Raw genomic sequence first — 57671 nt, 5'->3', positions numbered from 1 at the left:
TGACCACGACCTCCTTGCCGTGACGCTGGAACAGCGCGGCCAGTCGCGGCAGCGCCGCGAGGAACTCGGGCGTGTAGCGCGGCGCGAGGGCTATCACATGTGCCGCCGCGAAATTCGGCGCGCGCAACAGCATCTCGATATGCGCCTCCGGCACCTTGGCGCCGATCGCAAAGCGCGCGAACTCGATCCCGTCGAACCGCTCCGCGTTGAGCCACAGCGCGTTGAACATGTCCTTGCAGTGCGAATTGCCGATGATCAGCACCTTGCGGCTCTCGGGCCGGCGGAACCACAGCGCCTCGCGCTCGTGGCGCGACGGCGTGGCGGCGTTCCAGCGGTCGATCTTCTCATCGGGGTCGAGCGCGTCGAGGATCGACCAGCTTTGCGCCTGCAGCACCTCGTTGTCGAAGGAGGCGTCGCCATATAGCGGGGCGAGCCGCGCGCTCTGTCGGCCGAAACCGCCATCCGAGCCGAGCGACACGGCACCGAACAGCAGCACCATCACCGTCGCACCGGCGATCGCGGCCGCGAAGGCCCGGGTCGGGAGAGCGAAGCGAAAGGGCCGCTCGACGAGGTGGTGGCTCAGCACCGACAGCGCCAGCGTCAACCCCAGCCATGCGGTCATGTCGACCGCAGTGATACCGTCGATATTCGCGAGCCGTCCGAAGGCGAAGATCGGGAAATGCCACAGGTAGATCGCGTAGGAGAGCTTGCCGAGATAGACCAGAGGCGGCGTCGAGAGCAGCGCCGTCACCGGCTCGCCGGGTTGTGCGAACCAGATCAGCGCGCAGGAGGCGAGGATCACCGGCAGGGTCGGCAGGCCGGGATGGCCCGAGCCTTCGAGCTCGAACCCCGCGAAGCAGGTCAGCAGCACCAGAAGCGCGGCCAAAGGCGCCCGCCGGGCCAGCAGGCCGTGCTGCAACAGGCCAGCACGGTGCCGCGACAGCCAGGCGAGACCGGATCCCGCCAGAAGCTCCCAGGCACGGCTCGCGGGGGAAAAGAACGAAAAGGACGGCATCGCCCATGTCGAGAACTGCGCCACCGCGAGACCCGAGACGAGCAGCACCGCGATGCCGACCCCCATCGCCCGTCCCCCGCCCAGCCGGGCCAGCAGCATCAGCACCAGCGGGAACAGCAGGTAGAACTGCTCCTCGATGGCGAGGCTCCAGCCATGCAGGAAGGGCTGCTGATCGGCGGCGGCGGCGCCATAGGCGCCCAGCGTCTCGAACCAGAAGAAGTTGCTGAGGAATCCGAGCGTCGCCAGCAGGGACCATGCGAAGCGCTGCATCTCGCTCGGCAGCAGGATCGCCCAGGCCAAGGGCAGGCTTGCCAGCATGACCAGCAGCATCGGCGGCAGAATCCGCCGCGCCCGCCGCGCATAGAACCGCGCGAGCCGGATCCGCCCCCCCTCCGCAAGCTCCTGCAAAAGGATGCCGGTGATCAGGAACCCCGACAGCACGAAGAACAGGTCGACCCCGAGAAACCCGCCGGGAAAGACGATGTTGTCGCCCTGAGCGATACCGAGGTGATAGACGAGAACGGCCGAAACCGCGATGGCGCGCATCCCGTCGATCTCGGGACGATACGATACCTGACAGGTCAAGATGATGGCTCCGAGGACGCGGCGGTGTCCCCTATCCCGACCCCACACCTATGCGACCTCGCGGGAATCGCCGGCGCATCTCGTTGTGGAATGATCGGGATATTCACTACCAAAAGGAAATTGACAATATAACACTTCAACCTTGAGTAGCACGTCCAGTTTCTCGCGGAAACCATGCTACCCTAGCCCCCGCTTGCCCAGGAGACAGGTCGTTGATGGGAATGACCGAACCCGCCACCGCGATTTGGCTTGGCCCGACGGGATTGGCCGTCGTGACCATCGACCGCCCGTAACCGGCGAAAATCTTGGACTTTTCGCGCAGCATCCGAACATTTCCGGCACCCGAGCAGGCACCGGACAGCGGGTCGGTCTTGTGACATCGGTGCCAAAAGACATAAGCACGGGACGCGGGCAGGGTGCGTGGCGCGTCCTGCGACAAGGTGATTTTGAATGGTTGATCTGGTTCTGAACGGCCGCTTTCTGATGCGGCCGCCCACGGGTGTCGATCGCGTTGCGAGCGAGTTGGTGGCGGCGCTGCTCGAACACGGGCTGCCCTCGCGCTTTGGCGGGTTTTCCGCGATCCGGCCGCGCGGCGACACGGTGCGGCCCGAGGAGCGGCCGAAGGCGATCCTCGACGCGGCGACGACCAGCGCCTCGAAGCTCGGCGGGCATGGTTGGGAGCAACTCGCCCTCGCCCGCGCCCGGCCCCGGGACTGGCTTCTGAGCCTGTGCAACACCGGCCCGGCGCTGCGGTCGCGGCAGGTGGTGATGATGCACGACGCGCAGGCGTTCCGGCAGCCCGAATCCTACTCCCGGGCCTTCGTGCGCTGGTACGGCACGATGCAGCCGATGCTGGGGCGGCGCGCGGCGATGGTGCTCACCGTCTCCGAGCATGCGCGCGCCGATCTCGAACGCTTCGGCGTGGTGCCGAAGGGCAAGGCGCGGGTGGTTCCGAACGGCGCCGATCACGTGCTGCGCCTTGCCCCGGACCCCGAGACTCTGAAGCGGCACGGGCTGGAGCCGGGGCGCTTCCTGCTGGCATTGGGCAGCCTCGCGCCACACAAGAACCTCGCGATGCTGGTCCGCGCGGCGCGGGCCCGCAGCGACCGCTCGATTCCGCTGGTGATCGCGGGCGGCGGCGATGCGGGGGTCTTCGCCGATGGCGGCATCACCCCTTCCGAGGATGTGCGGATGCTGGGCCGGGTCAGCGATGCCGAGTTGCGCGCGCTTTACGACAACGCCACGGCGCTGGCCTTTCCCTCGATCACCGAGGGCTTCGGCCTGCCCCCGGCCGAGGCAATGTTCTGCGGCTGCCCGGTGATCGCCTCGACCGGCGGCGCGGTGCCCGAGGTCTGCGGCGACGCGGCGCTGTCGCTCGACCCGAGCGATGCCGATGGCTGGCGCGCGGCGATGGAGCGCGTCTGCGCCACGCCGGAGCTGCGGTCCCGCCTCGCGCAGGCGGGCCGGGCCCGGGTGCAGCGTTTCACCTGGAAGGCGGCGGCCGCGACGCTGGCCGGTCACCTCGAGGATCTGCCCATGGGCTGATCTCAGGCGATCGGCCCGAACCCCGGCGGCGCCGCATGGCGCCAGCGGTCGCGGCTGCCATGCAGCCGGGCCTCGGCGCCGCTCTGTCTCTTGAGCTGGACATGGGCGCGGATCGGCGGGGTCAGCGCCGCGAGGCTGAAGCCGCCCGTCCCCGCCGCCGGGTCCGCCGCCGCATCCTCGTTCCACGCCCCGGCCTCCTGCCGGACCCAGAACAGTCCGGCCCCGGTATCGACGGCAAGGCAGGCCCGCTGGCCATCGGCCAGCGCGTTGCCGATGGCGATATTGCCATCGCTGTGGAACACCAGACCCCCGGCCTTGCCGTGGCGATCCGCGGTCAGGCTGCCGGTCGCGATACTGGTCTGCGCATCGGCGATACCGACGAGATTGACGCCCGAGACCAGCTCGACCTCGAAATACACTTGGCCCGAAAGCGCGTCGGCCCCGACCGCGTTGCGCATCCCGTCCATCCCCGGCGCCGCAGTGACGCCGCGCCCCTGATCGGCATAAAGCAATTGCTCGATACCGCCGAAATGCGTCCAATCCGGGTCGCTGTCGTTCCAGCCCGTGACGCTGGCGGCCCCGTCCGCCACCACCGGATCGCTCGGCGCGGTCTCGGCCACGGCGCTTTCGCCCGCCGCATTGGCGGCCCAGACCTGGCAGGTGATCACCTGCGGGGCCACCCCGGCGGCGATGGTATGGCTTGGCCCGGTCTCGCCCGCCTGGACGTTGCCGGAATGCCGCCACTGGTAGCGGAAGCTCTCCGGCGCGTTGCTCCAGACCCCGACATCGACGCTGATCGTCTCGCCCTCGGCCGGGCTGGTATTGCTCAGCGTCGGGGGCGTGGTGTTCGCCGGAACGCCCGCCGCCGTCACCTCGATCGCGAAAGGCGCGAGCGTCGCGGTCGCGCCCAGAGCATCGGTCACCCGGATCGCGATGCCGCCATGGCGGCCTGCGGCATCGGCGCTGCCGGTGATCGCCCCGGTGCCGGGATCGAGCGACATCCCCGGCGGCAGGCTCCCCGAAGCGAGATCGAAGCCGTAGGGCGCGCTGCCCCCCGACACCACCGGCGCGAAGCCATAGGGCTGCCCGACCTCGACCGCCTCCATTGGATCGCCCGCGATCTCGATGGCGTTGGCGGCGTTGCGCACGAGCAGCATCGCCGCCCGCTTCACGGTATAGGTCACGCTGCCCCCCGCGACACAGGACAGGCCGAGCGAGACCTGCCTGACGCCATGCGCGCCCTCCTGCGCGTAACCGCGCGACCGGGCAAAGAGCGGCCAGGGCGGCACCGTCAGGAACGGCGTGATCGCGTTCATGCCGAGCAGGGTCGATCCGGCCACGCCCGACATCAGCCCGCCGAAGCCGGTCGAGGCCGGGTCGACCTCGACCTCGAAGATCGCGTCGAAGATGTCGCCCGTCGCGCCGCCGACATCGGCGTTGTAGCGCAGGGTGAGCTGCGCACGGTCGGGCGCATCCCGACAGGAGATGAGGAGATCGCCCGCGCCGTTGCGTGCGACGTTCCATGACGCGGTGCCGATCCGGGTGAAGACCCAGCCATCCGGCTGGATGCCCGACACGCCCGCGACCGCGCTCGGCGCATCACCCGGAAACTCTCCCGCGGTGCGAAGCAGGTTCGGGGCCTCGGCCAGCCGCGAGCCGGTGATCAGCGGCAGCGCCACCTCGCGCACCCTGCCTGCGAGATAGGCGGCGCCATGCTCGATATTGGGGTGGGTTTCGTCGTTCTTCATCGACACCGGGTCGAAGCCGGCGACATCGACCATGTGCACGTCGGCATCGGTCGCTGCGACCTCGGCCAGCGTGGCGTTGATCGCGTCGTACTTGTCCTGCTTGGCGGTATAGGGATTGGCCGGGTCGTCGTAGCCCGATGGCAGAGCCGGCACGCAGACCACCACCGCGCCCGCATCGCGGTAGACCCCGATCAGCTCGGCCATCTTGGATTTCGACAGGGTATAGGGGACCGCCGGATCGGTCGGGTCCCAGTTCGCGCCGACCGGGCCGATCACCACGATGGTCTCGTCGCGCTCGATCAGGTCGACCACCGCCTGCGCCCCGTCGAGCATGGTCTGGATCGTGTGGCCACCGGTGGCCTGCTGGTAGGTGTCGGGCAGCCATGTCACGTCGCCCAAGGCCCAGAGCAACGCGTCGCGGAAGCCGGGATTGGCCATGGTGCTGTCGCCATCGACGATGAGACGCGGCCCCGCCCGGTGGGCGGCGAATGTCGTGACACCCGGCGAACCGCCCGCACCGCCCGGGGCCGCGACGAGCGCGATGGAAAGCCCTGTCTCGGCCCAACCGGCAGCATTGCTTGCGCGCAGCAGCAGGTCGTGCTGCCCCGCCATCTCGGGTTGCCCCGTCAGGATACCCGCTCTCGAGAGCGCGAGCCCGGCGGGCAGAGGCTCCGAGCCGGGCGCCAGCGAGAACACGAGATCGGCCCCGGTGAAACCGGTCGAGAGATCGACCGAGACCGCCTCGCCCACGCGCAGTTCCAGCGTCACGGCACCGCCCGCGACCGGCGCGGTCGCGGCGACGGGCGCAAGGCTCGGCTGCGCCACGATCGAGCCGTGCTGCAGCAACCGGCGCCCCGAACCCTGTTCAATCCAGACGTTGTAGACCCCCGCCCGCCCCTCGCCGAGCGGCGCGAGATCCTCGGGCGAAAGCGCGACCCTCTCGTCGCCGCTGCGCTGCACGAGCGGCGGCGCGGCGGTGTCGAACCCCATCGTCACGGTGACGCGCGCGTCCGCGGGCCGGTCCGGCACCTCGAAGGTGATCGCCTCGCCCGCGAAGAGCCGCAGCCCCAGATAGCCCGCTCCGCCGTCCGCCCGCACCACGACCTTCTGTTCCATCGCCGCTCTCCCCAATCGATGTCGGGGAAGAATGGCGCGGCCGCGCTAAATCGCGGTGTCGGCACCGTACGCGCAACGGCGGCGTATTTCAGCTGGGGATGTCGAGCGGCCGCGAGGTGACGGTGACGATCAGCGTGTCGCCCGGCAGCAGCGGGGTCTGCGCGTCGATCCCGGTGATCTCGTCGCGGCCCGGGCGCGGGCTCAGCAGCCGGTAGCCCAGCTCGACCGTCGTGGCATCGAGCAACGCCCCGGCCCCGCTGCCGCTCAAGAGCGCGAGCTGTTCGAGGGCGCGCGCATGGCGCAGCCGCAGCCCGTCGATCTCGATCCGTCCCGCCTGCAGGTCGGCGAGGTTGGTCCGCTCCCGGTCGGCGAGGAACTGCGCGCGTGCACGGCGCGCGTCCGATATGGCGCGGGCCGCGGCGATCTGCGCGGATTCGAGTTCCAGCGCCCGGGCCTGCGCATCCGAGGCGCGCTCCTCGGCGCTGCTGAGGCTCGCGGTGGTCTGAAGCCCCCGCTCCTGCAGCTCGCGGGCGTTGCGCAGCGCCTCGGCGGTGTTGGCGACGATCTCCTCCTGCAGAACGATGCGCTCGTCGAAGAGCTGCTTCTGCGCCTCGATCGTGCGGATCTCCTCCTCCCAGGAGGTCATCAGCATTTCGGCCCGCTCGCGCTCGGCCCGCAGCAGCGCGCGCTCGGTCTCCACCAGCGCCTGCAACGGCGCCGCACCGGGCGACGGGACCTGCCCGCGCACCGCCTCTGGCGTCAGCGTTTCGAGCGGCGCCTCCCCCAGCGCCGCCTCGAGCCGCGCCAGCCGCGCCGCGGCGCCGGCGATGTCGAGGTTCAGCGTCTCAAGCAGGCTCTTGGCATCGGCCCGCGCCCGGGCGAGGTCGAGCTGGCTCAACCCCAGCGTCTCGCTGCCGCCAGAGGTGGCGAGGGCGACGGCCACGGTCATGCCGGGGAGGTAGTCGTAGCGTCCCGGCGCCGCCACGTCGCCGGTCACCACCACCGGGGCGTAATCGGCGACCACGACATTGACCCGCGCATCGACGTAGAGCCCGGCCGCGCCCACACGGGCCGCGATCTCGGCCTCGACCTCGTCGAGGGTGAGGCCGATCACGTCGATGCCGCCGATCTCCGCCAGCCGCACCTGCCCGTCGGTGTCGACGGTAAGCTGGACCGGCGCCTCCATCCCCGCATGCGCGATCTCGATCCGGTCGCCCGCGATCAGCCGGTAAGGGGCGGCCTGAAGCGGGGCCCCGACCAGCGCGACGGCGAGCATGATGGCAGCAAGGCGAGCGGGCCCGGGGAGGGTAAGGCGGATCATGGCAAAACTCGTTCTCTTGCAGGCCCGCCGGAACCGGCGGCTGCGATACCTCGTAAACAACAAGGCGCCTCAGGGATGGCGCCAGTCGCCGCCGCCAACCCGTCGGGCCAGCGGAACGACAGAGCGGACGCCACCCGGGCCACGCTCGCTGCGATTGCTACGCTGCTGCATACCACACGGTCAAGGTGTATAGACGGTTTACGTGGGCGCGAGCCCGGGTCCCATCGGCGCGATCGCGGGACCGGCATCGCGCACCCTGATCCGCAGGGTTCCGATATCGCCGCCGGGATCGTCATTCGAGTCGATCACGATATGCACCGGCGCGCCGGGGCGGGCCTCGAACGGGCCGAAGACCAGCCGCTCCGCGCCCTGCTCCACCACCCGGCGTTCATGGGGATGCCCGTCGACCTGCAGCGCCACGCCGACGCCGCTGCGGCTGATCCGGTGCATGCCGATCTCGACCTCGACCATGAGCGCACCCGCCTCGGCGGGGTTGTAGCGATGCACCAGCGAGACCGGTCCGCCGAGGGTGAAGTCCTCGGGCTTCAGCACGAAGCGCGGCAGATCGGCGTTGCACAGATAGGGCCGCCACGGCGTGCCGGGGGCCTGCTGGCCCGGACAGGTCGACAGGTCGTACATCCGGCCATCGCGGATCACGTAGCGGTCGAACCCGACCGTGTCGCGATCCACGGCCCGCCCGCCCGCGACCGGCCGCTCGAACTCGTGGTAGCTGTCGGCCCGCAGATCATGGGGCCCGAGCACGAGATCCGCATAGGGATCGACCGCGCCGCCCGGCGCGCGCAGCACCAGCACCCGTTGCGGGTTCAGAACCGGCGGCCCGGCGATGGGATCGAGCGCGCCGGTCAGCAGCTCGATGCCGTCATCGAGCATCTGCACTTCGCGGCGCTCGCCCCACAGCACCGCCAATTCGGGGCCGAAGCGGCAACCATAGGTATAAGGATCGGGCCGGAACGGCTCGACCTCGCGGCCCTGCGCCTCTTCATGCGCCAGCATCAGCGCCCGCCCGACCGGGGTCAGGCCGAAATCCTCGCCCAGCACCGCGGCATAGCCGTCGCCACGGGTTTCAAGGGAATACCAGACGGCCCGGCGCACCCCGGCCATCGCCATCATGCAGTAGTTGCGCCAGAACAGGTCCGGCGCGGCGTCGATATCGGTCGTTCCGAACTCCGTCGCCTCGATCTCGAGCCCCGCCATCTCCGGGTGGCGCCGCAGCACCGCCATCTCGCCGGGGATATGCTCGGCCGGCGTGGTGTAGGGATGCACCGCGACCGCATCCATATGCGCCGCCCCACCGGCATCGAGCACCTCCCAGACGTATCCGGCGGCGATCGAATGGGTCGAGCCGCCGAGGATCCGCACGCCTTCGAGCTCCGGCCGCGAAGCCAGCGCGGCGAGATGCCTCGCATGCAGGCGCGCCCGTTCCAGCGGCGCCATCTCGCGCGCCGGCCCGGTCTGGAACGAGGCGGAATTGAACTCGTTCCCGACCTGGATCGTGTCGATCTGGGGAAAACGTATCTTCAACTCGGAGGCGAATCGCGCGAAGGCTGCGATCCCCTCTTCGCCCATCAGCGTGTTGCCGGATTCATAGAGCGGGTTGCGGGGATAGATAGTGATCGATCCGGCCTGGCCCGCCGCGATCAGCGCGGCGATGCCGTGCTGGTTCTGGCGGTCGAAATCATAGATCCCGGGTTGCGATTCGATTCGCCCCCAGACCACGCCGTCGCGCAGCGAATCGAGGCCGAGCGCATCGAGCCGCCCCTCAACCTGATGGTGTGGACCGGCCTGGAATCCGGAATTGGCCGAAATGACAGGCGCCGTATCCGCGCCCGCAACCTGCGCCAGCAGACAGGCCAGAACCGGCCACACGGCTCGGCGCGTCTTCTCCGAGATAGGTCTCATGTTATTGTCCTTGAACGGTTTTCTAAGGATCACTCGGCGCCTGTCTTCCGCCGTCGCGTGGTGTCCCCAGACAATAGGCGGCGCCCTAAGTTCAGGCACCCTCCAAGAATAGTCGACGGACACATCCGCGTGATCATCGAGCAAGTTGCTGAGATGCATAAGGGTTTTGTTAGCGAATGCGTCTCTACTTGTGTTCGCGGCGCACGAGATTGTGGCAGAAGTCAGGCAATACTTGATTGTTTTTGGGCGATCACCCTATTATACAACCGCTAGTAATTGTTCTAGTTAGCGGTCTGCACTTTAACGGGTGCTCCATGAGCACGGTCCTGAACCACCTCGCGGCGGCTTCCGTCAAGAAGAGACATTTTTGGAGTAACGACGAATGGCCATCCAACCCAACATCGTCCAGGGCAACGGCGGCGATATCAATGCATCGGGAATCGGCGTCGCGCCGGCCCGGATCTATGCGACCAACAATTCCGAGACCATCCGCTCGACCGGCAGCGACGACCAGATCTACGCCAAGGGTGGCGACGACATCATCTATAGCGGCCACAACCAGGACGTGATCAATGCCGGCGATGGCAACGACTTCGTCGACGCCGGGGCGAGCCGCGATTTCGTGTTCGGCGGCGCCGGCAACGACACGCTCTATGGCAACGAGGGCAACGACGCCGTGGTCGGCGGGGATGACGACGACATCATCTATGGCGGCGACGGCAATGACGGGCTCTGGGGCGACAACAGCAACGGCTCGCTCGACGGTACGGTCGGCGCCGATACCTTCCGCTTCGACAAGGCCGATGGCAGCGACAACGTGTTCGACTTCGCCGTCGGCATCGACGCGGTGGAGCTCACCCAGGGCGGCACCTACAGCCTGACGCAGACCGCGGCCGGTCACACCAAGCTGGTCTACGGCGAGACCACGGTGCTGTTCCACAACGCGCTCCTGACCGCGGACGATATCGGCTTCATCTGATCCCGCCCGGCATTCGGACCACGGCAAAGCGCCACCGGAAGGTGGCGCTTTCGCCGCGCCATGGGGTGCGGTCGGAAACGGGACGGTTCCGGAGCGCCGGGATCCGCATCGCCGCATCGCGACCTGCCCAGGAAACGGACAAATCGTGACGGATCGGCGCCACAGGGTCGTTTAGGGGCTGGGGCTTGCGGCCTCATACGTGTACGCCGGCATAGTAAATCACCTTATCGGCGAGCGCATGCTGCACCCGACGACCACGCCCATCGCCCTGCTGATGTTCGCCGCCATCCTCTGGCTCGGGCCGGTGCGGGGGCTATGGGTGTTCTTCGCCTCGATGACCTTCCGCAGCGCCGCCGCCCTGTCGCTCCCGGGCCTTGGCGACCTGTCTTTGACCGATCTTTGCGTCGTCGCGCTCTGGGTCGCCTGCCTCGGTCGCCCGGTGGGCTTCGCGCGGCTGTTCGGCACGATGCGCCCCACCCGGGCCGGCTTTCCGCTGATGCTGCTGATGGTGCTGGCGACGATCGGCGCGGTGTTCCTGCCCCGGGTGTTCAGCGGCCAGACCGAGTTCTTTACCCTCGGCCAGATCGAGGGCCGGCTGAGCTTCTTGCTGGCGCCGCTGCGCCCGACCGGCAGCAATATCGGCCAGCTCGTCCGCTTCGCGCTGTCGGTCTCGTCCTACGTGCTTCTGGCCGCGGCCTTCGCCTATTGGGGCCGCCCGGACCAAGCGCTGCGCGCGATGACCATCTCCACCATGGTGCACGCGGCGGTGTCCTTCGTCGATCTGGGCAGCCATGCCGCCGGTCTGCCATGGATGCTGGAGGGCTTTCGCACCATGAATTACGCCATGCTCGACGATCAGCGCCTGATGGATATCCGGCGGCTGATCGGCGGCTTTCCCGAGCCTTCGGCCTATGCCTTCTATACCGTCGGGCTCTATGGCTTCTGGCTGAAACTCTGGTTCGATGATCGCGGCGGGCGCTGGACGCTCGCGACGCTGATCCTCGTGGCGCTGCTGCTGCTGCGCTCGATGTCCACCTCGGGGATCGTCGCCTTCGTGAGCTTCACCGGGCTGTTCTTGCTGTGGCATGTCCGCTCGGCGGCGCGGGTGCAGGGCTTGGCGAGCCTCTATCTCGGGCTCAGCATGGCGATCCCGCTGGCGATCGGCGGCGTGGTGCTGATCTACAACTTCGTGCCGAGCGTGCCGATCGTGCTCGACACGCTGATCTTCAACAAGATGGACAGCGAGTCCGGCGTCGAGCGGATGAGTTGGAACATGCAGGCGCTGCGCAACTTCGCCGACAGTTACGGGCTCGGCATCGGGATCGGCAGCGTCAGGGCGTCGAGCTGGATCATGACCAATCTCGGCAGCTTCGGCCTTCCCGGCAGCCTGCTGCAGCTCTGGTTCCTGCTGGCGCTGGCGACGCTGGGCCGGGGGTTGCGCGGGCTCGACAGCGCCGCCACGCGGACCGGCGCCGCGATGGTCAGCGGCTGCATGGCGATCGTGCTGCAGGCGATGATCGCCCGCCCCTACCCCAATCTCGACACCCCCTTCTACGCGATGGCGGGGGTGGCCGCCGGGCTCTATGCCCATGCGCGGCTGCGCGACCGCCGTCCCGCCCCGATCGCGACGCCCGCCCGTCCCGAGCCGGCCGGTGCAGCGGGGCCCCTCTTTGCCAAGGAATAGGATTTTACCACGTGCAGCTGGTTCGACGCCCCCAAGACCGCACCACCCTCAGGAACGGGATCAAGCGCATCGCCGCCCGGACTGCCGCGCATGCCCCGCAGGCGCGCTACGATCGCTGCCTGTTGATGCTGTCGCATATGCGGGCCACGACCACCGCGCTGTCGAACGTGCTGTGCAGCCATCCGCGGATCACCGGTTACGGCGAGACCCACGTGCCGCATGGTCGGGCCGAAAGCCTCGGGCAGGTGGTGGTGAACCTCGCGCTGCGACGGGCCCTCTCGCTCAGGGCCGATCTGCTCTATGACAAGGTGCTGCACGATCACCTCGACGTCACCGCCGATGCGCCGTTCTTCGAGGCGCGCGCGCTGTTCATGCTGCGCGCCCCGGCCCCGGCGATCCGCTCGATCGAAGCCCTGGCGCGGCGCACCGACATGCACCAATACCGCAGCGCCGAGGCCGCCGCGCTCTATTACGCCGAGCGGGTCGAGACCCTGTGCGGCCACTGGGACCGGTTTCCTGCCACCCGCAGGTTCGGCGTGACCTCCGAGGCGCTGCTGCGCGATCCCGATGCGACCGTCGCCCGGCTGGGCGACTGGCTCCGCCTTGATCCGCCGCTCACCAACAGCTATGTCAGCCACCGCGCCACGCAGAAGGGCGGCGGCGGCGACCCGATCCGAAGCGCCAGCCATACGCGAATCGAGCCGAGCGATCGCCCGGCCGAATCGGGGTCGGTGGCCGGGGTCTCGGCGGCGCTTGCCGCGCGTTGCGAAGCGGCGCATGGCGCGCTCGCCGCGCGGTTCGTGGCGAATTCGGGGCCATATCCGGACACCGATCCGCATCGCGATTTAAGCAATCCTCAATCTTAACCCGCCATAAACCGTGGGGACCCCTCCCGGGTCCGGTGCCGGCGCCGGCTGTCGGACCTCCGGGTCGGGCGGTGATCCGCAACATGTCCCGCCGCTCTGGCGCGGCGGGAGCGGTACGCATCTGATTGTAACAGCTGCTATTAATTGCAACCCAAGGTGGATCTTCGCCATGCCGGCGAACCGCCTCTTGCCGCCATGGGAAACCTTCGCCGCCGAGGGACCAGCGCCACGCCGCCCCTTCGACATCCAGCAACCGCGGCGCCATGTGGTCCGCGCAAACCGATCAAACGTGACCCTCGTTTCCCAATCCCGCCATCGCGGCTGCGCAGTTCGGCCGCCGGGATGCCTTGATGGGCGGGTCTTTTGGCGTGGTCGGGCAGAAGCCGGGCAAGTCGCGTCCGAATGAACGAGGCGCGACGACAATAAGAATGAGTACGAGGGTCAGATGTCTCAGTTCAGTTCGTCGATTTTGCCGCCGCCGCTCGCCCCGAATTCCTCCTTCAGTGATCCGAATACCGGGGCGCAGTACTACTTCGACCGCCCCTACCTGTCGAAGATGTCGATCGACGCCGAATCCGTCTGGGCGGACTACACCGGCGCGGGCATCACCGTCGGCGTGCTGGATTCGGTCATCAACTATGCACATGGCGATATCGACGACAATTACGACGCCGGCCGCGACATCGATCTCGGCACCGGCGGCACCACCCCGGTCTGGGACCGCAGCGCCTATCCGGACGCGCATGGCACCATGGTCGCGGGCGTCATCGCCGCCGAACGCGGCAACGGCCTCGGCACCGTCGGCGTCGCCCATGGGGCCAAGGTGGCGAGCTTCGCTCTCGACTACAACGCCGACAACGTCGTCGCGCAGGTCGAGGCCGGGGTCACCCATGGCCGGACCGTCGACGTGCTCAACAACAGCTGGAGCTACAGCCGCGCCTTCCAGGACAACCTGCAGCCCGGCACCAACGGCCACGAGGCGCTGGTCACGGCCGTGCAGGATGGCCGCGACGGGCTCGGAACCGTCGTCGTGTTCTCCGCCGGCAACGCGGCCTATTCGCAATCCTCGAACTACCACGGCTACCAGAACTCGCCCTTCACCATCGCCGTGGGTGCCACCGACAAGGAAGGCAACGCCGCCGCCTTCAGCTCGTTCGGCGCCAACCTCCTGATCACCGCCGCCGGCGTCGATATCATGACGAGCGAGCCCTATAGCGGCGGCGTGCGAATGATGTCCGGCACCTCGTTCTCGGCGCCGATCGTCTCGGCCGCCGCGGCCGTGATCCTCGAGGCCAACGACCAGCTCGGCTATCGGGACGTGATGGAGATCCTCGCCCTCTCCGCCCGGGCCGAGGATCTCGGCACGTCGTCTTCGGTGAGCTATGGCTGGGTCACCAATGCCGCGACGAATTTCAACGGCGGCGGCATGCATTTCTCCGACAGCTTCGGCTTCGGCTATCTGAACCTCCACGACGCGGTGCGGCTGGCCGAAACCTGGCAAGGCCAGCAGCGCTTCGACAACCTGCTGACCGAAACGGTCGAGACGCGCTACAGCGACCTCGTGCTGACGGCCGGGCAGAACGACCACATCCGGGCGGTGATCGAATTCACCGAGGACGTGACGATGGAAAGCGCGCAGCTCGAACTGAAGCTGCCCTGGAGCCACACCAACGATCTCGAGATCTTCCTGACCAGCCCGGACGGCACGATCAGCCAGCTGGTCTATGATTTCGAGGCCAAGGGCGGCGGCGGCAGCCTGTTCAACTTCCCCTTCACCACCAACGCCGTCTTCGGCGAAAGCTCCAAGGGCAGCTGGACCATCGACATCCACAACCGCAACCCCGACCTGCTTCACTACAATGGCAGCGGCCCGATGAGCGGCGCGCTGATCGGCGCGAAGCTGACCGTCAGGGGCAACGCACCGGAAACCGACGACGTCTATTTCTACAATGACGAGTTCGCCTCGGGCTTCTACGACGCGATCGAGCAACTGACCCGCGCCCGGCTCACCGATGAGGATGGCGGCACCGACACGATCAACGCCGCGATGCTCACCCATGCGATCGCGATCGATCTCTCGGGACAGACCGAGAGCCGGATCGGCGACTCCAAGCTGGACCTGCAGGCGAACGTGATCGAGAACGCGTTCGGCGGCGACGCGAACGACCTGCTGATCGGCTCGGCGGCGGACAACCACCTTGCCGGGGGGCGCGGCGACGACACGCTGCAGGCCAGCGGCGGCCGCGACCGCATCGATGGCGGCGCCGGGACGGACCGCCTGGTTTTCAACCTCGCCTCGTCGGCGCTGCTTTCGGCCGAGAGCCGCGAGGGGGGCGTCGATCTCTCCTTCAATCTCGGCGGCGCCACCGCGACCAGCATTGTCAGCAATGTCGAGGCGTTCGTCTTCAGCGATGCGAGCTTCGATCTCGACGGCATCCTGAACCGCGGCGCGACTCCGGCCGAGCCGCCCGCGCCCGCGCCGGTCACGCCGCCCCCCGCCGAGGAGGAGGCCTCGCCGCCTCCGCCCGTAGCATCGGAGCCGGAACCGGCGCCCCAACCGGAACCCGAGCCGGCACCGGCGCCCCAGCCGGAACCGACGCCGACGCCAGAGCCAGAGCCGGAACCGGAACCTGAGCCGGAGCCGGAGCCAGCGCCAACGCTTCCAGAGGCGCCCGCCTCCCCTGCGCCGCGATACGATTATCAGGCGCTCGGGACCGAGGGCGAGGATCGGCTGGTCGCGCGTGGCCTGCACAACCTACTGGATGGCAAGGGCGGCAACGACCTGCTGATCTCCAACAAGGGCGACGACGATCTGCACGGCGATCTGGGCGACGACCGGCTGTTTTGCGGCGCCGGCGATGACGATGCCTATGGCGGCGCCGGGGCCGACATGGTGATCGGCGCCGATGGCGACGATCTGCTCGATGGCGGCGCGGGGCAGGATCTGGTGAATGGCGGCGCCGGCAACGACCGGCTGTTCGGCGGCGACGGCCGGGACAAGCTCTTTGCCGGGGATGGCGACGACATGCTGTTCGGCGGGGCCGGCAACGACGTGCTGTTCGGCCAGGACGGGTCGAACAGAATGGATGGCGGCACCGGCAGCGACACGTTCTTCTGCGGCGCCGGGGTCGACACGATCATCTTCGCCGCCCGGTCCGACGATCTCGACCGGGTCTACAATTTCGGCGAGGACGACCGGGTCGTCGTGCAGGGCGGCACCGCCGGGGCGGACGGCCTGCGTTTCGAGGAGAAGGGCGGCGGCGTGTCGCTTTTCGTCGAAAGCGGCGGGACCCTGACCGAGATCGCCCACTTCTCCCGGGTCGAGCTCGCGGCGCTCGAAGGGCAGACGACGCTCGAATTCGCCTGACCCGTTCGGCGCAAGGATCGGCGCGGCGCATGGGCCGTGCCGATCCGGATCAACGCGGACGCGCCGCGAAGTCGAGAATGCGCTCGGGCGCGGCGCGGCCATGCAGCAGGTCGCCGAGCGCCATCCAGTTGCCACTGGCCCTGGCGCGGCGATCGACCCAAGGCTCGGGGCGCAGCATCTTCAGGTGGTTGGCCAGCATGTTGCGCACGATCAGCCGCAGGCCGAACCCCGCCGGGATCGAGCCCTTGCGCATCAGATAGGCGACATTCGCGACCTGGCTGTAGCCCAGCAGGTGCCCGTTGGTGTCGCGCCCCGATTTCACGCCGCAATGCACGCCGCGAAGCGCGTCCGTGCGGATCATCTCGCCCGGCACGCGGCTGGCGAAATCGACATCCTCCTGCCAGCCATAGAGCGGCAGGCGCTCGTCGAAGCGCAGCGCGCCGATCCGTGCGGCGCGATAGGCCATGTTGCAGCCATAGAGCCCGACGAGGTCGCGCTCCAGCGCGCGCGGCGTCGCATCCCGGCCGATCCGCTCGGCCTCGTCCGCCTCGATCATCGCGGCGGCCGAGACGAGATCGACACCGGCGCCGTGGATTCCATCGGCCAGCAACGCGCCGGTCAGACCCGAGATGTCGGGAAACGCCTTGAAGGCCCGATCGATGCCGATCAGCGCATCGCGCGCGGGCAGGTAGTCATCGTCGATGAAGAACACCACGTCGCAGCGATCCAGCACCGCGTCGAGCCCGCGATTGCGCTGCCGCGGCAGGCCCTTTTCCGAGATCAGCACCTGCGCCGCGGGCTGCGCCGCGGCGAGGATCGCCTCGTCCGGCAGGTCACCGGGTTTCGTCACCACGCAGAGGATCTCGCTCGCCCGCTTGGTCTGGCGCGTTAGCCATGGCAGCAGCTGCGCCAGCGCCTCGGGGCGGCCGACCGAGCAGATGACGACCGCGATCCGCAGGCCGTCATTCGCGTCGTCGGGGATGGTATCAGCGAAAAGTGTCATTCAGCAGCCGGTCCGGTTGAGCACCGCGCCCACGGTCTGGAACAGGATCTTCAGATCCAGCGGCATCGACAGCCGCTCCAGATACCGCGCGTCGAGCGCCACGCGTTCGTCATAGGCGATGTCGTTGCGGCCCGATACCTGCCACAGCCCGGTCACGCCCGGCCGCAGCGAAAGGTAGACCCAGCTCCGGTGCCCGTAACGCGACAGCTCGGCCGCGGTCACCGGGCGCGGCCCGATCAGGCTCATCTCGCCCTGGAGCACGTTCCAGATCTGCGGCAGCTCGTCGAGCGAGGTCTTGCGCAGCAGCGCCCCGAGCCGGGTGACGCGCGGGTCGTCGCGCAGCTTGTGATCGCGCTCCCATTCCGCGCGCGCCTCGGGATCGGAGGCGAGCAGCGCCGCGAGCCGCGCCTCGGCATCCGGCACCATGGTGCGGATCTTCCAGCACTTGAAGGTCACGCCGTTGCGGCCGACCCGCTCGTGGCCGAAGAAGCCGGGCCCGCCCTCGCGGCGGACCAGGAGATAGAGGGTGCCGATCACCGGCAGCAACGGGACCAGAAGGATCGCCACAAGGACCAGATCCAGCAACCGCTTGGCAAAGCGGTTGTATCCCATCGGCGCGTCGAAGGCCGCTTCCTGCAGCGCCAGTGTCTCGATCGAGGTGCTCGAAGATTGTGTCATCGCGACATCCTTGAAACCGTTTAAAATCGTCATCACTCGAAAATGCGCGCCCCTCGAAAGGGACGCCCGTCGCCACGCGGTGATCGGCGGCGCCGACCCAAGGAAACAACCTTTGGATGAGTCGGCCATGCCTTGGTTCTGCCTTGCACCGGGCCTGTTAACAAATCTGCCGAGATACCCAGCAGACCCGTCCAGAATACGACTCGTGCATATTTATGTTTTGTAACAAGTGGTTGTCTTTGCCCCTTGCGTCCGTTCGCTTTGTCCACTTGCTGGACTATTTTGCAGCGCACCACTACTACGCGTCTTCAGACATTAAAAGCACAATCTAAAGGCGATCTTTGGACACATTCGCTATGGTTGTTAGAGGGGGTTGAGCCGCGACGCGAAAACGGCCCGCCCCGGAGGGGACGAGCCGTCGCGCTTCGACGACATGCAAAGGGTCAGTGGTAGCCGTAGCTGCTGCTGTAGCCGTCGAGATCCTGCGCGGTGTCGACCATGGTCAGCACCGTTCCCAGCGGCGCCACGCCGATGTTCTTGAGCATCACCAGCCCCTGCGCCACGACCCGGCGCGGCGTGCGTTTCCAGCGCACCAGGTAGACCACGTGATCGACCGCCAGGGCGATGCTCAGGCTGTCGGACATCGCCAGAACCGGCGGCGCGTCGACGATCACCATGTCGTAGCGCTGCTTCAGCGCCTCGATCAGCTCGCCGATGCGACGGGCCTCGATGCCGTCCGACAGCAATGTGTCATGCTCGCCGACCCCGGAGATGTCGAATCGCAGGCTGTCCGACCGGGCGATGGCCGCATCAAGCGAGGCCTCGCCCATCAGGTGATCCGAGAGGCTGGCCTGCGACACCGCCCCCACCTCGTCGTGGAGCACCGGGCGCCGGGTATCGAGGTCGATCAGCACCGTCGAGACGCCGGAGCGGGCATAGGACTGCGCCAGCGCCAGCGCGGTGGTGGTCTTGCCCTCGTCCGGCACCGAGGAGAGCAGCATGACGCTGCGCGGCCCGGCATTGGCGGCGATGCGCGTCGCGATCACCGTGCGCAGTTGCCGCACCCGTTCGCCGAGGAAGGAATACGAGCCCTTGTCGAGATGCGCGAGCACGTGGCGCGGCTGGCGGATCCGGTCGGCGGGCAGCATCGACAGCACCTTGAGGCCGGTCGCCCGCTCCAGTTCGACGGCGCGGCGGAAGCCCGCGCTCATCAGCTCCATCAGGAGCGCCGCGATCAGGCTGAAGGTCAGGCCCAGCGTGCCGCCGAAGGCGGTCATCAGAACGGGGCGCGGCGCCGAGGGGCCGGTCGGGATCAGCGCCGGGTTCAGAAGCTTGGCCTCGGCGCGCTGGATCTCGGCCTGCGCCCGGATCTCGCCCAGACGTGTCAGCAGGTCCTCGAACCCGGTGCGCGCCGCCTCGGCCTCGCGTTCGAGCTGGCGCAGCTGCAGCGACGAGGCCGACATGTCCGAGAGCCGCTGTTCCAGCGCCTCGACGTCGCGGCCGAGCGAGGCCTCGCGCCCCTGCAGCACCTTGATCTCGTTGCGGTAGGACTGGGCGATATTGGCCACCTCGGCCGCGATCGCCGCCTCGATCCGGCCGATATCCGAGGCGATGTCGCGCCGGTCGGGATGGTTCTCGCCCAGCGTCGCCGAGAGCCGCGCATCCTCGCGCAGCATCTCGTCGCGCTGCTGGCGCAGCGACACGAGATAGTCGGAGGACTGGGTTTCGGCGGCGATGGTCGGGCCGCGTTCGGCGATCAGCGTGTCGATCTGCTGCAGCCGCGCCTCCTGGTTGGCGCGCTCCGAGCGCGCCATGGCCAGCTGCTGGTTCAGCTCGGCGAGCTGCTGCTGGACCACCTCGACCGAGGCGCCGGCGGTGTCGAGCTGCTCCCTCTTGTAGGTTTCGGCCGCGGCCTCGGCGGCCACCACCTCGCCGCGCCGGCGCTCGACCTGCTGCGACAACCATTGCGTGGCGTTCTCGGCCACCCTCTGGCGGTCGAGCAGCTGCTCGGCGATGTAGGTCTCGGCCAGACCGTTGACGACCAGTGCCGAAAGCTCGGGATCGCCGGTCTGCAACGCGATCTGGATCACGTAGGAATCGCCGACCCGGTTGATGAACATGCCCGTTTGCAGCGCCGTGACGATCCGGCTGAGGCGTCGCCGCTCTTCCGAGATCAGCGGCGCGGCATCGCCCTGCGCCGCGGGCGTCGCGGGCGCGACCAGCCCCCGCACCGCCTGCTTGGCGCCGCCGATGATCCGCGCCACGGGGCCCGGCGCGGCATTGGCCGGATCGATCCCGGCGAAGCGGTCGACGCCGATCTGCTCCACCACCCGTTCGAGCAGCGCCGACGAGCGCAGGCTGGCCACCTCGCTCTCGATGATCGCGGTGTTGAGCTGCAGGTCCGAGACCACCTCTTCGCGCGCCGAGACCACCTGCTGCTGGCGCGGGTCGAGCATCACCGTCGCCTGGGCGGTATAGCGCACCGGCTTGGTGATCGTCATCGCGAAGAACAGCGTCGCCGCAGCGAGGGTCCAGAACAGCACGAACCACTTGCGGCGCCACAGCGCGCCGATCAATTCGCGAAGATCTACGCTCTCCTCATGGGTGTGCGCCGCATCTTCCTGCCGTCGCGCGGAGGACAGGAAGGCCCCGTGATTGAATGCGCTGTTATCGGTCGCCATGCCTGACCCTCTCCGATCAAATACCGCTTACAAATTAGTCTCATCGCAAAAGCACGACCTGCCCCCGCCGAACCTCGTTGCACTCGGGCGGGGGAGACGGATAGAGCATGGACACCTCCCCGAACTGGATGTCCACATGTCAGTGAAGTTTATTTCGTATTCGCCGCATGGTTGCGGCACCCGGCCTCGCACATGAGCCGCGAAAGCCACTCGAACAGGCGCGGTGATGGCGGCGGCGCCGGCGCCGTCATCTCGATGCTGGGGCTGACCTCGCAGCAGATCGCCTCCTTCGTGATCACCCTGCTGGCGGCGGGCTTTCTCAGCGCGGCGGATTACGGGGTCTACACGCTGGCGATCGTCTTCGTCGAGTTCGTGGTGATGCTGACCTATACCGGCTATTTCCACTTCGTCGTGACCTCCGATTCCGAGGAGGAGGCGCTGCTCTCGACCATGTTCTGGATCATGACCAGCATCGGCGCCCTGGGCGGCCTGCTCCTCGTGATCTTCGCGGCGCCGCTCGCGGCGCTGTTCGACGCGCCGGAGCTGGCGCCGGTGCTGCGGCTGTTCGGGGTGATGCAGCCCTTCGCCTCGGCGATCGGCTGGGCCTCGGCCGCGCTCACCCGTGCCGGGTCGATGCGGCGCTACTTCCTGATCCTGATCGCCACCAATCTCGGCGGCCTCGCGGGCGGCTGTCTGGTGCTGGTGTTGTGGCAGTCGCTCTATGCGCTGGTCGCCTACCGCGCGATTCGCATCGTTCTCGGCGTGGCGATGTTCGGCATGGCGGTGCCACGGTTGCCGCGCTGGCGCTTCGACACGGCGCTGGCACGCGAGGCCACCAGCTATGCCGGCGGCCTCTACGGCTCGCGGCTCTTGGGCTTCTTCTCGACCTTCGGCGCGGACCTGATCCTCGCCTACCTGTTCAGCACCGCCGAGGCGGGGCTCTACCGTTTTGCCAACCGCCTCGCGATGGCCTCCGTCGACATCGTCGCGCAGCCGCTGCGCAGCTTCGCGCTCAAGCGGTTCGGCGAGGCGGCGCGCGGCGGCCGCCCCTTGGGCACGGAGGTGGCAGGGTTCCTGGGCGCGAACGTCTTCCTGATGGGCGGCGTGGCGATCACCATCGCGGTGCTGGGCGAAAGCCTCGTCGGCGCGCTGTTCCGCCCCGAATACCTCGCAGCGCTCGCAGCGCTGCAGGCGCTTGCGGTGCGCGCGGCGGGGCTGGCCGGAAACCATCTGATCGAGCCGGTCTTCGCGGCCCGGCACGCGAACCGGATCGGCATGTATTACAACATGGTCTGGACCGCGATCATGCTGGCGGCGATCCTCGTCTTCTCGGGACAGGGGCTGGTGGCGCTGGCCGGCGCGCAGGCGGCGGTGGCGGTGCTGTCCTCGGTCTCGGCGCTCTGGGTGATCGGCCGGCATGGCAAGGTGGCGCTGCGCCCGGCGCTGCGCAACGCCGCGATCGCACTGGTCCTGCTGGCGGTCTACGCGGTGGCGCTGGAAACCGGCTGGCTGGCGATCTCGATGCTGCTGAACGACGACACGCTGCGGCTGGCCGGTGGCATGGCGCTGGCGCTGGGGCTGGCGGGCGTCGCCTCGCTGGCCGCGACCCGCAGCCGGGTGTTCAGCTTCCGGCTCTTCGCGGGCTGAGGATCAGCCCGCAAACCAGCGGTCGAGATGCGCCAGCATCCGCGCCGCCGCTTCGTCCCAGGTGAAGGCGGCGGCGCGGGTCCGCCCGGCCCGCTCGAGCGTCTCGCGCCGCGCCGGATCGCGGGCCAGCGCCGCCAGCGCCGCGCTCCACGCGGCCGGGGCATTCGCCGGAAGGATCAGCCCGGCCTCGCCCACCACCTCCGGCAGGGCCCCGCGATCCGACACCACCGCCACGCAGCCGCAGGCCATGCCCTCGAGCGCCGGCAGGCCGAAACCCTCCTCAAACGACGGCATGCAGACCGCCAGCGCCGACCGGTACAGCGCTGCCAGCTCCGCGTCGCTGACGAAGCCGGCGAATAGGACGTTCGGCCCCGGCCGATGCCCGGCGGCGAGGAAATCCTCCCGGGTCGACTTGCCCACCAGCACCAGCCTTGTCCCGGCCAGCGCCGGATGCGCGAAGGCGCGCAGCAGCAGGTCGATGTTCTTGTGCGGCAGCAGGCTCGCCAGTGCCACGCAATAGCCCCGGGGCGCCAGCCCGAGCCGGTCGCGCAGCCCGGGATCGGGGGCGACCCGCCCGACCTCGCCCAGACCGCAATGCACCACGCCGATCCGATCGGGCGCGCCGAGACCGGTCTCCAGCAACTCCCTGCGCGAATGCTCCGACACGGTGAGCAGATGATTGCCCGGCGCCCCGGCGCGGCGCGACAGCAGCCGCCGCCAGGCGCCGGTGGCGCGCCCATAGGAGCGCGGCGTGGTGAAGACATGCGCGTCATGCAGCATCGTCACGTAGCCGGTGCCGCGCAGCGGTACGGTGTTGAAGAAACCCGCCACCACCCCTTCGCGCCGCAGCGCCGGAAGATCGCCCTGCTCCCAGCCGATGCCGCCGCCGCGACCGATGACGCGATGGGGCAGCCTGCGATCGCTTGCCGCCCCGGCCAGTCCCGGCGGCACCGCGACCTCGACCCGCCAGCGCTCCTCGTTGCGGGCCAGCGCGGCGGTCAGCTCTGCGGCCACGGCATTGACGGCCGTGACCGGCCCCGCGAGGAACCGGCCATTGACGAAGAGGCGGCGCGGCACGGCGTTCATCGCCAGCCCAGATAGGCTGCGACCCGGAGCCGGTCGGCCAGCATGGCCGCCACGAGCGGCGCGATCACCCCGATGATCGTGGCCAGCGCGATGATCAGCGAGGCGTTGGTCAGACCGATCTCCAGCATCACGATGCGGACCCCGGCGGTGAACAGGATATGGGTGACGAAGATCGGCATGGTGTTGCGCCCGACCAGCGCCAGCGCCGCGCCGAGCGCGCCGCCGCCCCGTGTCGCGCCGATCGCATAGGCCAGCCGCATCGCGACCACCGGCCCCGCCAGCAGCGCCGGGATATAGAGCGGCGCGAAGGCGGCATAGCCCGGGATCGGGTCGGCCGCGTCGACCCAGGCATAGGCGAGCGTCACGCCCATCACCCCGGTCGCGAGCGCGACCCAAACGGGCGCCAGCAGTCGCTCGAACCCGGCGCGGCCCACCATCGCGGCCACGAGATAGATCGCGATGAAGCGCAGCGAGGTGCGGATCCAGTCCATCTGCGGATCGAGATCCGGCAGCAGGTATCCCGACGCGAAGAGCACCGCCGCCAGCGCGACGGTCGCCGGGCGGGAAAAGGCCGAGGTCAGCTTCAGCAGGATCATCCCCAGCAGGAGCGCATAGAGAAACCACATCACCGAGGGCGGCTTCCACAGGATGTCGAGGACGGCATAGCCCTTGAGCGGCGTGTTCACGTAACCGCTCATGGCGAAATGGATCGTCTTGAGCAGCACCGACCACAGCAAGTAGGGCCAGATCACCCGCGTGAAGGCCATGCTCCAGAACTCGGACCAGCTGCGCTTGCGGATCGACCCGGCCAGCAGGCCGGCTAGGATGAAGAACAGCGCCATATGCGTGGTATAGATCGAGAGCAGCTCGAACCGGTGGATCTGCGTGTCGTGCCCGGCATTCATCACGCCGTAGAGCGCGTGCCCCCAGACCACGAGCACCATGCCGATGCCGCGTGCGATGTCGATGCGCGCGTCGCGCGCCGCAGCCTTCGACAGCCCCGCGCTTGCCGGGATCGAGGCGGCGTCCCTCGCCAGCGCCGTCATTGCGGCGCCCCCCGGCCATCGCGGATCAGCGCCGCCGGCAGGCCGCCGCTCGGAAAGCGTCGATGCGATTGCGGCTCCGGCCGCATGCCGGAGGTGCCGCCTGCAACGCTGCGGGTCACGGTCTGTCTCATTTCTCTACCCTCGAACACTCGTGAAAAAGACTGCTTGCGGCCCGCGGGCTCGACGCAAGGGAGCACGGCATGGTCCCCGGCCGGGGCCCGCTCAGGCGCCGATGGCCGCGAGGCTGCGCCGGATTCCCTGCTGGAAGGCCTCTTCGGTGAAATGCCCGGCGCGCGCGACGCAGGCCTCGGGCCCGGCATCGGCCAGCCCGGAGGCCTCGAACCGCTCGACCGCCTCGACCAGCGCCTCGACGCTCTGCTCGCGAAAGAACAGCCCGGTTTCGCCCTCGACCACCGAGTCGAGGATGCCGCCGCGGCCATAGGCGATCACCGGCCGGCCCGAGGCCATGGCCTCGATCGGCACGATGCCGAAATCCTCCTCGCCCGGAAAGATCAGCGCCCGGCAGCGCGCGAGGTGATCCTTCAGCACCTCGAACGGCGCCTTGCCCAGAAAATGCGTGCGCGGTCCGGCCATGGATCTGAGCCGCGCCACCGTGCCGTCGGGCCCGCCGATCACCACCAAGGGCTTGTCGAGCCGTCGGAACGCCTCGATCGCCAGATCGGGCCGCTTGTAGGGGGCCAGCTCACCCGCCCAGAGGTAGAAATCGCCCAGTTCGCCGGGCCGTGCGGGCGCGAAATCCTGCACCGCGACCGGCGGCGCCACCACCTCGGCCTCGCGCCGCCAATACTTGCGGATCCGGTCCGCCACGTGGTTCGAATTGGCCGCGAAGCCATCGACGCGCGCGGCGCTGGTGACGTCCCATTGCCGCAGCGACGGCGCCAGCAGCGGCATCATCGCCCGCGTCACCCGCCCGGCCCCGTCGCGATAGACGTGGTACTGGTCCCACAAGTAGCGCATCGGCGAATGGCAGTAGCACAGATGCGGCGCGTCGGGCGGCGCGATCACGCCCTTGGCCGGACCGGCCTCGGAGGAGATCACCAGATCGTAGCCCGACAGGTCGATCTCCTCGAGCGCGCGCGGCATCAGCGGCAGGTATTTCTGGTAGTGTCGACGCGCCATCGGCAGCCGGGCGATGCGGCTTTCGGTGATGCGGTGCCGCGTCAGCGTGGCGCTGAGCTTCGAGGGGTCGGCGACATGGGTGAAGATGTCGGCCCCGGGGAACATCCGGCACAGGGATTCGATCACCCTCTCGCCGCCGCGCATTCCCACGAGCCAGTAATGAATGATCGCGACCCGGCGCGTCTCGCTCATGCCGTCCGGCCCGTCGGTCGCCTGTGGATCATGCTCATCATCGTCACCCTTCAAACCGTCATCACTCGAAAACCACCGGCAGACTTGCCCGGCCCGACCGCGCCCCGCAACCCCGCCGCACCGCGGCAAGGCCGGTTTGTCGCCGGGCTTTTTCACCTGCCCGTTGCAGCGGCAACCGCCATTGGGGTGCGCAACTAAATGGGGATTTCATGATTTTCAAGACAACTCAGAGAATAACGCCCCCAGCTGGCCGATACCGGGCCAGAAGCGACGACCGCCCCCCTTCTTTCTCGGGATGTCCGCTCCCGGTCCATGCTTGGCAATGCATGCCGCCACGGCACGAATCGGCCGCACCTTCGCAGGGAATTCGAGCACGCGCATCGCGGGAGCACGATCCGACCTACCGGGACCTCGCGGCAAGGGCGCGCAGGCGGCCTTTCGCCCCCCGCGTGCCGGATTGATCTCCGGGGGCGGAGGCCCGATGATCGCCCCCCGGGGAGGATCGGCAGTTGGACAGGATCGCTGAGGACGATGCGGAGGCGGCACGCCTGACCGCGCGGCTGGCCGGCGCGCGGCTGCTCGTCGTCGATGACGAGCCGGGGATGCGCAATTTCCTCGTGAAGACGCTGGCGCCGCATTGCCGCGAGGTGGCCGAGGCCGACAGCGCCGAGGCGGCCGAGGCGCTCACCGCGCAGCAGCTTTTCGACGTGGTGATCCTCGACAACCGGATGCCGGGGCGTTCGGGGCTGGAATGGCTGGCGGAGCAGCGGCGGCGCGGCAGCCAGAGCGACACGATCATCATGACCGCCTTCGCCGATCTCGACACCGCGATCGAGGCGATGCGCGCGGGCGCGGTGGATTTCGTGCTCAAGCCGTTCCGGTCGAACCAGCTTCTGAACGCCGTGCGCCGCTGCGTCGAGCTGGCCGCGATGCGCCGCGAGAACGCGCTCTTGCGCCATGAGCTGGCCACCGGCGACCCGGGCCGGTCGCGCCGCACCCGTCTGATCGGCGCCTCGCCGCAGATCGATGAGGTGCGGCGGATGCTCGAACGCGTCGCCCGCGTCCCCTCGCCGGTGCTGCTCACCGGCGAGAGCGGCACCGGCAAGGAGGTGGCGGCGCGGCATCTGCACGGGCTGTCGGATCGCGCCGCGGGGCCCTTCGTGCCGGTCAACTGCGCCGCGATCCCGGCCGACATGCTGGAGATCGAGCTGTTCGGCCATACCCGCGGCGCTTTTCCCGGCGCCGACGCCCCGCGCGAGGGGCTGCTCGTCTCGGCGCAGGGCGGCACCGTCTTCCTCGACGAGATCGGCGAGCTTTCGGCTTCGGCGCAGACCGCGCTGCGGCGGGTTCTGGAGCACCGCACCGTGCGCCCCGTCGGCAGCGAGCGCGAGCGGCCGCTCGACATCCGCCTCGTCTTCGCCACCTCCAAGACCCTGCCCGAGGAGGTCGCGGCGGGCCGTTTCCGCGAGGATCTGTGGTTCCGGGTCAACGTGCTCGAGATCAACATGCCGCCGCTGCGGCGGCGCGGCGCCGACACGGTCGATCTCGCCCAGCTCTTCGTCGACGAGCTGTCGTCCCAGCTCGGCCTGCCCCGGGTCGAGATCGACGCGCCCGTCCGCGCCGCGATCCTGCGCCATGACTGGCCCGGCAATATCCGCGAGCTGCGCAATTTCGTCGAACGGGCGCTGATCTTCGGCCGTTTTCCGTTCGAGCAGCTCAGCCCGCCGCCCAGCAGCCCGATCGAGCCGCTCGACGACGTGGAACGCCGCGAGATCCTCTCGGCGCTGGAGGCCACGGGCGGCAACCGCGCCGAGGCGGCGCGGCGGCTCGGCGTCAGTCGCAAGACCATCGATCGCAAATGCGCCGCCTGGGGGCTGTGACGCTGCGCCCCTTCGCACTCTTCGCCCGGTCGGTGCGGGCGCGGCTGCTGGCGATCGCGCTTCTTCCGGTGCTGGTGCTGCTGCCACTCTTCATAGGAGTGATCGTGCTGCGCTGGTCGGACCGGCTCGACGAGCTTCTGATCGTCAAGGTGAACTCCGACCTGACCATCGCCGACCAGTATCTCGGACGGCTTCTTGAGAACGCGGCCGAGCGGCTCGACGCGCTCGGCGCCTCGACCGAGTTCGCGGCGGCGATCGCGCGCGACCCCTCGGCGCAGGGCTTCCTCGCCGAGCGCCGCGACGCACTCGGCTTCGATTTCCTGTTCCTCGCCCGGCCCGGCGGCATCTCGCGTTTCGACGCGATCCTGCCGGCCGAGGACTGGCCGGTGATCGCGTCGGCGCTGGAGGGACGGGCGATGAGCGCGGTCGACCTGTTCGCCCCGGCCACGCTCGCCGCGTTGTCGCCGGATCTGGCCGCGCGCGCGGCGATCCCGCTGGTGCCCACCGCCGCTGCGCGCCCGACCGAGCGCGACCGCGAGGATCGCGGCATGATGATCCACGCGGCGGCGCCGGTGACGCTGGCGGGGGGTGGCCGCGCGGCGCTGGTGGGGGGCGTGCTGCTCAACCGCAATCTCGGCTTCATCGACACGATCAACGACCTCGTCTACCGCGACCGCTCCCTGCCCGAGGGCAGCCGCGGCACCGCGACGCTGTTTCTGGGCGATGTGCGGGTCTCCACGAACGTGCGATTGTTCGAGAATGTCCGGGCGCTCGGCACGAGGGTCTCGGAGGCGGTCTCCGAGCGTGTACTGGAGCGCGGCGAGACATGGCTCGACCGCGCCTTCGTGGTCAATGACTGGTACGTTTCGGCCTATGAGCCGATCCGCGACAGCCACGGCGACGCGGTGGGCATGCTCTATGTCGGCTTTCTCGAAGCGCCCTTCTCGGCGGCGCGGGCCAACTCGCTGTTATGGGTGGCGCTGTCGCTGCTGGCGGTGCTGGCGATCACCGTGCCGCTGTTCCTGCGATGGGCGGGGCGGATCTTCCTGCCGCTGGAGCGGATGACCCAGACCATGGCCCGGGTCGAGGCGGGGGATCTGCGCGCGCGCATCCACCTGCAGGGGCCGGACGAGATCGGCCAGGTCGCGGGCCATCTCGACACGCTGCTCGACCAGGTGCAGGAGCGCGACGCGCGGCTGCGCGACTGGGCCGCCGAACTGGAGCGCGAGGTCGAGGCGCGCACCCGCGACCTGCGCGAGGCCAAGGACCGGCTCGAACAGGCGACGCGGCAGCTGGTGCTGTCGGAAAAGCTCGCCGCCGTGGGCGAGATCACCGCCAGCGTCGCGCATGAGATCAACAACCCCGTGGCGGTGATCCAGGGCAATCTCGACGTCGCGCGCGAGACGCTGCCGCCGGAGGCGGCGCGCGAGGTGAAGACCGAGTTCGACCTGATCGACGCGCAGGTGCACCGGATCTCGGCCATGGTGTCGAAGCTTCTGCAATTCGCGCGCCCCGGCGATTACGCGCCCTCAGGCGAGACGCTGGAGGCGGGCGAGGCGGTGCGCGACGCGCTGGCCCTCGCGCGGCACCAGCCGGGCGCGGGCCATCTCGAAATCGAGACCGACCTGTCGCCGGAGGCCCGCGTCGCCGTGGATCGCGGCGAGCTGACCCAGGTGCTGATCAACCTCGTGGTCAATGCCGCGCATGCCATGCCGGAAGGCGGGATGTTGCGGATTGCTAGCCGCGAGGCGCGGCGCGAGGGGCGCGACTGGGTCGAGATCGAGGTCGCCGATACCGGCCCCGGCATCGCGCCGGAGGTGCTGGCGCGCATCTTCGATCCGTTCTTCACCACCAAGCGCAGCCGCGGCACCGGGCTTGGCCTGTCGATCAGCCAGACCCTCGTGACCCAGGCCGGCGGCACCATCCTCGCCGAGAGCGAACCCGGCCGGGGCAGCCGCTTCACGATCCGCCTGCCGGCGGTCTGCCCCGCCATCGGGACCGGCTGACCGCGCCGCGGTCACGGGGCACGGGGACGGAGGACAAAATGTCCACTTCCTGACCCCCACAGGCGCCAGATACCGACAGAATGTCCATCTAAGTCATTGTTTCAAATATGTATTTTTCTTGACAGCTCAAGATGTGCGCCGCAAGCATCGCCGCCATGACGGCTCCGCCCGGCGGGCAGGCGCCGCGACTCTGGGAGGAGACATCATGAGCTTGAGTGACGCGAAGGGGCCGTTCGGCTTCCTTCACAAGGACAACATCGTGGCCAAGCCCGGTTTCAACCGCTGGCTGGTCCCCCCCGCCTCGATCGCGATCCACCTGTGCATCGGTTCGGTCTATGCCTGGTCGGTCTTCAACCCGCCGCTGACCCGCGAGCTGGGCGTCGTGGCGCCGGCGGGCGATGACTGGTCGCTCTCCTCGGTGGTCTGGATCTTCTCGGTCGCGATCGTGTTCCTCGGCCTCGCCGCCGCCTTCGGCGGCAAGTGGCTCGAGAAGGTCGGGCCGCGCATGGTCGGCGTGCTCTCCGCCTGCCTCTGGGGCGGCGGCTTCGTGATCGGCTCGCTCGGCATCGCCGCGCACCAGCTCTGGCTGGTCTATCTCGGCTATGGCGTGCTCGGCGGCTGCGGCCTGGGCCTGGGTTACGTCTCGCCGGTCTCGACCCTGATCCGCTGGTTCCCGGACCGGCGCGGCATGGCCACCGGCATGGCGATCATGGGCTTCGGCGGCGGCGCGATCATCGCCACCCCGCTCAAATCCTGGCTGCTGGGCCTCTATTCCGAGGCGCCGACCTTCCTCGGCATGACCGGAGAGGTCGCCACCAGCACCGAGAATGGCCGGCTCTTCGTCGAGCAGAACGGCCAGCTGATCGAGGCGGTCAGCGCCACCGCCGCGCAGGCCGGCCAGATCGACGGCGTCGTCGCCAACGGTCTCTACGCGGTGGGCACCGGCGATACCGGCGCCGCCGCGACATTCCTGACGCTCGGGATCGGCTATTTCGTGGTGATGATCATCGCCGCCTTCGGCTTCCGCGTGCCGGCCAAGGACTGGAAGCCCGAGGGCTGGCAGCCGAAGCCGGAATCGGCCTCGGCCGGGATGATCACCCGCTCGAACGTGCATATCGATCAGGCGATGAAAACGCCGCAGTTCTGGCAGCTCTGGCTGATGCTGTGCTTCAACGTCACCGCCGGCATCGGCGTGATCGGCGTGGCCAAGACGATGATGAGCGAGATCTACGGCACCTCGATGCCGCTGATCGTCACGGCGGCCTTCGCCTCGACCTACGTGCTGATGATCTCGGTCTTCAACATGGTGGGCCGCTTCTTCTGGGCCTCGACCTCGGACTATATCGGCCGCAAGACCACCTACACGATCTTCTTCGTGCTGGGCGCGGCGCTCTACATGTCGATCCCGTTCTTCGCCTCGGCCACGGCGTCCGATCCCTCGATCATCTGGCTGATCGGCTTCTACGTCGCGACCATGATCATCTTCACCATGTATGGCGGCGGCTTCGCGACGATCCCGGCCTATCTGGCGGACATGTTCGGCACCATGCATGTGGGCGGCATCCATGGGCGTCTGCTGACGGCATGGTCGACGGCGGGCGTGCTCGGACCGCTGCTGATCACCAGCCTGCGCGACATGTCGGTGAACTCGGCGATCACCGATCTTGCCGCCAAGGTCGATCCGGCCACCTTCGCCGAGAAGTTCGGCGCTGGTCTCGACCAGCTCGACCAGCTGGTCGCGGCCAAGACCGTCACCATCGCGCGGCTGATGGAGATCGCGCCCGCGGGCACGGTCGATCCGACCTCGAGCCTTTACAACACCACGATGTACGTGATGGCGGCGCTGCTGGTCGTGGCCTTCTTCGCCAACCTGATGATGCGCCCGGTACGCGAGAAGCATCACTACCGTGAGTCGGATGCGGGCATGAGCGCCGTGCCGGGTGAGTGACCCTAGGTAAGCCATTATTCCGGCGAAAAGTTTCGGGGCCGCGCCACTGGCGCGGCTCTTTGTTTTAAGATCTCCCTAGGGTTGTTGCGTTCCGGGATGCGTCGGGCATGTTTCCGCCGGTCTCCAAGCCCCGCGCTTGCAACGAAATGGCGAAAACCCGATCCAGAACTCCAGCCGGCCCGACATGCCGGCGGCCAAACATCACCGGCTTCGAGCCTAAAAAGATGATGTCGCGGCAGAGGGCAGGGAGAAGGACATGTCAGCTCAATCGGCGATCTGCTATTCGGCGAAGGACTCGGAGAGCGTCCATATCGAGGCCGTTGCCGCCGATCTGCTTTGCGCGCGCCGCTCAAAGCCCCGCCCCACGCCCCTCCCCGCCATGCCGAAGGTGGCGCTGGTGACCCCGAAGCCCGGCCGCAGGAAGAGCCTGTCCGTCGCGCGGGCCCGGCTGGCGAAACCCGTGCCGCTCCCCCAGGCAGCCCCCGTCGAGGTTGCCAACCGCCCCGAGGAACCGGCGGCACCGGTGGATTGCTTCCTGTTCCGCTAGGCCGGGCGCTATTGGCGCTATACAGCGCCGTATGATCCGTCTATGAGGCTTGGTCTGACACCGCGCGATCCGGCGCGGCTCCCGGCTATTGCCGATCTTGGACCAACGGACATTTCTTACCTATGATGCAGACCCTCAGGGACGCGCTCGATGCGCGCGGCTACGACACGCTCACTCCTGTGCAGGAGGCCGTGACCGCAGCGGAGCTTGCCGAGCGCGACCTGCTGGTCTCGGCGCAGACCGGCTCCGGCAAGACCGTGGGCTTCGGCCTCGCCATCGGCCCGACCATCCTCGACGAGAACGGCCAGCTCGGCCGCGCCGCCGCCCCCGTGGCGCTGGCCATCGCGCCGACCCGCGAACTGGCGAGCCAGGTGATGCGCGAGCTGGACTGGCTCTATCGCGGCGCCGGCGCCCGCCTCGCCACGGCGATCGGCGGCATGGAAATCCGCGACGAGCGCCGCGCGCTCGACCGGGGCGCGCATATCGTCGTCGCCACGCCGGGCCGTCTTGCCGACTACGTGCGCCGCGGCGCGATCGACCTGTCGGACATCCGCGCCGTGGTTCTCGACGAGGCCGACGAGATGCTCGATCTCGGCTTCCGCGAGGATCTCGAATTCATTCTCTCGGCCTGCCCCGAGGCGCGCCGGACGCTGCTCTTCTCGGCCACGGTGCCGCCGGCCATCGCCAAGCTGGCGCAGGATTTCCAGAACGACGCCGAGCGCGTCGTCGTCGCCACCAAGGGCGGCCAGCACGCCGACATCTCCTACAGGGCGCTGCAGGTGGCGCAGGGCGACGAGGAGGCGGCGATCATCAACACGCTGCGCCATCAGGACGCCACCAACGCGATCGTCTTCGCCAATACCCGCGCCACCGTGGCCCGCCTCACCGCGCGGCTGTCGAACCGTGGCTTCTCGGTGGTTTCGCTCTCGGGCGAGCTGACCCAGAACGAGCGCACCCATGCGCTCCAGGCGATGCGCGACGGCCGGGCCCGGATCTGCGTGGCGACCGACGTGGCGGCGCGCGGCATCGACCTGCCCGATCTCGAACTGGTCATCCATGCCGAGCTGCCCTCGAACGCCGAGACGCTGCTGCACCGTTCGGGCCGCACCGGCCGCGCCGGGCGCAAGGGCGTCAGCGCGCTGATCGTGCCGATGAAGCTGCGCAAGAAGGCCGAGCGCCTGCTCGGCACCGCCAAGCTCTCCGCCGACTGGACCGTGCCGCCCTCGGCCGAGGACATCCTTGCCGCCGACGAGGCGCGGCTGCTCGACGATCCGGTCTGGAACGCCGAAGTGACCGAGGATGCCAAGGTCTTCGCCGCCAAGCTGCTCGACCGGCACGCGCCCGAGACCATCGCGGCGGCCTATCTGGCGCTCTACCGCGCCCGCCGTTCGGCGCCCGAGGAGCTGCAGGCGCCCGATGCCAAGCCGCAGAAGCGCCCCGCCGAGAGCTTCGGCCCCGGCAAGTGGTTCTCGCTTTCCGTCGGCCGCAACGAGCGGGCCGAGGCGCGCTGGCTGCTGCCGCTGCTGTGCCGCGCCGGCGACATCTCCAAGGACGCGATCGGCGCGATCCGGATCCAGGAGACCGAGACCTTCGTGGAGATCGCCGAAGCCTCGGTGCCCGGCTTCCTGCGGGCGATCGGCCCGGACATGTCGCCCGAAGAGGGCCTGAAGATGACCGCGCTCGACGCGGCGCCGGACCTGTCGCGCGGCCCCCGGCCCGAGCGCGGGCAGCGACCCGAACGTGGCCCCCGCCCCGAGCGTAGTGACCGGCCCGATCGCGGGCCCCGTCCCGAGCATGCGCCGCGCCCCGCCCCCGAGGCCACGGCCCCCGCAGCCCCGGCCGCCCCCGCGCCGGAGGACAGCCGCCCGCCGCGCAAGCCGCGCGCGGACAAGCCTGCGGGCGACAAGCCGCGTGGCGACAAGTCCTGGAAGAAGCCCGAGGCCGGTGGCGGCAAACCCGAAGGCAAGCCGTGGAAGAAGCGCGACGGTGAGACCGGCGACAAGCCGTGGAAGAAGAAGGACGCCAAGCCGTTCGACCGCAGCCGCGATGGCGCGGTCTCCGAGCGCGGCGGCAAGCCCGGCGGCAAGCCCTTCAAACCCGGTGCCAAGCCCGGCCCCCGTCCCGGCAAGCCCGAGGGCCCGTCGAAGCCGCGCGGCGCCGCCGACACCTCGCGCCGCTTCACCCCGCCCACCGGCGCCAAGAACGGGACAAAGGCCGGCAAGCCCGCGGCCCGCAAGGGCGGCTTCGACGCGCCCAAGCGCCGCGACTGAACCGGGGTCTAAGACGAACGAAGGGGTTCCCGCTCGGGAACCCCTTCGCGTTTTCGGGGACCGGTCAGGCCTCGCGGATCTCCTGTGCGCGGTTGTGGCGGATCGAGGACCACAGGGCGACCCCGATCAATGCCGCGCCCAGAAGGCCGGTGATCGCCTCGGGCACATGCACCAGCGTCTGGGCGAACATCAGCACCGACAGCACGAGGATCGAGTAGAACGCCCCGTGTTCGAGGTAGCGGAACTCGGCCAGGGTGCGCTTCTCGACCAGCATGATCGTCATGGAGCGCACATACATCGCGCCGATCCCGAGACCGATGGCGATCAGGAACAGGTTCTTGGTCACCGCGAAGGCGCCGATCACCCCGTCGAAGGAAAAGCTCGCATCGAGCACCTCGAGATAGAGGAATGCGCCCAGGCCCCCGGCGCGGGCCGCCGCCCCCACCTCATCCTCGGCATCGAGCCAGTTGCCCAGCATGTCGAGCGCCAGAAAGCTCAGAAGCCCCAGAAGCGCCGAGAACAGGAAGGTGCCGGTATCGACCGGGTCGAGCACCGCCGCGAAGCTGACCAGCACCACGAGCACCAGCCCGACCTGCAGCCCCTGCACGCCGGCGGCGCGCCGCAACCGCCGTTCGAGACCGCCGAACCAGTCGACCTCCTTGCTTTCGTCGATGAAGAAGGAGAGCGCGACCATCATCAGGAAGGTGCCGCCGAAGGCGGTGATCGACAGATGCGCCTCTTCCATGATCCGCGCGTATTCGGCAGGCTCGGCGGCGGCGAGGCGCACCGCTTCCCATGGACCGACCCCGGCGGCGACCACCACCACCGCGAGCGGAAAGACGATGCGCATGCCGAACACCGCGATCAGGATGCCCCATGTGAGAAAGCGCCGGCGCCAGACCTCGGACATGGTGTCGAGCTTGTTGGCGTTGACGATGGCATTGTCGAAGGAGAGCGAGATTTCCAGCACCGCCAGCACGGTGGCGATGATCCCGAAGGACAGCGCACCGGCGGCGCCGCCCTGTCGCCAGCCCAGCCAGACCGCCAGCACGAGACCCAGTATCGTGACACCGAACGACCAAGCGAAGTACCGACCTATCGCCGCGCGCATTAACAACCCTCCCGTGATGCCCCGAAGTGATGCTGCGATGGCGCGATAATGTCCAGCGCCGCCCGGGATCGGTGCAGGATCGGCCCCTGCCCCGACCCGATGGGCGAAAAGCCGGCCAAGAGGTCTTTTCAGAGAGGACGGATTGACGGTAGGAGTTCGCCCAAGACGCCGATAAGGCGGCGTACGCCAATCGGGATTCTACCTGAAGGCGAAATTGCAGTGGACAGTAATTTATCATGGTAATCGATATGAGTGACATCACCCCGGTTCTTCTCTGCGGCGGCTCCGGCACGCGGCTCTGGCCGCTCTCGCGCAAGAGCTATCCCAAGCAGTTCGTGCCGCTGATGGGCGAAGAGACGCTGTTCCAGGCCTCGGCCCGGCGGCTGCACGGGCGCGGGCTCGGGCCGGATGAGGCCTTGGGCTTCGCGGCGCCGCTGGTGCTCACCAATTCCGATTTCCGCTTCATCGTGACCGAGCAGCTCGGCCTCGCCGGCATCGATCCCGGCGCGGTGCTGATCGAGCCCGAGGGACGCAACACCGCCCCCGCCATCCTCGCCGCGGCGCTGCATCTGGTGGCCGAGAACCCCGAGGCGGTGATGCTGGTCGCGCCCTCCGACCATGTCGTGCCCGACGCGCCCACCTTCCACGCCGCCGTCGCGCGTGGGCTCGGGCCGGTCTCCGAGGGACGGCTCGTCACCTTCGGCATCGCGCCGACCCATGCCGAGACCGGCTACGGTTACCTCGAACTCGATGGCCCGGTCGGCGACGGCGCGCCGCAGCCGCTCACCCGCTTCGTCGAAAAGCCCGATGCCGGTCGCGCCGAGGACATGCTGGCCTCGGGCAACTTCCTGTGGAACGCCGGTATCTTCATGGCCCGCGCCGCCGACATGGTCGCGGCGTTCCGCGAGCATGCGCCCGAGATCCTCGGGCCGGTCGAGGCGGCGCTGGCGCAGGCGAAAACCGATCTGGGCTTCCTGCGGCTGGACCCCACGGCGTGGGCCGGCGCGCCCGACATCTCGATCGACTACGCGGTGATGGAGAAGGCGTCGAACCTCTCGGTCGTGCCCTACCAGGCGGCCTGGTCCGACCTCGGCGGCTGGGACGCGGTCTGGCGCGAGAGCGGCCCCGACGAGAGCGGCGTCGTCACCTCCGAAGGTGCCACCGCGATCGACTGCCGCGACACGCTCTTGCGCTCTGAGAGCGACCGGCTGGAGATCGTCGGCATCGGGCTCGAGAACGTCATGGCGATCGCGATGAACGACGCGGTGCTGGTGGCCGACATGCGCCGCGCCCAGGACGTGAAGAAGGCGGTCGAGGCGCTGAAGGCCAAGCAGGCGATGCAGGCCACCGCCTTCCCCAAGGACCACCGCCCCTGGGGCTGGTTCGAGAGCCTCGTGGTCGGCGGCCGGTTCCAGGTGAAGCGGATCCTCGTCCATCCCGGCGCCTCGCTCAGCCTGCAAAGCCACCACCACCGCTCGGAGCACTGGATCGTGGTCGAGGGCACCGCGCGGGTGACCATCGACGACGAGGTGAAGCTCGTGACCGAGAACCAGTCGGTCTACATCCCGCTCGGCGCGGTCCACCGGATGGAGAACCCCGGCAAGGTGCCGATGGTGCTGATCGAGGTGCAGACCGGCGCCTATGTCGGCGAGGACGACATCGTCAGATACGAGGACATCTACGCCCGAGGCTGAGGCGGCAATCGGTTTCCGGAACCCTGATCGGCGCGGGCAGTTGCCCCCCTGACGGGGCCCGGATGGCCTGTGCCCCGAGCTTGAGCGAGGGGCACATGACCGAACGGCTGCAGGACAGGATCGCCATCGTCACCGGCGCTGAATCCGGAATCGGCCGGGCGACCGCCATCGCCTTCGCCCGCGAGGGCGCCGATCTGGTTCTGGCCTATCTCGAGGCCGCCGACGACGCCGAGGACACCGCCAATTCGGTGCGCGATGCGGGCCGCGCGGCGGTGACGGTACAATGCGACCACACCAGCCCCGAAGACGTGCAGCGGCTCTTTGCCGCCGCCTCGGACGCCTTCGGCGCGCCCGACATCCTCGTCAACTGCGCCGGGATGGACGCGCCCGGCGACGAGGTGGCCGAGATGTCGGACGAGAGCTGGGAGAAGATGCTCAAGACCGACCTGTTCGGCCCGTTCCTGTGCTGCCGCGCCTTCATCCATGCCCGACGCGCGGTGGGCGGCGGGGGCCGTATCGTCAACATTTCCTCGGTGCACGAGGAGATCCCCCGCATCGGCTCCGCCGCCTATGACGCCGCAAAGGGCGGGTTGCGCAACCTCACGCGCACGCTCTGCCTCGAACTCGCGCCCGACCGGATCGCGGTCAACAACATCGCGCCGGGGATGATCCTGACGGCGATGAACCAGGAGGCGATGGACGACCCCGAGCAGCTGCAAAGACAGGTGCGCAACATCCCATGGCGGCGCGCCGGCAAGCCCGAGGAGGTCGCGCATCTCGCGGTCTATCTCGCCTCACCCGAGGCCGACTATGTCACCGGCCAGACCTTCACCATCGACGGGGGGCTGTCGCTGCATGTCGGACAGGGGGCCTGAGCAGTTGAGCGAACCGCCCGCGGAGCTGGACAAGCCCTACCGCCTTGCCCACCCGGCGCTCGGGATGCTCGGCCTCGTGGCGCTGGTCCTCGTCGGCTGGGCGCTGCACGCGATGCAGCCCGTCTTCCTGCCCATCGCCTTCGCCTTCTTCCTCGCGCTGCTGCTGGCGCCGGTCGATGGCTGGGCGGCGCGGATCGCGGGGGGGCGGCGCTGGGTCGGTCATCTCGCGGCGATGACGCTGCTCGCCACGGCGATCGCGGTCTTCATCGGCGTGTTGTGGATGTCGGCGCAGCAATTCCTGACGCGGTTTCCAGCCGAGCAGGCGACCGAGGCGATGGAGCAGCTCTCGGGCGAGTCATCCGGAGAGACGCCAGATGCCGCCGGCGGCGATGACGCCGGGGACGAGTCCGGCGAAGCGGCCGGTGAGGCGGCGGCGGGCGCGACCGGGGCGGCGGTCGAAAGCGCGATCCAGGCGACACCGGGCGCCGGGCTCAACCCGACCGACAGGCCGGATCCGGCGCAGGGCGGCGGCGGCGCCGCCGACGGGCTGGTCGAGCAGATCGGCAGCCTCGCCGGTGGCGGCGGGCTCGGCGGCACCTTGATCGAGCGCGCCTCGGGGCTCGCCACCACCGTGGTCTCGACCATTTCCGGCATCGCGCTGGCGCTGGTGCTGATCTTCTTCCTGACGCTGCTGATGCTGATCGAGGCGCCGCGCTGGCACGCCAAGCTCGACGCCGCGACGCGCCCAGAAAAGCGCCGCGAGGTCGCGGGCGCGGTGGAACTGGTGGCGAAGAAGGTACGCCGCTACCTCGCGGTCCGCTTCGTTCTGGGCATCGTCACGGCGCTGCTCTACACGGGCTGGCTCTGGATCTTCGGGCTCGACCTGCTGATCGTCTGGGCCCTGCTGACCTTCGTTCTGAATTTCGTGCCCTCGATCGGCTCGCTGATCTCCGGCATCCTGCCGGTGGTCTATGCCTTCGCCACACGCGACCCCTGGACCGCGGTGATGATCGGCGCGGGGCTTCTGGTGATCGAGCAGGTGATGGGCAACTACGTCGATCCGCGCGTGCAGGGTCGGCACCTCTCGATCTCAGCGCTGGTCATCCTCTCGGCGCTCCTGTTCTGGGGCTGGGTCTGGGGCGTGGCGGGCGCGATCCTCGCGGTGCCGATCACCATGGTGGTGATGGTCGCCTGCGCCCATGTCCCGGCGCTGCGCTGGATCGCGCTCGGCCTCTCGGACGAGACCGATTACGACGGCGTCGATGCGCAGCTCGGCGCCCCGGGCGAAGCCGGGGCCGCCGACTGAGCGCTACTTGCCGAACACCACGGTGCGGCCGCCATTCACCAGCACCCGCCGGTCGAGATGCAGCGCCACGGCTCGCGCCAGCACCCGCCGCTCGATGTCGCGGCCCTTGGCGACGAGGTCGTCGGGCGTGTCGGCATGGGTCACGTGCTCCACGTCCTGGCTGATGATCGGCCCCTCGTCGAGATCCTCGGTCACGTAATGCGCCGTGGCGCCGATCATCTTCACCCCGCGCGCATGCGCCTGATGATAGGGCTTGGCGCCCTTGAAGCCGGGCAGGAAGGAATGGTGGATGTTGATGCAGCGCCCCGAGAGCCAGGCCGACATCTCGTCGCTGAGGATCTGCATGTAGCGCGCCAGCACCACCAGCTCGGCCCCCGTCTCCTCGACCAGCGCCCGGATCTCGGCTTCCTGCTGCGGCTTGGTCTCCTTGGTGATCGGCAGGTGGTGATAGGGCACCTCCTCGGGCAGCCGCACCGACAGCGCGCTCTGCGGATGGTTGCCCGCCACCGCGACGAGGTCCATCGGCATCTCGCCGATGCGCTGGCGGTAGAGCAGGTCCGCGAGGCAATGATCGAACTTGGAGACGAGGATCAGCACCTTCTGCCGATAATCCTGCGGGTTCAGCGTCCACTGCATGCCGAAGGCGGTGCCGATGCCGTCCATCTTGGCGCGGAAGGTGCCGTCGCCGCCGACCTCCTGCGGCAGCCGGAACGCCACGCGCATGAAGAAGGTGCCGGTGAGCGTGTCGTCGAACTGCCGCGCCTCGGTGATGTCGCCGCCGGTCTCGGCGAGCGCGGTGGCGACGGCGGCGACGATGCCGGGGCGATTGCGACAGGTGAGCGTCAGGATATGGGTGGTCATGGCATCTCTCGTCTTGGGCTGGCACCGCTTGTCGCGCGCTCCGCCCCCTGATGCCAGCACGCGCGCGCCGCTCCGGCGCGGTTTGGCGACATCGGAACGCGAAACCGCGGCTCCGCCGCCGCGTTGGGGAACGAAGGTTTCCGATAGGAGCACGAGATGAGCGACGCGAAGACCACCACCGACCATGACGAGATCCGCGAATGGTGCGAGGCCCGGGGCGGCCATCCCGCCCGGGTGTCGGATACCGCCGACAAGGGCGAGGGCGGCATTCTCAGGATCGATTTCGAACCCAGCGCCGAGGGGCTGGAGCGGATCGACTGGGACGACTGGTTCGCGATCTTCGAGGAAAGCAAACTGGCCTTCCTGCATCAGGATCGGGCCGCCGACGGCGCGGCGAGCCGCTTCAACAAGCTGGTGAGCCGCGACTGAGACGGGCCCCCCGCGCGGACCGACCCTGCGAAACCCGTTGCCACGCCTCGCGAAGCTCTCCTATAGGTTGCATATGGAGAGCTAGGATACGAGCGAGGCGATGTGGCGGATGGCATGGTTCTCGGACCTCGCGGAACAACGGCCCCTGATCGTCGAGCTCCTGCTCAGCTCGGCGGTCGCCGCCTTGATCGGTGCGTATTTGGCCGCGATGAGCGATCTGCCCGGATCGGTCGTGCTCTCGCGGATGAGCTTTACGTTCGCTTCGCTGCTAGTCGTCAGGGACCTCTCGCGCGGCGCCATCGCCGCTGACAGAGCCGGAGCCCCGAAGCCGCTGACCCGTTGGTGCATGGGGTTCGGGCAATGCGTTCAGTTCGCGCTCGTGCTCATGATCCTGGACGACAACACCCGGATCGGCCCGATCTGGCTGTCGGTCGTTATCCTGGTCGGCGCGCTCTCCGGCGCTTGGAACGCGGCCGATCGCGCCTTCTGGGAGGAACCGGCCACGGAGAGCGAGGTCGCCATCTTAGCTGGCGCGGGCCGCTGGGCAGTGGTGGCCATCACGATCCTCTGGGCGCCGCTCGTGATCGTATTGGCGGCGAATGGCGTAGGCATCACACCACTCGTCTTCCTGTCGCTTCTGGCGGTTGCCGCCGCCCACCCCCTGCCCCTGTCTCGTCGCGGCGGCTTTCGCGTGGGTCGCAGCCTGCTGCAACTGGCCTTGATCGCCGGCGGTCTGGTTCTGGGCTGAGTGACGGCGCGCGCCCGGCCAAGGTGTCTGGCCACGACGCCGGGCCTGTGGCGCATGGAGGTGCGGCGCGCTATCGAATGGGCATGAGCCTGTTGCCAGCCCTGACCGGACGCCGTTTCAAAGGCGGCCCCGTTGCCCCGACGACGACGGTCCATGCGATCGGCGACGTGCATGGCCGCCGCGACCTGCTGGCGCCGCTGCTGCGTCGCATCGCGCGGCGCGACGCCCTCGCGCCGATCGTGATTCTCGGCGACATGATCGATCGCGGCCCCGACAGCGCCGGGGTGCTGCGGCTGCTGCATCACTGGCGACATGACCGGGTGATCTGCCTGCGCGGCAATCACGAGCAGATGATGCTCGACTTTCTCGACGCGCCGCAGCGCAAGGCCGCGCCATGGCTGCACAATGGCGGCACCGCCACGCTGGCGAGCTTTGGCGTGGCGCCCCCCGATCTCGAACTGCCGGGCGAGGCCGCGCGCGCCGCCGCGGAACTCGCCGCAGCGCTGGGGCCGATGCTGGACTGGCTGCGCGCGGCGCCGCTGCTCTGGAGCAGCGGCAATCTCGTGGCGGCCCATGCCGGGCTCGACCCCGATCACCCGCCGGGTCGGCAGGCGGCGCAGACCCTGCTCTGGGGGCATCCCAAATTCGCCACCCTGCCCCGCCGCGACGGGCTCTGGGTGGTGCATGGCCACGTGGTCCAGGCGGCGCCGTTCGTGGAGGACGGACGGATCGCCATCGATACCGGCGCATGGGCGACGGGCCGCCTGACGGCGGCCCGGATCTCGGACGGCACGGTCTCCTTCACGACCGAGGGCTGAGCCCCGGCCGAAGTCAGGCCCTGATGCGGACCGGCACGCCCTTGTAGGCCGGGGTCTTCGACAGCTCGTCATGGTAGTCGAGCGGGACCAGCGGGTTGGTTTCGGGATAATAGGTCAGCACCGTGTCGTCGGGCAGGTCGTAGGCGATGACCCTGAGCCCGCCGACCTCGCGCGTCTCGCCATCCTCGATGGCGCAGGAGAGCGTCACCTCCTGCCCTTCCCTGAGACCCGCCCTGGCGATCATCTCGGGGTTCATCATCACCACGTGCCGGTCGGTCTTGAGCCCGCGCAGCCGGTCGTCGAAGCCGTAGATCGTGGTGTTGAACTGGTCGTTCGAGCGCACCGTGACGAGGGTGTAGCTGTCCGGTCCCGGCCCCTGCCCCAGCGCCGAGAGCGTCTCGGGTGCGGTGAAGATCGCCTTGCCGGTATCGGTCTTCCAGTGCCGCTCGCGCGCCGGGTTGCCCTTGTAGAAGCCGCCCGCCGTGAACAGCCTTTCGTTGAAATCGGTGAACTTGTCGGGATAGGTCTCCTCGATCAGGTCGCGCACGAGGGCGTAGTCGCCGACCCAGTCGTCCCATTTCACCTTGGGGTTCGGCGGCAATGTCGCCTTGGCGATCCCCGCGACGATGAAGGGCTCCGAGCGCAGCATCTTCGAGGCGGGCTCCCGCCTGCCCTGGCTGCCATGGATCATCGACAGGCTGTCCTCCATCGACACCGCCTGCGGCCCGGTCGCCTGCATGTCCATCTCAGAGCGCACGAGGCAGGGCAGCAGCCAGGCCTCCTTGCCGACCAGAGTGTGGCTGCGATTGAGCTTGGTCGCGATCTGGACGTTGATCTCCAGATCCTTCCATGCGGGGTCGGTGCGGCCCTGATCTGGGATCGCCCGGGCGAAGTTGCCCCCCAGCGACACGAAGCCCCTGACGGAGCCGTCGAGGATGCCCTGCACCGCCTCGACCGTGGTGGTGCCCTCGTCGCGCGGGCTCTTGAAGCCGAACAGCTCGTCGATCTTGTCGAGCGGCACCAGCTCGGGCTTTTCCGAGATGCCGACCGTGCGCTGGCCCTGCACGTTCGAATGGCCGCGCACCGGCGAGATCCCCGCCCCTTCGCGACCGATATTGCCGCGCATCAGCAGCAGGTTGACATACATCGCGATGTTGAGGCTGCCATGCACGTGCTGGGTCAGCCCCATGCCGTAGATGCCGATCACCTTCTCGGAGTTGCAGTACATCTCGCCGATCTCGGCCAGATCCTCGCGGCGCAGACCCGAGACGCGCTCGATATCGGCCCAGTCGATCTCGCGGATCTTCTTCTCGAAGTCGGGCCAGCCCGAGGTGTGCTGCGCGACGAAGGTGCGGTCGATGACGCCGCCGCCCTGCTCGTCATCGATCTCGAAGACGCGCTTGCACAGGCCCGCCAGCACCGCCACGTCGCCGCCGGGCTTGAGCTGCAGGTAGCGGTCCGAGATCACCGTCTCCTTGCCGGCCAGCATCTCGACCGGGTTCTGCGGGTCGCGGAAGGTGACGAGACCGGCCTCGCGCACCGGGTTGAAGGTGACGATCTTGCAGCCGCGTTTCTTGGCGGCGCGCAGGGGATGCAGGAAGCGCGGCGAGTTGGTGCCGGTGTTCTGCCCCATGAAGATGATCATGTCGCAATGATCGAAATCCGACAGCACGCAGGTGCCGACCGGGCTGCCGGTGACCTTCTTGAGACCGACGCTGGTGGTCTCGTGGCACATGTTGGAGCTGTCCGGCAGGTTGTTGTTGCCATAGAGCCGGGCGAGCAGCGCCCAGAGATAGGAGGTCTCGAGGCTGGCGCGGCCGGAGGCGTAGAAGACCACCGATTTCGGATCCTTCGCGCGGATCTCGGCCAGCTTCGCGCCGATCCCGGCAAAGGCCTCGTCCCACGTCGTCTCGACATACCTGTCGCTGGCCGGATCGTAGCGCATCGGATGCGTCAGCCTGCCCTGGATCTCGAGATCGTAATCTGACCATGTCCGCAGTTCGGACACGGTGTGGCGCGCGAAGAACTCGGGCGTGCAGCGGTCGCGCGTCAGGTCCCACAGCGTCGCCTTGGCGCCGTTCTCGCAGAACTCGGCGATATGCGGGTTCGGCGGCTTGGTCCAGGCGCAGGAGGTGCACATGTGGCCACCGGGCTTGTTCTGGCGGCGCAGCGTCTCGATCACGCCGGGATCGGGCCGCTCCTGACCCATGTGCTTGGCGACGCTCTGCAGCGAGCCCCAACCGCCCGAGGGATGCTCGTAATGCGGCAGCTCCTCGCGCTGCTGGGTTTCCTTGCGGTCGGTCATGTTCGGTCCTTCCCTCGCCGTTGCCCTGGCCATCGGCCCTTGCCTCGCCACCGGCACCCATCAGGCGATATTACAGCTCTCGGCGGACAACCGCTGTCGGATGGCGGGGTTCCGCCCGGCGCCCGGAGGGCGCGGAACCCCGCGCATCGAGCCAAGGTTTTTTCGTCACCATGCGAGACCGCTCTCTCCCCCGCCTCGTTTCGGTCGACAGCACCCTGTCGTTCCTGAGAGAGGGATATGATTTCGTGTCGCGGCGCTGCGACAGGCTCGGCACCGACGGGTTCCGGACCCGGATCATGCTGCGGCCGGTGACCTGCCTGCGCGGCCCGGCCGCGGCGCGGGCCTTCTACGTGCCGGGGCGACTTTCGCGGCGCGGCGCCATGCCGGGCGGCGTTCTGGCCCTGCTGCAGGAAAAGGGATCGGTCCAGACGCTGGACGGCGTGGCGCATCGCTGTCGCCGCCTGCTGTTCCTGTCACTGATGGCCGATGAGCGGCTGCGCATGGCACGGCGGATGCTGCGCGAGGAATGGCAGGCCGCCTCGTCCGGCTGGCACGCGCGCGAGATCGTGCTGGCCGACGAGGTCGGGCCGATCCTCACCCGCGTCGCGTTGCGCTGGTGCGGGATCGATCCGGCCGAGAACGCGCCGCAACGGCGCTGCGAGGAACTGACCGCGATGATTTCGGGCGCGGCACGTATCGGTCCCGGCCATCTGCGCGCCCGCGCGCTGCGACGCCGGGCCGAGGCCTGGGCCCGGGAGCAGATCCGCGCCGCGCGGTCCGGCGCACCGGACCCCGGAACGCCGCTCGACCGCGTGGCCCGGTATCGCGGGCCCGATGGCATCGCCCTGCCCCGCGAGGTGGCGGCGATCGAGCTCTTGAACCTGCTGCGACCGATCGTTGCAGTCGGGCGCTACGTCGTCTTCTCCGCCCATGCGATGGTGAGCCATCCCGAGGCCCGCGCCGCTCTCATACCCGACGAGATCGGGCTGCGCGCCTGGGGCGACGAGGTGCGCCGCCTCTACCCGTTCTTTCCCGTGATCGGCGGCCGGGTGATCGAGCCGTTCTCGCATGAGGGCCACCGCTTCGCGTCCGGCGACTGGCTGCTGCTCGATCTTTATGGCAGCAACCGCCACCCGGCGGCCTGGGCCCAGGCCGGACGGTTCGATCCGCGCCGGCATCTCGGCGCGCCCGCCACTTTGGGCGGCTTCGTGCCGCAGGGCGGCGGCTCAATGCGGGTCGGGCATCGCTGCCCCGGCGAGGCCCTGACCGCGGCGCTGCTGTCCGAGGCGACGGCGCTGCTGCTCGAGAGTGGGTTCGACGCGCCGCCGCAGGATCTGTCGATCCCGCGCACCGCCATACCGCCATGGCCCGCGAGCGGCCTGCGGCTCAGGCTCTGAGGAACCGCGCTGCCTCGCCTCCTGTTGAGCGGTGACATTTTCAAGGAGCCGCGACATGGCCGAGACACCGCATAGCACCGACCGTCTGCGCCACGACATCGACGAGGGCGAGGCCGGCGACAAGAAAGGTTTTCCCGATCCGGCGGCCTCGCCGCTCGGTACGGATGACGAGGCCTCGGGGTTTCCCAACACCGAAGCTCAGGTCAAGCGCGCCCAGGATGCCGAGACCGAGAACCCCGCGCGCGGTCAGGCACCCAAGGGGGCCGAGGCCCCGCGCCCGGTGAGCGCGACGTCGAAGCTGTCTGCGCGCGAGGCCAGCAACCGCACCATCCTGATCGCCGTGACAGTCGGAACGGCGGTGGTGCTGACGGTGATCGCGCTGATCATCTGAGGCTCAGCTCGCGGCGATCACCGCCACCTCGGTGATATCCTCGTCCACCGATCGACAGGCCGCGAGCAGCCGCGTCGCGAGATGCGTCTGCACATAGGCGGCGTGAAACCGGGACGGCGCGACGAGTGTCAGCCGCCCGCCCGATCTCCCGGCGCGCTCCAGCGCCCTGAGCCACGACGCGTAGGGTCCGGGGGCCTCGGCATGGAGCACCGCCTGGGCCAGGGCCCATTCGGTCCCGGCCGACAGGTCGGGCGGCGGGACCTCTCCCCTGATCGGCAGCGGCACCACCTTGCCGTCATCCTCGGAGCCTTCGAGCCGGTGCGCGAAGTCGGGGCCGACGCGGTCCCATTCGGGCCGCGTGTCGGCGAGCAGCCTCTCGATGCCGAGCCGGTATTCCGCGACGCGGCCGCGCGCGCCGGCACGGCTCAGCTCGAGCCATCCCCTGCCCCGCAGCTTGGCCATCTCGCGCTTGACGGTGCGCTCGTCCACGGACCAGAGCCGGGCGATCTCGCGCTGTCCGACGGCGAGCTCGTCGCGGCCCCAGTTGTAGCGCGCGGTGATCAGCGTCATCAGCCGCAGAGCAAGCACCTGCTCGGTCCGGCCGCCGGCGAGCGCATGCGCACCGAGGGCGGTGAGGATGTCGTATTTGCGAGCCGCCGCCCCCCGGCCCACGGCCTTTGTCGTCAACATGGCGCGCCCTGTCCTGCCGCCCCTCGAGGCGGTACCCTGAACGCCCCCGGCAGCTATGAACCGACGGCGTCTGCTCACCGGCTCGGACATCGCTCCCCAACGTCTTTCCCCGGCATGGCCTGATTTGCGTCCGGAAACACGATTCTGTCAAGCCGACTCCGGAATGGCCCTCTGCGCCAATCCAATTTCCGGATGGAAATCGGTATGTACTGGTATTGGGGGACATTCAAGGTGTCCCCTATTTGGCCGGAAATGTCCCCTAATCGGCTCAGTCTAGGGTAGGGACTGTCCCCCCTTCCCCGACCGCGTCCTCACGATCGCCCGGGCCTGGCGGCGAATCGAGAGCGCCTTGTGGCACAGGCGTTTCGGGATTCCGGCGTATTTCCGGTTTCGATCATAAATGGCTTTTCATGCGCCGCAAATCCAGCGTAGATCGTCACATCGCAAGAATTAGCGTTCCCAAGGGATCCGGTTTCGGTTCCCCGCGGGGAACCGGAGGGCAGAGACCGCATGTTCACACACACCGACCTGGCCCGGCTGCAGTCGCAGTCGCTCAAGATGCAGGGCTTCATCCGGCAGCAGACCTTCTCGCCGGAGAACGAGAAGAGCCTGCGCCGCTTCTCGAGCTGGGAGGTGGCGGAACTGATCCTCGGGCTGAACCCCTCGACATTCCGGGGCCGGCTTGCTGCTGATCCGTCGCTGCCGCAGGGGCTGGTCGAGGAGGATGGTCGCCAGCGCTGGTACTCGCTCGAAGAGATCGGCGAGCTGCGCCGGCGGCTGCGCCACAAGAACAAGCCGATGCTGCCGCCCCGTCCTGCCGGCAAGCGCGCGATCCGCGCCGCCGTCGCAAACTTCAAGGGCGGTGCCGGCAAGTCGACCGTGGCGCTGCACTTCGCGCATGCGGCAGCGCTCGACGGCTACCGAGTGCTCTGCGTCGACTTCGATCCGCAGGCGACGCTGTCGCATTCGATGGGGCTGTCGGACGTGGCCGAGGAATACACGGTCTGGGGCATCATGGCGCGCGACCTGATCCGCGAGACCGAGCGGATGAACGCCGCCGGGCGCGGTGCCGAGACCGGCACCGCCCTGCCCGAGCGCAAGCTGCCCGCCTCGGTCACCGGCATGGGGCTCAACGATCTGCGGGTCACCGACTTCATCAAGCCGACCTCATGGCCGACCATCGACCTCGTGCCCTCCTGTGCCAACGCCGCCTTCGTCGAGTTCGCCTCGGCGCAGTACCGGCATCTGAACCCGGAATGGTCGTTCTTCGCCGCCGTTGATCGTTACCTCGATCACCTGCCCGACGACGCCTACGACATCATCCTGTTCGATTGCCCGCCGGCGATCGGCTACCAGTCGATGAACGCGGTCTTCGCCGCGGACGTGCTCTATATCCCCTCGGGGCCCGGCTACTGGGAGTACGACTCCACCACCTCGTTCATCGGCCAGCTCGCCGAGGCGCTGGAGGATCTGGGCCGGTTCCGCGGTGCCGTGCCGCCGGGCACCGAGCCCGAGAAACACTTCTCCGACATCCGGTTCCTGCTGACCCGGTTCGAACCCAACAATGACCTGCACCGCGCGATGCAGCAGGCCTTTCACAAGGTGTTCGGTCCGCATGTCGCCGAGCATCCGATCGAGATGACCCGCGCGGTCGAACAGTCGGGCCGGTTCCTGAGCTCGGTCTACGAGATCGACTATCGCAACATGACCCGCGAGACTTGGCGGCGTGCCCGCGCCTCCTTTGACCGCGCCTATGACGAGTTCCGCGCCACGCTGGTGGCGGCATGGGACAAGCTGGAGGACTGAGATGGCCAAGAAACGCAGCGTCTTCGACATCGACTTCACGCCCGACGCGCCGGAGCCGGACCGGTTCCCCGCGGGGAACCCCACGCCGCAGCCGGAACCCGAGCCGCAACAGGCGGCGCCGCGGCGCGGGCCGATGGCCTCGGCGATCACCGAGACCGCCGAAGCGGCGCGTGGCCGAGCCGAAGCCGAGGCCGCGATCCGGGCCGAGAACGACCAGCTGGCGCATGAGCATGTGCGGCTCAAGAAGCTCGGCTTGATCACCGACCTGGTCGCGATTGACGCGGTCAGGACCTCGAAACTGGTGCGCGATCGCGCGAAGACCAAGGATCTCGAGATCGAGGAGCTGAAGCTCTCGATTCAGGATATCGGGCTGTCGAACCCGATCCGGGTCGAACAGGACGGGCAGGGCGGTTACGAGTTGATCCAGGGCTATCGCCGGCTCTCGGCGTTTCGGGAATTGCTGGAGCAGACCGGCGACCGGCGTTATGCGAAGATCCCGGCCGCGATGGTTCCCCGCGGGGAACCGGTGCGCGATCTCTACCGCAAGATGGTCGATGAGAATCTGGTGCGGAAGGACATCTCCTTCGGCGAGATGGCGCAGCTGGCGCTGAGCTATGCCGAGCAGACCGGGATCACGCCGCATGATGCGGTGTCGGAACTCTATGCCTCGGCCCTGAAGCAGAAGCGCAGCTATATCCGCAGCTTCACCCGGGTGCTCGAAGGTGCCAAGGGCAACATCCGCCATCCCGAGGCGATCCCGCGTGCGCTCGGTCTGGAGCTGTTCAAGATCGTCGATGCCGACCCGATGCTCGGTGACGAGATGATCGAGATGCTGGCGCGTGCGCCGGAACGCGACGCCGAGGCCGAGATCGCGGTGCTCAAGGATTTCGTGCACCGCGCCCCGAAGATCGTGAAGCCGCGCCCGAAATCGGTGTCGAAGACTATGCTACGGCTGCCGCGCCCCGAGGGCGAGGCGAAGATCGCGGCCTCCGACGGACGGGTCGAGCTGCGACTGGCGCGCGATTTCTCGGCGCTCGACCGGGCCCGGCTGCAACGCGCCTTCGAGGCCTTCTTCGACGCGCTGGACGCCAAATGAAAAAGGCCGGTTCCCCGCGGGGAACCGGCCTGTAATCGCAAATATCCCTTGGGATATAGGAGCTTAACCCTCGCCCTCCGGTTTCGCGCTCTTCCGGGCCCGTGGCTTTCGCGGGGTCGTCGCCTTGGGCGCGGTCTTGGTCGCCTTGGACGGGCTGGCATCAGCCGCCTTGCTCGTTGCCGGTTTGCGCGGGGCCCGGGTCTTCTTCGGTTTGGCGGGGGCCGCGTCGTCCCCGCCCGTCGCGTCGGATGGGCCGGTGCCGCCGGTCGCGCCGCTCGCCGACCCTTCGCTGCGCATCTCCGCGTCGATCTCGGCCTCGGCCTCTTGCCAATGCGCGTCGTGCTGTCCCTCGGGAAAGCCGTCGCGCTCCCACATCTCGTAGGCGCGCTTGCGGATCCGCTCTTCGCGATCGTCAGCCATGTCGTTACTCCCTTTCACAGAGCCGCCTGTTCCCACCCGGCCATGCGACCCGCCACGGGGGGGCCATATGTTCGGGCCTTATCTCTCTCGCGGGGGGCATGGGCCACCCCGGCGCGCTTCGGTGCCATGACGCCCATGTCATGCCGCAGTCGCAGAATAACCGTCGCGCGATGTTCCGAAGAATGCCAGAGGCGCCTTACGTTAGGTCAGTAATGTGCGCTAGCGTACGAAGGTGATCAGCCGCGACCGCGATAGCCCGGTACGCCCGCATCGGGGATCCAGACGCCCTTCGGCGGCTCCCCGGTCTGGTAGAAGACGTCGATCGGAATGCCGCCGCGCGGGTACCAGTAGCCGCCCAGACGCAGCCATTTCGGCGAAAGCGTGTCGACCAGCCGCCGGCCGATCGAGACGGTGCAGTCCTCGTGAAAGGCGCCGTGGTTGCGGAAGCTGGTGAGGAACAGCTTCAGCGACTTGCTCTCAACGAGCCAGTCGCCGGGCACGTAATCGATCACCAGATGCGCGAAATCGGGCTGGCCGGTCAGCGGGCAGAGCGAGGTGAACTCGGGCGCGGTGAAGCGCACCGCGTAATCGACGTCGGATTGCGGGTTCGGCACGCGTTCGAGCACCGCCTCCTCGGGGGATTGCGGCTGCGCGGTCTGGCCGCCGAGCATGGTCAGGCCGTCATAGATGGACTTGTCGGACATGGGGGAACTCCTGCTGTCTTGCCCGCACGATATGGGGGCAGGGGGGCGCTCCGCCTAATGCCGGGCCATGCGCGGCCCGGCAAGTCCCCCGGAGCCGAACTCAGGCGCGCGCGCCGAGCCTCTCGGCGAGGCGGTTCATGTGGGCCTCCAGAAGCGCCCGCGCCCGCTCGGCGCTGTCGGCCTCGGTATAGAGCCGGCATTCGGGCGCGTTGCCCGAGGGGCGCAGATGCACCACCTCGCCATTGGCGAAACCGATCCGCAGACCGTCGGTCTCGTCGATCCCGGCCTCGTCGCTGCCGGTATCGAAGAACGCGGCCCGCTCATCGGCGCTGGCCCGAAGTGCCTCGATCAGCGCCATGGACCGATCCGACGGGATCTCCTGCACCCGGTCGGCGGCGGTAAAGCGCGGCGGCAGCTGCGCCGCCAGCTCCTCGAGGCCGCACCGCTTGGCCCGCGTCGCGGCCAGAGGCGCCACGATCGGCAGCACCGCGTCGCGGGTCATCAGCGGCGCGATCGCGCCCTCGGGGCCCCGCGCCTCGAAGCCGAGCAGGAACCCGCCATTGGCTTCGTAGCCCACCACCTGCGCGGCGGAATCCTCCGCAAGGGCCTCCTCCATCCCGGCGATCACGAAGGGCGAGCCGATCCGGCTGCGTCGCACCTCGAAGCCCTCCATCGCCTCGACCAGCGTGTTCGACGAAACCGGCGACACGACGATCCGCGCGCCCAGAAGCTGCGCGGTGAGCGGCCCCAGCACGTCACCGGGCACCAGCGCACCGCGCGCGTCGGTGACCATCGGCCGGTCGGCATCGCCATCGGTCGAGACGATCGCGTCGAGCCGATGCTCGGCGGTCCAGTCCGCGAGCCTCTGGCGGGTCTCGGGGTCCACGGCCTCGGTATCGACTGGGATGAAGCTGTCGGATCGGGCGATCCGCACCACCTCGCCGCCGAGCGCGGCGACGATCTCGGCCAGGGTATCCCGCGCGACGCTGCTGTGCTCGTAGACGCCGATCCGCAGCCCGGACAGCGCCTGCGGGCCGAAACCGTCGCGGTAGCGCGCGACGTAGCGCGCGGCGCAATCGGCGTCCCGCTCGAGCGCGCCCTCGGTGGCGGCGTCGGGCGCGCCGCCCTCGTTCAGCGCGGCGAGGATCGCGGCCTCGTCGGTCTTGGCGATCTCGCCGGAGGGGAGGTAGAACTTCAACCCGTTGCGGTCGGCCGGAATGTGGCTCCCGGTGACCATCACCGCCGCATGGCCGCGCGCCATCGCCGACATCGCCAGCGCCGGGGTCGGCACCGCACCGCAATCGACCGCCAAGAGCCCCGCGCCGCGGATCGCCGCGCTCACCGTGGCGGCGCTCCGCGGCGAGCTGTCGCGCAGGTCGCGGCCGACATGCACCGCGCCGCCATGCGGGCAGGCCGCGAGGAAGGCCCGGACATGCGCATGGACGAGGTCATCGGTGAGATCGGTGACGAGGCCACGCAGGCCGCTGGTTCCGAATTTGGGAGGCATGTCCATCCTGCTCATGCTGCGAGAAATCGCGGCGACTATGTCAGCAGGGCGGGGGGCGGACAACCTCTGGCTGTGCGCGCCAGTCGCCGGGGAACGAGAGGCCGGGTCTGGCGATTGGTCCGCGAAGAGCCTTTCGAAGGAGCATGACGATGCACAAAGCGACCTTCCTCGCCCTCGGTCTCATGACGGCGATGCCGACCGTCATGGCCGCCCAACCATCCTTCGACTGCGACGACGCGCGCACCGCCACCGAGCGGACCATCTGCGCCTCACCCGGGCTGGCCGAGCTCGAACAGCGCATGGTCGGCGTCTATGGCCAGCTCGTCGACCGGATCGGCGAGACCGAGGCACGGCGCATCGCCGACATCCAGCTCGAACGGCGGCAGGCCTGCGAGGGCGACGCCGCCTGCATCGAACGCCAGCTCCTGACCTCGATCGGCATCTTCAGGGCCGAGGGCCAGGCCGCCATCGCCGCCGAAGGCGGAAACGACGAGGTGCTGAACGATTTGCGCGCCGCGCTGGGTCGCGAGGACGCCGCGCCAGCCGCGGCGCCGCCGGAGAACGGGCAGGACGAGGACGAGACCAGCCGCGCCGAGGAGCGGGCGCGTGGCATCGCCGAGGGTTTCGCCCGGCTGCCCGAATACCGCCGCCGCAACGTGCAGGGCCGGCTGCGCGACGCGGGGCTGCTCTCGGGGCCCGTCGACGGGGTCTGGGGACCCGGCAGCGCGGCCGCCGTCGAGGCGCTGCTTTCGACGGCGCGCGAGAGCGGGCGCAATTTCCCGGTCCAGCGACCGGAGGGCGCCGACGCGCTCTACCGCTTCATCGACAGCGACCCGTTCTATTACGAGTACATTCCCGCCGACGCGCGCTGACGCGGCGGTCCGCTGGCCTTCTTCGCCACAGCCGCTACATGGGGCCATCCGGCGGAACGAAAAGGGAATCGGCGGCGATGATGGGACGCACGCATCTGGCGCTCGGCGCGGTCGCGGGGGTGCATCTGGCCGCCGCGACGCCGCGCCTCGGCCTGCCGATCATGGCGGCGGCGCTGATCGGTGCGATCCTGCCGGATGTCGATACGCCCTACAGTAAGCTCGGTCGCAGGCTCTGGCCGCTGTCGCGGATCATCCTGATGACCTTCGGGCATCGGGGCGGCACCCATTCGGCGGTGTTCCTGATCCTCGCGACGGCCGCGATGTGGATCGTCTCGCCGCCGGTGGGGCTGGCATTCGGCGCGGGAATCGCGACCCATCTCGCGGCCGATGCGGTCAGCTTCGGACATGGCACCCGCTTCACCGTGCGCGGCGCCGGCGTGCCGCTGCTCTGGCCGCTCAGCGAGCGCAAGGCCGGTCTGCGATTGATCAAGGTCAACGGACCCTTGGAGAACCTCGTGATCCTGCCCTGGGTAACCCTCTATGCCGTGCAACTGGGCTGGGGTCTCGTCTGATGCGCGCGTGCGGTGTTTCCTTGGGCACCCTGCTGCGGTAGGTTGGCGCAAAACAAGGCAGGCAACGGATCATCGGCATGGCATCAGCGCGTCTCCCCGTCCTGTTCGGGCTCGTCCTTCTATTGGCGGCCTGCGGCTCCCTGCCGCGCGGCGCGGCGCTGCGCAGCGAGATCCTGCAGACCCAGACCCTCGGCGCGGAACAGGTGCGGGACTTCGAGGTCGCGCCGGTGACCCGGGCCTTGCTGCCGGTCTACGCGGCCTGGCCCGGCAATGGCGGCACCGGGCATTCCTGGATCGAGCGGGTCGACCAGCCGCAGACCCGGATCATCGCGCCCGGCGACAGCCTCAGCATCACCATCTGGAGCACCGAGGAGAACGGCCTGCTGACCGCCCCGGGGCAGCGCTTCGTGTCCCTGCCCGAGCAACGCGTCGGCGCCAACGGCACGGTGTTCCTGCCCTATGTCGGCACGATCAAGGTGTCCGGCATGAGCCCCGAGACCGCGCGCGACCGGGTCGAGGCGGAATATGCCGATGTCACGCCATCGGCGCAGGTGCAGCTCGGCTTCGCAGAAGGCCGACAGAACACGGTCAGCCTCGTCGCCGGCGTGGCGCAGCCCGGCAGCTACCCGTTGCCCGACAACGACTTCACGGTGATGGGGCTGATCGCCGAGGGCGGCGGCGTCGACAAGAGCCTGCGCAACCCGCAGATCCGGCTGACCCGCGACGGCCGCATCTACGGCACCTCGGTCGAGCGGCTGCTCGACAACCCGCGCCTCGACACCACGCTCAAGGGCGGCGACAAGATCCATGTCGAGGCGGACGACCGCAAGTTCCTGTCGCTCGGCGCGGCGGGCACCGAGTCCGTGCATTACTTCACCGAGGACCGGCTCGACGCGCTCGAGGCGATGGCGATCATCGGCGGCGTCTCCGACAGCCGCGCCGATCCGGGCGGCATCCTGGTGCTGCGCCGCTATCCGGCGCAGGCGGTGACGCCCGGCGCCGGGGGACCGGATCAGAGCCGGGTCGTCTTCACCATCGATCTGACCTCTGCCGACGGGCTGTTCAGCGCGGGCGAATTCGAGATTCTGCCCGGCGACCTCGTCTATGCGACCGAGAGCCCGGTGACCTCGGCGACGACGATCTTCGGCCTGCTCGGCACCAGCCTCGGGCTGGCGAGCCGGGTCGGCGTCAGCTTCTAACCGCCGGTCCAACGACCGATCGCCAGAAGCCGCAGCCCCGCCACCTGCGCCCCGGCCGCGAAGCCGGAGGCGCCCGCGACGCGGGGCAGTCGCAGCGCCGCCGAGGCGCTGCCGGTCTCCTGCATCAGCCCGCCGATATCGCCGGGGGCGAGCCCGGCATAGGCCGACTCGGCCCCGGGCAGCGTCGCGCTGACCTGCGGCATCGCGGCGAACGGAGCGGGAAAGCTCCAGACATGCTCCAGCCGCTCGGTCGAAACCCGGGCGAAGAGCGCCTCGTCGCACCAGGCGATCTGGGTCCCGTCGGCGAGGCGCAGATAGCTGCCGCCCGGCGTGGTCCCGGTCTCGAACACCGCGCCGCTCGGCAACCCGTCGCTCAGGCCCACCGGGCCCAGCAGGTCGGCCTGACCGATCTCCCGGCGCCAGCCCTGCCAGACCCCGCCCGCCCGGGCGCGGCGCCAGGCCCGCCCGGTGGCGGTTTCGCACAGGCGCTGCGCCACCTCCTGCGGCCCATGCGCCGAGACCGTGAGGATGGCCGGGCCGCTGCTGCCCGCCGGTGCGGCGGGCGCCGGCAGGTCCATCGCATAAAGCCCCGAGGCGAGGGCCGCATCGGCGTCGCCCACGCGTGGTGCCGCCGTCGCGCCGAGGCCGAAACCGCCCACCGCCACGAGCCGCCCCGGCGCCGCGTCGAGCGGGTCAGACTGCACCGCCGCGCCGGAGGCGCGCCCGTCGGCCGAGGAGAGCCGCAGCGCGGTGGTCCAGCCCGACCCGTCGCCGCTGGTCTTGATCGAGAAATCGGCCTCGCCGGCGAGCCCCATCTCGGCCCCGCCCGCAAAACCGGTCTGGAACAGCAGCGACGCGGTGTCCGACGCGCCGGCGCGATTGAGCTTCAGCCGGTGCCCCGCGCCATCGTGGTTGAGAAGCGTCGAGGGCGCCGAGACGCTGAGCCGATCATTCGCATCCGCCCCGGCGTTGAGGCCGAGGCGCGCCGCTTCGAACGGTCGCTCGGCCTGGCTCTCCCAGCCATCCGCGCCGAAGATCAACTCGGTCGCCTCGGCGAGGCAATGGACGCGCCAGCCGGGCAGGGGGGTCTCGAACAGCCAAGCGCGGCCATCCCAGATCGCGATGCGGCCCGATTGCCCGGCCCAGTCGCCGGTGGCGCCATCGGCCACGATGTGGCGCGCGCTCGTCTCGGGGGCGGATGGCGGCGCGCCGCGGTCGCGATCCGCCACGACCGGCTGCACCAGCGCGTCGAGGCGCTGGATCGCCTCGTTATGGGTGACGTGCTTCTGCGCCTGCCCGGGCTGGATGTAGGGCAGCGACAATATGGCCGAGATCTGGGGCATGGCGTCCTCTTTGCGCGGGGCGTGGCATCGGCGCGAGCATAGGGGCGGGGTCGCAACGCCCCGTGACCGGGGCGTGCGTTGCGCGGTCGCGCGCCGCCAAGGCGGAACGCCCGATTAGCGGGAACGGGCCGGGCGGCGCGGGATTGTCCGGTTTCGTTTGAAACTGCTCTGCCGCGCCATGGCTTGGCGTCGCGCGGCGCCTCTCGCTAGAGTGGCCCTCGCCATAACGAGAGGACGAGATGCACGATTTCGCAATCCTGTGGGACTGGGCCGGCTTCGCCGTGCGCTGGCTTCACGTCATCACTGCCATCGCCTGGATCGGCTCGTCCTTCTATTTCGTGGCGCTCGACCTCGGCCTGAGAAAGGCCCCCGACCTGCCGCCCGGCGCGCATGGCGAGGAATGGCAGGTGCATGGCGGCGGTTTCTACCACATCCGCAAATATCTCGTGGCGCCCGACGCGATGCCCGAGCATCTGACATGGTTCAAATGGGAGAGCTACGCGACCTGGCTCTCGGGCGCGGCGCTGTTGATGATCGTCTACTGGGTCGGCGCGGAGCTGTACCTGATCGACCCGTCCCGCGCCGATCTCGCGGTGTGGCAGGCGATCGCGCTCTCGGCGGGCTCGCTGACGATCGGCTGGCTGGTCTATGACCGGCTGTGCAAGTCGGGGCTGGGCGAGCGGCCGACGCTGCTGATGGTGCTGCTGTTCGCGCTGCTCGTCGCGATGAGCTGGGGCTACAACCAGGTCTTCACCGGCCGCGCGGCGCTTTTGCATCTCGGCGCCTTCACCGCGACGATCATGACCGCGAACGTGTTCCTGATCATCATGCCGAACCAGCGCATCGTGGTGGCCGACCTGAAGGCCGGGCGCAAGCCGGATCCGAAATACGGCAAGATCGCCAAGCTGCGCAGTACGCACAACAACTACCTGACCCTGCCGGTCGTGTTCCTGATGCTGTCGAACCACTACCCGCTGGCCTTCGCCACCGAGTATTCTTGGATCATCGCGTCGCTGGTGTTCCTGATGGGCGTCACGATCCGGCACTACTTCAACACCATGCACGCCACCGGCAAGGGGCCGCACTGGACTTGGGGCGTCACCGTCATCCTGTTCCTGATCCTCGCCTGGCTCTCGACCGCGCCGATGTGGGGCAGCTACGAGGAGGCCGAGGCCCGGCCCATGACCGCCTACGAGCAGCGCTTCGCGGAGGCAGAGGGCTTCCACGAGGCGGAGCAGATCGTGGTCGGGCGCTGCT

At 68.9% G+C, this 57671-nt stretch carries 44 protein-coding genes (2 of these 44 only partly in view); 25 read left to right on the top strand and 19 right to left on the bottom strand.

The window, feature by feature from the left end:
* A protein-coding gene (locus O4G76_RS08240; protein WP_269396888.1) for an acyltransferase family protein crosses the window boundary here: on the bottom strand, positions 1–1600 show its 5' portion. The gene continues 395 nt to the left of window position 1, outside the view; only the first 1600 of its 1995 coding nucleotides appear in the window; its start codon is at positions 1598–1600; its stop codon lies beyond the left edge, outside the window.
* 450 nt (positions 1601–2050) lie between these two features.
* Here O4G76_RS08240 and O4G76_RS08235 point away from each other — a divergent pair, with 450 nt between their 5' ends.
* Positions 2051–3145 carry a glycosyltransferase family 1 protein gene (locus O4G76_RS08235; RefSeq protein ID WP_269396887.1) on the top strand — a complete coding sequence of 365 codons (1095 nt, stop codon included), beginning with the start codon at positions 2051–2053 and terminating at the stop codon, positions 3143–3145.
* A gap of 2 nt (positions 3146–3147) precedes the next feature.
* Here O4G76_RS08235 and O4G76_RS08230 read toward each other — a convergent pair whose 3' ends face one another.
* From O4G76_RS08230 to O4G76_RS08220, 3 genes are all read right to left on the bottom strand, one after another.
* Complete coding sequence (locus O4G76_RS08230; RefSeq protein ID WP_269396886.1) at positions 3148–6009, bottom strand: Ig domain-containing protein; 2862 nt, start codon at positions 6007–6009, stop codon at positions 3148–3150.
* A gap of 88 nt (positions 6010–6097) precedes the next feature.
* The gene (locus tag O4G76_RS08225; RefSeq protein ID WP_269396885.1) at positions 6098–7330 is read right to left on the bottom strand and encodes a polysaccharide biosynthesis/export family protein; all 1233 of its coding nucleotides are present in this window, start codon (positions 7328–7330) and stop codon (positions 6098–6100) included.
* Between the two features lie 198 nt (positions 7331–7528).
* Positions 7529–9250, bottom strand: a complete 1722-nt coding sequence (locus tag O4G76_RS08220; protein WP_269396884.1) for a hypothetical protein — start codon at positions 9248–9250, stop codon at positions 7529–7531.
* Between the two features lie 382 nt (positions 9251–9632).
* On the opposite strand from O4G76_RS08220, the gene O4G76_RS08215 reads away from it, so the two are divergent.
* The 4 genes from O4G76_RS08215 (at position 9633) to O4G76_RS08200 (ending at position 16146) form a co-directional block, all read left to right on the top strand.
* Positions 9633–10229 carry a calcium-binding protein gene (locus O4G76_RS08215; protein ID WP_269396883.1) on the top strand — a complete coding sequence of 199 codons (597 nt, stop codon included), beginning with the start codon at positions 9633–9635 and terminating at the stop codon, positions 10227–10229.
* Positions 10230–10467: 238 nt separating this feature from the next.
* Positions 10468–11913 carry a hypothetical protein gene (locus tag O4G76_RS08210; RefSeq protein ID WP_269396882.1) on the top strand — a complete coding sequence of 482 codons (1446 nt, stop codon included), beginning with the start codon at positions 10468–10470 and terminating at the stop codon, positions 11911–11913.
* Between the two features lie 11 nt (positions 11914–11924).
* On the top strand, positions 11925–12779 hold the full coding sequence (locus O4G76_RS08205; protein ID WP_269396881.1) for a sulfotransferase: 855 nt from the start codon (positions 11925–11927) through the stop codon (positions 12777–12779).
* Positions 12780–13224: 445 nt separating this feature from the next.
* Positions 13225–16146 (top strand): S8 family serine peptidase, encoded by a 2922-nt coding sequence (locus tag O4G76_RS08200; protein ID WP_269396880.1) that lies wholly within the window; start codon positions 13225–13227, stop codon positions 16144–16146.
* A gap of 49 nt (positions 16147–16195) precedes the next feature.
* On the opposite strand, the gene O4G76_RS08195 is transcribed toward O4G76_RS08200, so the two are convergent.
* From O4G76_RS08195 to O4G76_RS08185, 3 genes are all read right to left on the bottom strand, one after another.
* Positions 16196–17149: a glycosyltransferase family 2 protein gene (locus tag O4G76_RS08195; RefSeq protein WP_269396879.1), complete on the bottom strand. Its 954-nt coding sequence runs from the start codon at positions 17147–17149 to the stop codon at positions 16196–16198.
* On the bottom strand, positions 17150–17827 hold the full coding sequence (locus O4G76_RS08190) for a sugar transferase (protein WP_373568021.1): 678 nt from the start codon (positions 17825–17827) through the stop codon (positions 17150–17152).
* 443 nt (positions 17828–18270) lie between these two features.
* A complete protein-coding gene (locus O4G76_RS08185) occupies positions 18271–20508 on the bottom strand; it encodes a Wzz/FepE/Etk N-terminal domain-containing protein (protein ID WP_269396878.1) in 2238 nt (745 codons plus the stop codon).
* Positions 20509–20700: 192 nt separating this feature from the next.
* Here O4G76_RS08185 and O4G76_RS08180 point away from each other — a divergent pair, with 192 nt between their 5' ends.
* Positions 20701–22155: an oligosaccharide flippase family protein gene (locus tag O4G76_RS08180; protein ID WP_269396877.1), complete on the top strand. Its 1455-nt coding sequence runs from the start codon at positions 20701–20703 to the stop codon at positions 22153–22155.
* Positions 22156–22158: 3 nt separating this feature from the next.
* Here O4G76_RS08180 and O4G76_RS08175 read toward each other — a convergent pair whose 3' ends face one another.
* The 4 genes from O4G76_RS08175 to O4G76_RS08160 all read right to left on the bottom strand — a co-directional run bounded on the left by O4G76_RS08175 (position 22159) and on the right by O4G76_RS08160 (position 25619).
* A complete protein-coding gene (locus tag O4G76_RS08175; protein WP_269396876.1) occupies positions 22159–23241 on the bottom strand; it encodes a glycosyltransferase family 1 protein in 1083 nt (360 codons plus the stop codon).
* Positions 23238–24287 carry an acyltransferase family protein gene (locus tag O4G76_RS08170; RefSeq protein ID WP_269396875.1) on the bottom strand — a complete coding sequence of 350 codons (1050 nt, stop codon included), beginning with the start codon at positions 24285–24287 and terminating at the stop codon, positions 23238–23240. Before O4G76_RS08170 ends, O4G76_RS08175 begins: the two co-directional genes overlap by 4 nt.
* Positions 24284–24418, bottom strand: coding sequence for a hypothetical protein (locus O4G76_RS08165; RefSeq protein ID WP_269396874.1), 135 nt, complete (start codon positions 24416–24418; stop codon positions 24284–24286). The genes O4G76_RS08170 and O4G76_RS08165 overlap by 4 nt, the downstream gene beginning before the upstream one ends.
* Positions 24419–24509: 91 nt before the next feature.
* Positions 24510–25619: a glycosyltransferase gene (locus O4G76_RS08160; RefSeq protein WP_269396873.1), complete on the bottom strand. Its 1110-nt coding sequence runs from the start codon at positions 25617–25619 to the stop codon at positions 24510–24512.
* 509 nt (positions 25620–26128) lie between these two features.
* Between O4G76_RS08160 and O4G76_RS08155 the strand changes: the two genes are divergently transcribed.
* The 5 genes from O4G76_RS08155 to O4G76_RS08135 all read left to right on the top strand — a co-directional run bounded on the left by O4G76_RS08155 (position 26129) and on the right by O4G76_RS08135 (position 34270).
* Positions 26129–27499, top strand: a complete 1371-nt coding sequence (locus O4G76_RS08155; protein ID WP_269396872.1) for a sigma-54 dependent transcriptional regulator — start codon at positions 26129–26131, stop codon at positions 27497–27499.
* Positions 27496–29505, top strand: a complete 2010-nt coding sequence (locus O4G76_RS08150) for a cache domain-containing protein (RefSeq protein WP_269396871.1) — start codon at positions 27496–27498, stop codon at positions 29503–29505. Before O4G76_RS08155 ends, O4G76_RS08150 begins: the two co-directional genes overlap by 4 nt.
* Before the next feature lie 205 nt (positions 29506–29710).
* Positions 29711–31453 (top strand): OFA family MFS transporter, encoded by a 1743-nt coding sequence (locus tag O4G76_RS08145; protein ID WP_269396870.1) that lies wholly within the window; start codon positions 29711–29713, stop codon positions 31451–31453.
* Positions 31454–31709: 256 nt separating this feature from the next.
* On the top strand, positions 31710–32000 hold the full coding sequence (locus tag O4G76_RS08140) for a hypothetical protein (RefSeq protein WP_269396869.1): 291 nt from the start codon (positions 31710–31712) through the stop codon (positions 31998–32000).
* Between the two features lie 122 nt (positions 32001–32122).
* On the top strand, positions 32123–34270 hold the full coding sequence (locus tag O4G76_RS08135; RefSeq protein ID WP_269396868.1) for a DEAD/DEAH box helicase: 2148 nt from the start codon (positions 32123–32125) through the stop codon (positions 34268–34270).
* 64 nt (positions 34271–34334) lie between these two features.
* Here O4G76_RS08135 and O4G76_RS08130 read toward each other — a convergent pair whose 3' ends face one another.
* Entirely contained in the window at positions 34335–35381 is a 1047-nt protein-coding gene (locus O4G76_RS08130; RefSeq protein WP_269396867.1) for a DUF475 domain-containing protein, read from the bottom strand.
* Positions 35382–35629: 248 nt separating this feature from the next.
* Between O4G76_RS08130 and O4G76_RS08125 the strand changes: the two genes are divergently transcribed.
* The 3 genes from O4G76_RS08125 to O4G76_RS08115 all read left to right on the top strand — a co-directional run bounded on the left by O4G76_RS08125 (position 35630) and on the right by O4G76_RS08115 (position 39256).
* Positions 35630–37075, top strand: a complete 1446-nt coding sequence (locus O4G76_RS08125) for a mannose-1-phosphate guanylyltransferase/mannose-6-phosphate isomerase (protein ID WP_269396866.1) — start codon at positions 35630–35632, stop codon at positions 37073–37075.
* Between the two features lie 95 nt (positions 37076–37170).
* A complete protein-coding gene (locus O4G76_RS08120) occupies positions 37171–37950 on the top strand; it encodes an SDR family NAD(P)-dependent oxidoreductase (RefSeq protein ID WP_269396865.1) in 780 nt (259 codons plus the stop codon).
* Positions 37951–37954: 4 nt separating this feature from the next.
* Positions 37955–39256, top strand: coding sequence for an AI-2E family transporter (locus O4G76_RS08115; protein ID WP_269396864.1), 1302 nt, complete (start codon positions 37955–37957; stop codon positions 39254–39256).
* A gap of 3 nt (positions 39257–39259) precedes the next feature.
* On the opposite strand, the gene purU is transcribed toward O4G76_RS08115, so the two are convergent.
* Complete coding sequence (gene purU, locus O4G76_RS08110) at positions 39260–40117, bottom strand: formyltetrahydrofolate deformylase (RefSeq protein ID WP_269396863.1); 858 nt, start codon at positions 40115–40117, stop codon at positions 39260–39262.
* Between the two features lie 156 nt (positions 40118–40273).
* Between purU and O4G76_RS08105 the strand changes: the two genes are divergently transcribed.
* From O4G76_RS08105 to O4G76_RS08095, 3 genes are all read left to right on the top strand, one after another.
* Entirely contained in the window at positions 40274–40546 is a 273-nt protein-coding gene (locus tag O4G76_RS08105; RefSeq protein ID WP_269396862.1) for a hypothetical protein, read from the top strand.
* Positions 40547–40655: 109 nt separating this feature from the next.
* The gene (locus O4G76_RS08100) at positions 40656–41294 is read left to right on the top strand and encodes a hypothetical protein (RefSeq protein WP_269396861.1); all 639 of its coding nucleotides are present in this window, start codon (positions 40656–40658) and stop codon (positions 41292–41294) included.
* Positions 41295–41377: 83 nt separating this feature from the next.
* The gene (locus O4G76_RS08095) at positions 41378–42112 is read left to right on the top strand and encodes a metallophosphoesterase (RefSeq protein ID WP_269396860.1); all 735 of its coding nucleotides are present in this window, start codon (positions 41378–41380) and stop codon (positions 42110–42112) included.
* Positions 42113–42125: 13 nt separating this feature from the next.
* On the opposite strand, the gene O4G76_RS08090 is transcribed toward O4G76_RS08095, so the two are convergent.
* Entirely contained in the window at positions 42126–44417 is a 2292-nt protein-coding gene (locus tag O4G76_RS08090) for an FdhF/YdeP family oxidoreductase (protein ID WP_269396859.1), read from the bottom strand.
* A 170-nt stretch (positions 44418–44587) separates the two neighbouring features.
* On the opposite strand from O4G76_RS08090, the gene O4G76_RS08085 reads away from it, so the two are divergent.
* Positions 44588–45814, top strand: coding sequence for a cytochrome P450 (locus O4G76_RS08085; protein WP_269396858.1), 1227 nt, complete (start codon positions 44588–44590; stop codon positions 45812–45814).
* Between the two features lie 55 nt (positions 45815–45869).
* Positions 45870–46205: a hypothetical protein gene (locus O4G76_RS08080; protein ID WP_269396857.1), complete on the top strand. Its 336-nt coding sequence runs from the start codon at positions 45870–45872 to the stop codon at positions 46203–46205.
* A gap of 3 nt (positions 46206–46208) precedes the next feature.
* On the opposite strand, the gene O4G76_RS08075 is transcribed toward O4G76_RS08080, so the two are convergent.
* Complete coding sequence (locus O4G76_RS08075; protein WP_269396856.1) at positions 46209–46895, bottom strand: hypothetical protein; 687 nt, start codon at positions 46893–46895, stop codon at positions 46209–46211.
* A 510-nt stretch (positions 46896–47405) separates the two neighbouring features.
* Between O4G76_RS08075 and O4G76_RS08070 the strand changes: the two genes are divergently transcribed.
* Positions 47406–48701, top strand: coding sequence for an AAA family ATPase (locus O4G76_RS08070; protein WP_269396855.1), 1296 nt, complete (start codon positions 47406–47408; stop codon positions 48699–48701).
* 1 nt (position 48702) lies between these two features.
* A complete protein-coding gene (locus O4G76_RS08065) occupies positions 48703–49797 on the top strand; it encodes a ParB N-terminal domain-containing protein (protein ID WP_269396854.1) in 1095 nt (364 codons plus the stop codon).
* A 63-nt stretch (positions 49798–49860) separates the two neighbouring features.
* Here the strand turns inward: O4G76_RS08065 and O4G76_RS08060 are convergent, their stop codons facing one another.
* From O4G76_RS08060 to O4G76_RS08050, 3 genes are all read right to left on the bottom strand, one after another.
* Positions 49861–50217, bottom strand: coding sequence for a DUF2934 domain-containing protein (locus O4G76_RS08060; RefSeq protein WP_269396853.1), 357 nt, complete (start codon positions 50215–50217; stop codon positions 49861–49863).
* A 236-nt stretch (positions 50218–50453) separates the two neighbouring features.
* Positions 50454–50921: a preQ(1) synthase gene (gene queF / locus O4G76_RS08055; RefSeq protein WP_269396852.1), complete on the bottom strand. Its 468-nt coding sequence runs from the start codon at positions 50919–50921 to the stop codon at positions 50454–50456.
* Between the two features lie 100 nt (positions 50922–51021).
* The gene (locus O4G76_RS08050) at positions 51022–52428 is read right to left on the bottom strand and encodes a phosphomannomutase (protein WP_269396940.1); all 1407 of its coding nucleotides are present in this window, start codon (positions 52426–52428) and stop codon (positions 51022–51024) included.
* Between the two features lie 149 nt (positions 52429–52577).
* Here O4G76_RS08050 and O4G76_RS08045 point away from each other — a divergent pair, with 149 nt between their 5' ends.
* The 3 genes from O4G76_RS08045 (at position 52578) to O4G76_RS08035 (ending at position 55071) form a co-directional block, all read left to right on the top strand.
* Positions 52578–53300 (top strand): hypothetical protein, encoded by a 723-nt coding sequence (locus tag O4G76_RS08045; protein WP_269396851.1) that lies wholly within the window; start codon positions 52578–52580, stop codon positions 53298–53300.
* A 77-nt stretch (positions 53301–53377) separates the two neighbouring features.
* On the top strand, positions 53378–53872 hold the full coding sequence (locus O4G76_RS08040) for a metal-dependent hydrolase (RefSeq protein WP_269396850.1): 495 nt from the start codon (positions 53378–53380) through the stop codon (positions 53870–53872).
* 77 nt (positions 53873–53949) lie between these two features.
* A complete protein-coding gene (locus O4G76_RS08035; protein ID WP_269396849.1) occupies positions 53950–55071 on the top strand; it encodes a polysaccharide biosynthesis/export family protein in 1122 nt (373 codons plus the stop codon).
* Here the strand turns inward: O4G76_RS08035 and O4G76_RS08030 are convergent.
* On the bottom strand, positions 55068–56414 hold the full coding sequence (locus O4G76_RS08030) for a DUF2793 domain-containing protein (protein WP_269396848.1): 1347 nt from the start codon (positions 56412–56414) through the stop codon (positions 55068–55070). The two genes, O4G76_RS08035 and O4G76_RS08030, sit on opposite strands and share 4 nt — an antisense overlap.
* A gap of 239 nt (positions 56415–56653) precedes the next feature.
* Here O4G76_RS08030 and O4G76_RS08025 point away from each other — a divergent pair, with 239 nt between their 5' ends.
* On the top strand, positions 56654–57671 hold the 5' portion of the coding sequence (locus O4G76_RS08025) for a urate hydroxylase PuuD (protein WP_269396847.1). Its footprint extends 215 nt past the window's final position; 1018 of the gene's 1233 nt are visible here — the first part of the coding sequence; the start codon lies at positions 56654–56656; the stop codon falls past the right edge of the window.

Source organism: Limimaricola sp. G21655-S1 (genome assembly GCF_027213785.1).
Taxonomy (GTDB): Bacteria; Pseudomonadota; Alphaproteobacteria; order Rhodobacterales; family Rhodobacteraceae; genus Limimaricola.
This window is presented reverse-complemented; position numbering and strand designations above follow the sequence as displayed.

Coding starts and splice junctions, on each gene's coding strand:
- O4G76_RS08235 (WP_269396887.1), top strand. CDS start 2,051: ATGGTTGATCTGGTTCTGAACGGCCGCTTTCTGATGCGGCCGCCCACG.
- O4G76_RS08230 (WP_269396886.1), bottom strand. CDS start 6,009: ATGGAACAGAAGGTCGTGGTGCGGGCGGACGGCGGAGCGGGCTATCTG.
- O4G76_RS08225 (WP_269396885.1), bottom strand. CDS start 7,330: ATGATCCGCCTTACCCTCCCCGGGCCCGCTCGCCTTGCTGCCATCATG.
- O4G76_RS08220 (WP_269396884.1), bottom strand. CDS start 9,250: ATGAGACCTATCTCGGAGAAGACGCGCCGAGCCGTGTGGCCGGTTCTG.
- O4G76_RS08215 (WP_269396883.1), top strand. CDS start 9,633: ATGGCCATCCAACCCAACATCGTCCAGGGCAACGGCGGCGATATCAAT.
- O4G76_RS08210 (WP_269396882.1), top strand. CDS start 10,468: ATGCTGCACCCGACGACCACGCCCATCGCCCTGCTGATGTTCGCCGCC.
- O4G76_RS08200 (WP_269396880.1), top strand. CDS start 13,225: ATGTCTCAGTTCAGTTCGTCGATTTTGCCGCCGCCGCTCGCCCCGAAT.
- O4G76_RS08195 (WP_269396879.1), bottom strand. CDS start 17,149: ATGACACTTTTCGCTGATACCATCCCCGACGACGCGAATGACGGCCTG.
- O4G76_RS08190 (WP_373568021.1), bottom strand. CDS start 17,827: ATGACACAATCTTCGAGCACCTCGATCGAGACACTGGCGCTGCAGGAA.
- O4G76_RS08185 (WP_269396878.1), bottom strand. CDS start 20,508: ATGGCGACCGATAACAGCGCATTCAATCACGGGGCCTTCCTGTCCTCC.
- O4G76_RS08180 (WP_269396877.1), top strand. CDS start 20,701: ATGAGCCGCGAAAGCCACTCGAACAGGCGCGGTGATGGCGGCGGCGCC.
- O4G76_RS08175 (WP_269396876.1), bottom strand. CDS start 23,241: ATGAACGCCGTGCCGCGCCGCCTCTTCGTCAATGGCCGGTTCCTCGCG.
- O4G76_RS08170 (WP_269396875.1), bottom strand. CDS start 24,287: ATGACGGCGCTGGCGAGGGACGCCGCCTCGATCCCGGCAAGCGCGGGG.
- O4G76_RS08165 (WP_269396874.1), bottom strand. CDS start 24,418: ATGAGACAGACCGTGACCCGCAGCGTTGCAGGCGGCACCTCCGGCATG.
- O4G76_RS08160 (WP_269396873.1), bottom strand. CDS start 25,619: ATGAGCGAGACGCGCCGGGTCGCGATCATTCATTACTGGCTCGTGGGA.
- O4G76_RS08145 (WP_269396870.1), top strand. CDS start 29,711: ATGAGCTTGAGTGACGCGAAGGGGCCGTTCGGCTTCCTTCACAAGGAC.
- O4G76_RS08140 (WP_269396869.1), top strand. CDS start 31,710: ATGTCAGCTCAATCGGCGATCTGCTATTCGGCGAAGGACTCGGAGAGC.
- O4G76_RS08135 (WP_269396868.1), top strand. CDS start 32,123: ATGATGCAGACCCTCAGGGACGCGCTCGATGCGCGCGGCTACGACACG.
- O4G76_RS08130 (WP_269396867.1), bottom strand. CDS start 35,381: ATGCGCGCGGCGATAGGTCGGTACTTCGCTTGGTCGTTCGGTGTCACG.
- O4G76_RS08125 (WP_269396866.1), top strand. CDS start 35,630: ATGAGTGACATCACCCCGGTTCTTCTCTGCGGCGGCTCCGGCACGCGG.
- O4G76_RS08120 (WP_269396865.1), top strand. CDS start 37,171: ATGACCGAACGGCTGCAGGACAGGATCGCCATCGTCACCGGCGCTGAA.
- purU (WP_269396863.1), bottom strand. CDS start 40,117: ATGACCACCCATATCCTGACGCTCACCTGTCGCAATCGCCCCGGCATC.
- O4G76_RS08105 (WP_269396862.1), top strand. CDS start 40,274: ATGAGCGACGCGAAGACCACCACCGACCATGACGAGATCCGCGAATGG.
- O4G76_RS08100 (WP_269396861.1), top strand. CDS start 40,656: ATGGCATGGTTCTCGGACCTCGCGGAACAACGGCCCCTGATCGTCGAG.
- O4G76_RS08095 (WP_269396860.1), top strand. CDS start 41,378: ATGAGCCTGTTGCCAGCCCTGACCGGACGCCGTTTCAAAGGCGGCCCC.
- O4G76_RS08090 (WP_269396859.1), bottom strand. CDS start 44,417: ATGACCGACCGCAAGGAAACCCAGCAGCGCGAGGAGCTGCCGCATTAC.
- O4G76_RS08085 (WP_269396858.1), top strand. CDS start 44,588: ATGCGAGACCGCTCTCTCCCCCGCCTCGTTTCGGTCGACAGCACCCTG.
- O4G76_RS08080 (WP_269396857.1), top strand. CDS start 45,870: ATGGCCGAGACACCGCATAGCACCGACCGTCTGCGCCACGACATCGAC.
- O4G76_RS08075 (WP_269396856.1), bottom strand. CDS start 46,895: ATGTTGACGACAAAGGCCGTGGGCCGGGGGGCGGCGGCTCGCAAATAC.
- O4G76_RS08070 (WP_269396855.1), top strand. CDS start 47,406: ATGTTCACACACACCGACCTGGCCCGGCTGCAGTCGCAGTCGCTCAAG.
- O4G76_RS08065 (WP_269396854.1), top strand. CDS start 48,703: ATGGCCAAGAAACGCAGCGTCTTCGACATCGACTTCACGCCCGACGCG.
- O4G76_RS08060 (WP_269396853.1), bottom strand. CDS start 50,217: ATGGCTGACGATCGCGAAGAGCGGATCCGCAAGCGCGCCTACGAGATG.
- queF (WP_269396852.1), bottom strand. CDS start 50,921: ATGTCCGACAAGTCCATCTATGACGGCCTGACCATGCTCGGCGGCCAG.
- O4G76_RS08050 (WP_269396940.1), bottom strand. CDS start 52,428: ATGCCTCCCAAATTCGGAACCAGCGGCCTGCGTGGCCTCGTCACCGAT.
- O4G76_RS08045 (WP_269396851.1), top strand. CDS start 52,578: ATGCACAAAGCGACCTTCCTCGCCCTCGGTCTCATGACGGCGATGCCG.
- O4G76_RS08040 (WP_269396850.1), top strand. CDS start 53,378: ATGATGGGACGCACGCATCTGGCGCTCGGCGCGGTCGCGGGGGTGCAT.
- O4G76_RS08035 (WP_269396849.1), top strand. CDS start 53,950: ATGGCATCAGCGCGTCTCCCCGTCCTGTTCGGGCTCGTCCTTCTATTG.
- O4G76_RS08030 (WP_269396848.1), bottom strand. CDS start 56,414: ATGCCCCAGATCTCGGCCATATTGTCGCTGCCCTACATCCAGCCCGGG.